This window comes from Dethiothermospora halolimnae (assembly GCF_037577855.1).
Lineage (GTDB): Bacteria > Bacillota > Clostridia > Tissierellales > VENL01 > Dethiothermospora > Dethiothermospora halolimnae.
Map to the genome: position 1 here is coordinate 1 of NZ_JBAKFX010000007.1, position 57671 is coordinate 57671.

Genomic DNA, 57671 nt, shown 5'->3' on the forward strand with positions numbered 1-57671 from the left:
CGTTATATTTTAAATATCATTTGATTACTGTTTGTCAAGGGCGGCTACGGTGGACTTAGTATAATTCCACTGGTTTATCCCAGTATTATCCATAACATTAGTTTTTCATAGAACTTTTTACATTACCAGTTATTTTTTCCTTAACTACTAAATTTATAACATATTTATATTATAACATATTCCATTTTTAGCAAAGACTAATCTTTAGCTGTTTTCTTAAATATTTCCTTTGAAATTTTCCTTTAGATATCTTTGACTATAGAAGAAAACCCTCTATGTTATCTTTTTAGTATTGACATATTTAATGCTATACTTACCCCATTATTCATTAAAAAAATAGAGACCCAATAAACTGAGTCTCTACACATAATATTTTTACCGAATACCTGTACTTTGCACGCTGCTCTCTGAACCAACAAAGAAGTGCCAAAGGCACCTTTGTTATGCCTATCCTAACATTTTAGGTAAGTCAGATTTAGCATCTCCACTAATAAATTGAAGGTTAAATGTATCTTGTAGAACTTTAAGCACTCCTGGAGTAACAAATTTTGGTGCACTTGGACCAATATATATATTATTAACTCCAAGACTAAATAGCCCCAGTAGTATAGCTACAGCTTTTTGTTCAAACCATGATAATACAATAGTAAGTGGAAGTTCATTGATATCACATTCAAAAGCATCGGCTAAAGCTATGGCGATTTTAGCAGCAGAACCGGAATTATTACATTGACCTAAATCAATATATCTTGGAATATCTGTTCCAGGAACTGTACCGAAATCAATATCATTAAATCTAAATTTACCACATGAAGTTGTGAGGATGACACATTCTTTAGGTAAAGTATTAGCTAGTTCTCTATAATAATCTCTTCCCTTTGTTGGGGCATCACAACCTGCTATAACAAAGAATCTTTTTATCTTTCCTGCCTTAATAGCATCTATAATTTCCGGTGCTATATCTAAAACTGTATTATGATGGAATCCAGTAGTAAGGGTTTTTTCAGATTTAATATTTGCTTTTGGTAGAGATAAAGCTTTTTTAATTAATGGACTAAAGTCGTTATTTTTAATTTTACCTACACCCTCAAGTCCTGCTGTTCCATAGCTCCAGAAGCGGTCTGAATAGCTCCCTTTAATGGGCATTAAACAGTTTGTTGTACCTAATATGGCACCTGGGAAATCTTCAAATAACTTTCTTTGGTCATACCAAGCCTTTCCCACATTACCCTTTAGGTGCTTATATTTTTTCAGTTCAGGATAACCATGGGCAGGTAGCATTTCTGAATGGGTATATATATTTATACCCTTACCCTTTGTCTGCTTAAGTAATTCCTCCAATGCATATAAATTATGACCTGTAACTAATATACTATGACCCTCTACCTTGTCTTGAGATATGGTTACTGGAGTTGGTACTCCTAGATGTTGGGTATGGGCTTTATCAAGTAGGTCCATAACTTTAACTGTGGCTTGACCAACTTTCATAGCCATGTTTACATGCTCTTCTAAATTAAAATTAGAATTAGTCAGTGTAGTATATAGAGCTTCTTGGGTAATAGCATCCACTTCAGGGTCTGTTAAACCTAATTCTTTAGCATGGGTTGAATATGCAGCAACTCCCTTTAATCCAAATATTATAATATCTTGTAAGCTGGCGATATCAGGGTTTTTACCACAAACACCAAACTTTGTACATCCTGTTACAGGGGTTTGCTCACATTGATAACAAAACATTGGATTTGGCTCTACTACTTTCTTTTCACTAGTTATATTTGATGATGTATTTTTGCTTTTATTTTTGAATAATCCGAACATAATAACTGTTCCCCTTTCTTTACTTTAAATTTTCTATATTAAGTATACAATTTAAAAAATAAAATACATGTGATGCTATACACATAAAAGTTTGATTTTTGTCACACTTTAGAAATAGATGATGAATGGAGCATATGTTTAGTACCTGTTATGTAGGGTAAAGAAATAATATAAGGAGTTAACAATATTTTTCGGAGGTGGTTTTACTTATGAAAAGATTAGCTCCTAGAAAAGAATATCAATTAGACAGTGTATTTAATGACTTTGTTAATCACACTTTCCATTCTGTTTTAAATAATAAACAGATGATGGTGGATATTAAAGACGAGGGTGATAAATACCTATTAGAGGCAGAGCTTCCAGGAGTTAAGAAAGATGATGTGGAAGTTGAGTTATATGATGATAGGCTTACAATATCTGCTGAAAATAGTAAGTCTATTGAGGAAAAAGATGATAATTATATAAGAAGAGAGAGAGGATTTAGCTCAATGACAAGGTCCTTTCATATCCCGGATATAAGAGAGGAAGAAGTAACAGCAGAGTTTAAAGATGGAGTTCTTTCTATAGACTTACCTAAAAAAGATACAACCTCTAAAAGCATAAATAAAATAGATGTTAAATAACGAAGTGAAAAGAGGAATCTCATAGAGAGGTTCCTCTTTTTATGGACTCACCATTTCTCTGCTCTGAACAAAGAAGCGCCAAAGGGGCCTTTGTTCTTGACAGTCATTATATGCTCTAGTATACTATCTTTAGACACTTTATTTAGTAACTAAACAAAGTATCTCTTACCATAAAAATTAATTAGAAAAAGCCAAAAATACAAACCTAATCAAAAACACTAAAAACCCATAGACTATTAACTATTAACTGTTAACTATTAACTAAAAAAAGGGGTGATTTAATCGTGAACTTAATAGAAACCTTAAGAAAGGATTTTGAAGTTATATTTAGTAAATGTGATACTAGAATTTTCTTTGCACCGGGACGGGTAAATCTAATAGGGGAACATACTGATTATAATGGAGGACATGTATTTCCTGCAGCTTTAGACTTTGGGACATATGGAGTATTTAAAGAGAGGGAAGATAATAAGGTAAGACTATATTCTAAAAATTTTAGTAACTTAGGAATAATGGAATTTACATTAGAAGACTTAACATATAATAAGCATCATGATTGGGGGAACTATCCAAAGGGAGTTATTAAGATTTTTAAAGACAAAGGATATAATATAAATAAAGGGATGGACATATTATTTTATGGAAATATCCCCAATGGGGCAGGGCTATCATCTTCGGCATCAATAGAGCTTGTTGCAGCAGTTGCTTTAAATAAATTATTTAATCTAAATATAGATATGATTTCAATGGTAAAGATGTGTCAGATGGCTGAGAATGATTTTATAGGGGTTAAATGCGGTATAATGGATCAATTTGCAATAGGAATGGGTAAAAAGAATAGGGCAATATTATTAGACTGTAATAGCTTAAAATATAAGTATTGTAATTTAGATTTAAAAGATATATCAATAATAATATCTAATACAAATAAAAGAAGGGGACTTAATGAGTCCAAATACAATAATAGAAGAGATGAATGTGAAAGGGCATTATTAGAACTTAAAAATAACTTAAATATAAACTCTTTAGGGGAATTAACAGAAGAAGAATTTGAAGAAAATAAACACTTAATAACTAATAGTATTGATAGAAAAAGGGCGAAGCATGCGGTATATGAAAATAGAAGAACTTTAAAGGCATCTAAAGTTCTTGAAGAGGGGAATATAAAAGAATTTGGAAAGCTTATGAAGGAGTCCCATATATCCCTTAGAAATGATTATGAAGTTACAGGAAAGGAACTAGATACATTAGTTGAATTGGAATTAAACCAAGATGGAGTAATAGGCTCTAGAATGACGGGAGCAGGGTTTGGAGGATGTACTATCAGCTTAGTAAAAAATGATGGTATAGATAAATTCATAGAAAATGTAGGTATGAAATACTTTGAAAAAATAGGCTATCATGCAAATTTTTACATAGGTAAAATAGGGGATGGAGCTAGAGAATTATAAAAGGGAGAGATTATATGATATTAGTATGTGGTGGAGCAGGATATATTGGCAGTCATACAGTTTTTGAACTTATAGAAGATGGTAAAGAGGTTATAGTTGTTGATAATTTGGAGACAGGGCATAAAAAAGCTATTAGTAACAAAGCTAAATTTTATAATGGTGATATTAGAGATAGGAAATTTCTTGAGAAGGTATTTAAAGAAAATAAAATAGATTCAGTTATACATTTTGCAGCCAACTCCTTAGTTGGAGAGAGTATGGAAAATCCTTTAAAATACTATGATAATAATGTATATGGTACTCAAATATTGCTTGAAACTATGAACAGACATAATGTAAAAAAAATAGTATTTTCGTCAACTGCTGCAGTGTATGGGGAGCCAAAGAGTATACCTATTATGGAGACTGATAAGACATTTCCAACAAACCCCTATGGAGAGACAAAGCTTACTATGGAGAAAATGTTTAAATGGGCTGATAGTGCCTATGGGATAAAATATATTTCTTTAAGGTATTTTAATGTAGCTGGAGCCCATATAACAGAAAAGATTGGGGAGGATCATAATCCAGAAACCCACTTAATACCTATTATACTTCAGGTTGCTTTAGATAAAAGGGAAAAGATATTTATATTTGGGGATGATTATAATACCTCTGATGGCACATGTATTAGGGATTATATCCATGTTACAGATTTAGCCCATGCCCATATGTTAGCATTAGAGTATCTTAATAAAGCAAATAAAAGCAATATATTCAATTTAGGAAATGGAGAAGGTTTTAGTGTTAAGGAAATCATAGAAGCAGCTAGAAAGGTTACAGGACATCCTATTAAATCTGAAATAGGTGAAAGGCGGGTTGGAGATCCAGAAAAGCTTGTGGCATCATCTGAGAAGGCTAAGAGGGAATTAAAGTGGAAACCTAAGTATATAGATATAGAGTCTATTATAGAAAGTGCATGGAATTGGCATAAAAATAGTCCAGATGGATTTAAAGGCTAGGAGGAGTAGAGTTGGATATTGATATTTATTATGAAATAGATAGTTTAATTAAATATAGTATTGATAAAGGACTAATAAAAGAAATGGATACTGTTTATTGTAGAAATAAAGTTTTAGAGATATTAAAATTAGATGATTATAAGTCAGTAGAGATAAAAGAAGATTTCAATAGATCTTTAAGTGATATATTAAATAGCATTTTAGATTGGACATACGAGAGGGGACTACTAAAAAATAATACACCTGTATATAGGGATCTTTTAGACACTAAGATAATGGATTGTTTTATATCTAAACCTTCGGAAATTATAAATGAATTTTATAATAAATACGAAAAAGCTCCAGAGGATGCAACAAAATATTTTTATGAACTTAGCAGAACATCTAATTATATTAGAACCAATCGTATCGAAAAAAATATTATATGGAAAACAAAGGCTGAGTATGGCGATTTAGATATAACTATAAACTTGTCCAAGCCAGAAAAGGATCCGAAAGCAATAGAAGAGGCAAGAAACATAAAGTCTTCATCATATCCTAAATGCCCATTATGTAAAGAAAATGAAGGGTATAGTGGAAGAATAGACCATCCAGCTAGACAAAATCATAGAATAATACCTATCACCCTAAATAATGAAAAGTGGTTCTTACAATACTCTCCATATACCTATTATAACGAACATAGTATAATTTTTAATAATGACCATAAACCCATGAAAATATGTAAAGGTACCGTTGATAGTCTATTGGAATTTGTAGAAAAGTTCCCCCATTATTTTATTGGGTCAAATGCAGATTTACCTATAGTAGGGGGGTCTATATTATCCCATAACCATTTCCAAGGAGGGAATTATGACTTTGCTATGGCTAAGGCCCCAATAGAAAGGGAAATCACCTTTAATAAATATCCCAATGTAAAAGGGGGGATAGTAAAATGGCCTATGTCTGTTATAAGGTTAACTGGGAAAAATAGAAAAGATTTATCTAAACTTGGGGAAATAATATTAAATAATTGGAAGAATTATAATGATAAAAACTTAGATATAATATCTCATACCGATGATATTTCCCACAATACTATAACTCCAATAGTTAGAAAAGTGGAAGGAAACTTTCAGTTGGATTTAGTTCTTAGAAATAATAGAACAGATGAAGAGTACCCAATGGGAATATTTCACCCCCATGAAGATGTTCACCATATAAAAAAAGAAAATATTGGACTCATAGAGGTGATGGGGTTAGCAGTACTTCCTCCAAGGTTAAAGGATGAATTAAAAGAAATAGCTAAGTATTTACTAGAAGATAAGGTAGAGCTGACAAATGAAATAAATAGACATTTAGATTGGGTTAATAAAATTAAGCTTAAATATAAAGAAATTAATAAAGATAATATAGAGAGTATATTGAAAAAAGAAATAGGGGCAAGATTTCTTACTATATTAAAGCATGCTGGAGTATTTAAAAGGGATGAAAAGGGGAAAAAAGGATTTGATAGGTTTATAAACAGTATAATAATTAAATAAGGGGTTTGGAGTTAGTCATGAACATATATGTAAAAGAGCTAGTTTCATTTGGACACGGGAAAGATATAAAAGAATATACATTAAAAAATGATAATGGTATGGAAGTAGGTATATTAAATTATGGAGGAATTATAACAAAAATACTAGTACCAGATAGAGAAGGAAAATTTGAAAATGTGGTCTTAAACTTTGACGACATAAAAGATTATAAAGAAAATAGACCCTATTTTGGAGCTATAATAGGACGGGTAGCAGGGCGAATATCAGATGCTAAGTTTAATATAGGCAATAAAGAATACAGTTTATATAAAAACGATGGAAACAATAATATACATGGTGGTAATAATGGTTTCAATAAAAAGATATGGAGTGTAAAAAAAACAATAGCTGATGAGTATATATCTTTAAATTTAAATTATTTAAGTTTAGATGGTGAAGAAGGTTTTCCAGGAAATCTAAATGTAAACGTAGATTATACTTTAAATAATAGTGACGAATTAGAGATAAAATACGGTGCCACTACAGATAAAAAAACAATAGTTAATTTAACCAATCATTCTTACTTTAATCTATCCGGGGACCTAAAGGAGGATATATTTGAACATAAATTAATGATAGCAGGAAATAAGATGGCAAATTTAAATGAAGAAACCATACCCACTGGAGACATTAAAGATGTGAAATGTACACCTTTTGATTTTACAAAAATTAGAGAAATAAAGGAGAATATTTATAAAGATAATAATCAATTATCAAATTGCGGTGGTTATGATCATCCCTTTATATTAAATGAGAACAAAAATATATCGGCTAAGTTGGAACATAAAAAAAGTGGTCGAGTTATGGAACTGATAACTAATCAACCGGTGCTAATATTTTATTCGGCTAATAAATTAGAAGAAGGGTTGATATTAAACCAAGGGATAAAGTCTAAAAAATATCTTGGAATGTGTTTTGAGGCTCAGGATTACCCCAATGGCATAAATGAAAATAATTTCCCTTTTAATACTTTAGAACCAGGGGAAGAATATTTAAACATAACTAAATACAGATTTAGAATTAATTAAGGTCACATAAAACTCCTTATATTAAAAAAACGTTATAAAAAAAAGAAGGAATATTAATGATGATGTAGAAATATTTATATTATGCAATAAAAATATTAATAAAAAATATTAAGGAGTGATGTTAGGTGTTTAAAAGGGGTAAGTTATTTAGCCGCTCATTATTAGCAGTGGTAATGGTAGTATTTTTATTAATTAGTCAAACTGCAGTTTTTGCAGCAGACGGAGAGGTTCCTACAAGGAACCAAGTGGATGATAAGTATAAGATTGATGTAACGGAAATTTATCCAACTAGGGAAGCTTTTGAGGCTGATATTAAGAAATTGAAAGAAGAATTAATTCCAAAGTTATTAGAGTATAAGGGGAAACTTAATAATGTAGATACTATATATGAATACTTTGAAATGGATTCTAAACTAGCAGAAAAGCTATTTCAAGCTTACCGATATGCAAAATTACAGCTTGATCTAAATCAAGCTGATACCAATGCACAGGAAATGATGTCAATTGCAGGTTCAGCTTATGGATTATATGCACAATTGATATCATTTGAAAGACCAGAATTACTTAGCATGCCAACTGAAAAATTAGAAGAGATAATTAATGATCCTAAGTTGGCGACATATAAGCATTATTTAGAGAGCATGTTAAAGGAGAAGGATCATATCTTATCAGATAAAGAGGAAAAAATATTATCCTTAGCATCGGATTTAACAGGTGCACCTAATAATATCTTTGAACAAGTAATGTATGCAGATTTTGAATATCCTACTATAAAGGATAAAGATGGAAAAGAAATACATTTAACAAATGCTAATTATTATAAAATATTAGAAGGAGACGATAGAGAGTTAAGAAAGAAAGCTTCTGAAGCCAGAGTTGAAGCTCTTAAGAAGAGGAATAATACATTATCAGCTACTTATATATCAGAAATAAAGAAAAATATATTCTTAGCAAAATCTAGGGGATATGATTCGGCACTAGAAGCATCCCTTTCAGGTAACCATATACCTGAATCTATATATGATAATTTAGTAAGTTCAGTTAACAATAATTTAGAGTATTTACACAAATATAATGAAGTGAAAAGAAAAGCCTTAGGGATAGAAGATTTAAAGTCGTATGATTGGTCATTACCTATAGTTGGTGATTACAAAATGGATATGACATATGAGGAAGCCGTGGAACTAGCAAACAAAGGACTTAAACCTTTAGGAGAAAAATATTTAAATGATTTTAATAATGCTATAGAGTCAAGATGGGTAGATGTATATCCAGGTAAAGGTAAATATACTGGAGCTTACTCTGCTAGTACCTATGGACTACACCCATATATACTAATGAATTTCACCAATGATCTAGATTCAGCTTTAACATTAGTTCATGAAATGGGTCATGCTTTAAATGGAAAATATTCTATGGAACAACAGGCAATGTATAACTCTAATAATCCAATATTTACAGCGGAAGTTGCATCAACAGCTAACGAACTATTGGTTATGGACTATCTAATTAAAAATGCTAAAAGTGATGAGGAAAAATTATTCTTATTAAATCAGCAAATTAATAATATAAAGGGAACCATATATACTCAAGTTATGTTTGCAGAATTTGAGCAAAGAGCCCATGAAATGGTGGAGCAAGGACAACCTTTATCAGCTGATGTTCTTAATAAGTTATGGTTAGAAATAATTAAAAAGTATAATGGAGAGGCATATCCTCTAACTGAAAATGCCCAGTATGGTTGGTCTAGAATACCACATTTCTATATGAATTTCTATGTATATAACTATGCCACTTCAATGTCAGCATCATATCAAGTGGTTAATAATATAACAGAGGGTGAAGAAGGCGCTGTTGAGAATTATCTTAAGTTCTTAGGAGCAGGAGGTTCTGATTATCCAGTAGAAATGCTTAAAATAGCAGGAGTAGATATGAATTCATCAGAACCTGTGGATAATATCCTTGAGTATTTTGGTGGGTTAGTAGATGAAATGGAAAAATTAATAGATAAAAGAGCGCAAGAAACAGAAACTAAAGAGGCAGCATAGAAAATATAAAAGAAAATATTCAATAAAAATACTCCCCTTTTAAGTGGATAGATTTTAAAATCTTCTACTATTATAAAGGGGAGTATTTTTATTGATAGTAATCAAAAGTTATATAGATTATTATAACATAACTGAAAAAATATTTTGAAAAAAAGGAATATTAATAAGGATATAGAAATATTTATATTATGCAACGAAAATATTAAGTTTTCGTAAAAAACAAAGGAGTGATGTGAAGTGTTTAAAAGAGGTAAACTGTTTAGTCCTTCCATATTAGCTGTGGTAATGGTGGTGTTTTTGTTAATTAGTCAAACGGCAGTTTTTGCCACAGATGGAGAGGTTCCCACTAGGGATCAAGTTGATGATAAGTATAAGATGGATTTGACAAAGATGTATCCCAATAGAGGGGCATTTGAGCAAGATATTAAAAAAGTAAAAGAAGAATTAATACCAAAGATTAAAGAATACAAAGGAAAACTTAATAATGTAGATAGTATATATGAATATTTTGAATTGGAATCCCAAATATCTCAAATTTTAAACAAAGCCTATTGGTATGGGAACTTACAACTTGATTTAAACCAGAATGATACCGATGCTCAAGAAATGGTTTCTATAGCAGGAGGGGTATGGGGCATATATGGAGAAGCCATATCATTTGAAAGACCAGAATTACTCAGTATGCCAACTGAAAAGTTTCAACAAATAATGAATGATCCTAAATTATCAACATACAAGCACTACTTGGAAAAAATGTTAAAGGAAAAGGATCATGTTTTATCAAATAAAGAAGAAAGAATATTGTCTTTATCATCAGACTTAACCGGTTCCCCGGAAGATATATTTAATAAAGTAATGTATGCTGATTTTGAATACCCTACTATTAAGGATAAAGAAGGCAATGAAATAACGTTAATAAATTCTGTATACTACAAGATATTAGAAGGTGATGACAGAGAACTAAGAAAAAAAGCTTCTAAAGCTAGAATAGAAGCGCTTAAAAAAAGAAATAATACATTAGCGGCCACTTATATATCAGAAATAAAGAAAAATATATTCTTAGCAAAGGCTAGGGGTTATAATTCTTCTTTGGAAGCTTCACTGGCAGCTAAACATATCCCTAAATCTATCTATGATAATTTAGTAAAATCAGTTAACAATAATCTAGAATATCTACATAAATATAATGAAGTAAAAAGTAAAGCTTTAGGTATAAAAGATGTGAAACCCTATGACTGGTCATTACCTATAGTTGGAGATTATAAAATGGAGTTAACTTATGAGGAAGCAGTGGAACTGGCAAATAAAGGCTTGGAGCCTTTAGGAGAGAAGTACTTAAAGGATTTCAATACAATCATAGATTCAAGATTAATAGATGTATATTCTGGAAAGGGTAAACAAACAGGGGCATATTCATTATCCTTATATGGTTGCGATCCATATATATCAATGAATTATACAAATGATTTAGACTCTGCTTTAACCTTATCCCATGAAATGGGACATTCCTTAAATGGAAAATATTCAATGGAACAACAGGAACTATATAATTCAAACACGTCAACATTTACAGCGGAAGTTGCATCAACAGCAAATGAACTACTAGTTATGGATTACTTAATTAAAAATGCTAAAAGTGATGAAGAGAAGTTATTTTTATTAAATCAACAGATTAATAATATAAGGGGTACTATTTATACTCAAGTTATGTTCGCAGAATTTGAGCAAAGGGCCCATGAAATGGTGGAACAAGGTCAACCTTTATCAGCTGAAGTTATTAATAATTTATGGTTAGAAATTAGAAGAAAATATAATGGGGAAGCCTATCCTATGACTGAAGACGGAAAATATAGCTGGTCTAGAATTCCACATTTCTATATGAACTTCTATGTATATAACTATGCAACTTCAATGTCGGCATCTTATCAATTGGTTAATAATATAACTGAAGGTAAAGAAGGTGCTGTTCAAAAATATATTGAATTTTTAGGAGCAGGGGGCTCTGACTATCCAGTAGAAATTCTTAAAAAAGCAGGGGTAGATATGAATTCATCTGAACCTGTGGATAATATTCTTAAGTACTTTGGTGAATTAGTTGATGAAATGGAAAAGTTACTAGAAAAGAGAGCTCAAGAAACTGAAAATACAGATACAGCAGCTTAAATTAAAAAAGAAAGTGTAAAGAATAAAGAAGAAATATAAAAATAAAGAATAGATTATGTGGGGACAGGGCATGCCCTGTCCAAGGAGCAATCATAAAGCATAGCATTGAAACCTATATAAGAATTTATTCTCTAAAATCTCAACAATATCTGAAAAGTAGGACCCTTAATTAAGGGTTCTATTTTTTTTATATTTTAAAATATATTGGCATCTAAATAAAGAAGTGGTAAAGTCAAATTTGTTTTTATTAAAAAAACTACATAGAAAGTCGATATAATTAGTGATGACAATTTTAAGGAGTGTAGTTTAGTGAAAATATATAACGATTCACCTAATAAATTATCAACAGATAACATAAATAGGGATAAAAAGGTAGGAGTTAAAAGTAATAGTGTAAACAATATAAGTAGTGACTCTTCTAAACTAGGTTCATCACAAATAATAAAGGATTTAGGATTTAAAGAAACTAGTGAACTTAAGAAGGCTACTGACATACTTCTTGATAATGATATAAAAATAAATAAAAATGTTTTAAAAGATATAAATAAATTTATAAGTAAATCACCGGGAGATATAGAGGATAAACTAGATACAATAAAAAATCTAATTAAAAAAGATGTTAATATAAATTTTAATAATTTAAAGTCTACCCACCAAACTTTACACGGGGACGATTTAAATAAGCTGATAGAAAAAGTGGATAAAAATTCAAAAGATGATCTAACAGAACAGAAGAGTAACTATATTGCTGGTGGCAAGATTTTAGATAAAGTACCAAAGGAAGTTCAAAACGAAATAAAAGAATTATTAAAAAGCAATGAAGATACCCATGTTATAATAAAAAAAATCATAAACAAGTTAAAAAAATTAAAGTTAGATAATAAAACTATAAAGGATATAATGAAGAATATATTATCTAACTATGTATTAAATACTGATTTGGACTACAGTTTAGAAGAAAATATAATTGAAAACACTATTGATAAAGGTGGACAATTAGATTCTATTCAAATTTTAGATAGTTTATTTGCCAATAAGAAAAAGAATCAATTAAATGGAAAAGAGAGTAACTATAAAGAAATAGAGAATAAAAAAATAGTAGATAGAGAAAAAGTCAATGAATCTAGAAATATTGAAGAACTATTAGATTTAGATAAAAATAATGAACTTAGAAACGCATTAAATAATATGGAGCCAGATACGAAAGCATATGTAATGAATAAAGTAACGGAAAGAATGATAAGTGCAAAAAATGACTTTAAAGAGCTGAAAAGGGAAGTATTAAAAAATTTAGATAATATATTAAATAAACCAAAGGAAGTTAAACAGACACCACAACATGTTAAAAGCATACTAGAGGATACTATTAATATAATAGATAAAAAAATACTAAAAAGTGACATATCCCTTTTTACAGACATGAAAACAGAAAAGAAATTACTTATATTAAGCAACAAATTGTCGGAGGCAAGGAAGCATTTATCCAAGGGAGAAAGTAATAAAACTGTAAAAATATTAAACAATATAAAAGATGAAATAGGAAAAATGGACTTTAAACCTAAAAACTCCAAAATCATACATGCCGCAACTAAAGAAAGTTTATTTGCACCTAAAAGATCATTACAAAGTCAAATTAAGTCTAATATTGACAATATCATAAATACCTATAAAATAGAAGACCCAACGGCAAAAACAGCTTATAATCTATTAAGAGCCATGGGGATTAGCCATGAAAGTGAAATCGCACAGAAGTTTTTAGAGAATCCCCAGGGGATAGAAGAGAATAAATTAGAAAAGAATTTAAAGTCTTTGATGATGAAACTAGTTAATGATAGCAGTGGCTCAAAGGATAAGAATATAATACAACAAGTAGGTAATATATTAGATGATGTAACGGGGCAACAATTACTAAGTAAACAGGAGGAGAACATACATAAACAAAGTATGTTTTTTAATATACCAATACAAATAGGAGAGAAATTAACTCATGTTAAGCTATATATTAATGGAAAGAAAAAGAACGAAAAAATTGATTGGGAAAACACCAACTTGTACTTTTTATTAGAGACAGATAAAATGGGGGAAACTGGGATTAAAATATCTGCTTCTAATAAAAACTTAAATCTAACCATAAAAAATGACAAGTCCCATCTAAAGGATAAAGTTGGTAGTTTGTCAGAAGAGCTTAAAGAAAACCTAGAAGAAATAGGATATAATACGGTGGGAGTTAATTTTTCAAGATTAAATGAAAATGAAGTTAAAGAGAAAAGAGAACAAGGACAGATAATAGAAAAAAATGAATCTAAAGAAGGGTTTGATTTTAGAATATGATATATAAAAATGTAAACCTTAAAAAGAAAAAAGAGATAAATGGCCCATCGGTTGTAGCTATAAAATATGATGAAAACCTATCTAAAGATAAGAAAGTACTATATCAGGGTAGAGGTGAAATGGCCGAAAAAATTATTGATATGGCTAAGAAAAATAATATCGATATAGAGCAGGATAAAAGTCTTTTAGCTAATTTAATAGATATGGATTTAGGAAATAATATACCACCTCAACTGTATGCTGTTATATCAGAGGTGTTGTTACTTTTAGAAAAGATGGAAAAGGAACTATAAAACCTTACTTTTAAGAATGGGGGGGAATTATGAAAATAAATAAAGTTAACAGATTAAATGTAAATAAAGTTAATAATAGAACTGCAGAAAAGCCCAGTATCTCTTTTGATGCATTAATGTCTCAAAAAAAGGATGATAAAACCCTAGAGAAACTAAACAACCTTCTAAAGGATGTAAGAAAGGAAGGGAAGTTACTTGCAGATAAAAGAACTATAGATAATTTACTGAGATATAAAAAGAAAGTAAAGGAATTTATGAATGAAGCTGTTGATTATGGTTTAAAACTTGATAGGAGAGGTGGATTTAGACCTGGACGAAGATCTAGAGTTTTAAGCATCGTATCGAAAGTGGATGAAAAGTTATTGGAAGTTACAGATGCTATTGTTGATGAAGAAAAGAAGGGGCTTAATATATTAAAGTTAGTAGGCGAGATAGAGGGATTGATGGTTAATATTTACGCTTAAATTAAAGAAGAATGGGTAAAGAAGAAAGAAGAAATATAAAAATAAAGAATAGATGGGGAGATTTTACTCCCGATGGTCGTAAAATTTTAATTTATGTTGTTGGGGGATTCGTAATCCCCCAACCAATAACGTAGGGACTGAATATATTCAGTCCCCCGCCGTATGAAGAGGCGGGAAATTAATTGATAGTGAACAATTATGTAGGGACAAGGCATGCCTTGTCCCTTGGATTCAGTATAAACTTTGCTATGAAAAGTAAAGGCGGGTCACCAACTCCACAGTATTTGAATTAAGTAATAAAAAAGAATTTGGTATAAAAAATTAAATAAAAAACAGAATTAACACTATAATTGTCGTATATTATGGGGTATAATAGTACTATAAGTTGACAAGTAGGTTTAGGACATCAGGAGGATATATAAAATGCAAGGGAAAACCCATATGATAATAGGTGCGGCAGCATCAGTTACAACTGCATTAAAATACCCCATAGAAAGTGGAATAATACTTATTACAGCTTCTGTTATAGGAGCTTTGTTGCCGGATTTAGACCACCCTAATAGTAAGATAAATCAAAGCATATTATTTTTTAATAATAAAAAATTTATGATGTATTTGTTTTTTACAGTGGGGCTAGGATTAATAGTATATGATTTAAGAGTAGATAATAATATTTATAGTCTTTTAGGAGTGTCCCTTATTATAACCTCTTTATCTGGGCATAGAAGTTTTACCCATAGTATTGTGGGTATAGGATTATTTTCCACAGTAGCATATTTGTTTTCTGAAAAATACGGTATACCAGAAATTTGGATCGGTTTTACATTAGGTTATATAAGTCATTTGGTTGCAGATTTTTTTACTGTAGCAGGAATACAGTTGTTTTTTCCCGTAGAAAAAAGAGTTAAATTCCCAATAAACATAAAAACCGGTAGTATGGCGGAAAATGTTTTATTATTAATGTTAACAGTTTATATAGGATATGTTATGTTTAAATTTCCCATTATATAGGTATGTCCATATCCCCTTTAGTTTTTGATAAATTTGTAGTTGTTTAATAGGCGAAATATTATCGTCTATATAATTGTAAAGTAAACATATTTTACCTAAATAAAATATTTGACATATTAAGAAAATGGTTATATAATATATCTTGTCGTTAGATAAACTTCATAAATGAATATGTGCAGGTGTGGCGGAATTGGCAGACGCGCTAGACTTAGGATCTAGTATCTTATGATGTGGGGGTTCGACTCCCTTCACCTGTACCAATTCAAAAACCAATGGTAAAACCATTGGTTTTTTTCCTATGTCTCTATAAATATGTATATATAATTTAATATAGGAAAAAATTAGGTAATACCACCTATCAATATTACATATTATTGATATATTGGATATCGAAAATATTTATGATATAATTAATTGACTAGTTAATGTGTAATACTGATTATTATGACAAAAATGGACGAGATTGCGGTTTAATCTATTAAAAAAGTGACTTGTATCGAGTCCATACATAAATTAATAAAGTAATAAGGAGGAACGTTATAATGAATTCAACAATTACAAAAAAAGAAGGAAATACAGTTACATTAAAACTTGAAGTAGACACTAAGAAATTTGAAAAAGCAGTTCAAAAATCATACATTAAAAACAGAGGCAGATTTAACATTCCAGGTTTTAGAAAGGGAAAAGTACCTAGAAAGATTATTGAGTTAAATTATGGTGAAGGAGTATTTTATGAAGATGCAATAAACATGGTATTCCCAGAGGCCTATGAGGCGGCAATAGAAGAGCATAATTTAGAGCCTGTTGATAGACCAGAAATAGATATAGAAGAATTAGAAAAGGGAAAACCAGTAGTATTTATAGCCGAAGTAACAGTAAAGCCTGAGGTGGAACTTGGAGAATACAAAGGTATAGAAGTAGAAAAAGTAGAGTATAATGTAACAGAGGAAGATATTGAAAAAGAAATTAAAAATATTCAAGAAAGAAATGCCAGAATAATAGAGGTAGAAGATAGAGCAGCAAAAGAAGGAGACATTTTAACAATAGACTATAAGGGATCTATAGATGGTGAGCAGTTTGAAGGTGGAACTGCGGAAAATCAAAATCTTGAGATAGGTTCAGGTAGATTTATTCCAGGATTTGAAGACCAATTAATAGGCAAAAATAAAGATGAAGAAGTTGAAGTCAAAGTTACATTCCCAGAAGATTACCAAGCTGAAGATTTAGCTGGTAAAGAGGCCACTTTTGAAGTGAAAATTCATGAAATAAAAGAAAAAGAGCTTCCAGAATTAGATGATGAATTTGCTAAGGATGTAAGTGAATTTGATACATTAGATGAATTAAAAAATGATACAAAGCAAAAACTAGAAGAGCAGTCTGAGAATAAAGAAAAGGCTGAAAATGAAAATAATGTTGTAGAAAAAGTAGTAGAAAATGCAGAAATAGATGTTCCAGAGGCAATGGTAGAAAGACAAATAGATAATGAAGTAAACGACTTTAGCTATAGACTTCAATTCCAAGGTCTAAATATAGATAAGTACTTTGAATTAACAAATACTACTATGGAAGATTTAAGGGAACAAATGAAGGAAAATGCAGAGAAAGTTGTTAAAACAGATTTAGTACTAGAAACAATAGGGAAAAAAGAAGGAATAGAAGCTACAGATGAAGAAGTAGAAGAAGAGCTGGAAAAAATGGCTAAACAATATAATCAAGAAGTGGAAAAAATTAAAAAGAATATCAAAGATGGGGATTTAGATTATATCAAGATGGGTATAATTAAGAGAAAGACGGCTGAGTTTTTGGTAGAAAATGCTAAAATGTCTTAATATTATTTAGGGAGGCGCGTAATATGGCTTTAGTACCAATGGTTGTTGAACAAACCAATAGAGGAGAAAGATCATATGATATTTATTCTAGACTTTTAAAGGAAAGAATTATATTTTTAGGAGATCAAGTTAATGATGCTACTGCAAGTTTAGTAGTTGCGCAACTTTTATTTTTAGAAGCTGAGGATCCAGATAAAGATATACAACTTTATATAAATAGTCCAGGGGGATCTATAACTGCAGGAATGGCAATATATGATACAATGCAATATATAAAGCCAGATGTATCTACTATATGCATAGGTATGGCTGCAAGTATGGGAGCATTTTTACTTACTGCAGGAGCAAAGGGTAAAAGATATGCATTACCAAATGCTGAAGTTATGATACATCAGCCTTTAGGTGGAACCCAAGGGCAAGCAGAAGATATAAGGATACATGCTGAACGTATTGTGAAAATGAGAAAGAAAATGAATGAAATTTTAAGTGACAAAACTGGTCAACCATATGAAAAAGTAGAGAAAGATACCGATAGAGATAACTTCATGTCAGCTGAGGAAGCTAAAGAATATGGTATAATAGATGAAGTTATAACTTCTAGGAAATAATCTTTAAGAGAGGTGTCATAATGTCAAGATTTGATGAGAAGCAGCTAAAATGCTCTTTTTGTGGGAAGTCTCAAGAACAAGTCAAAAGATTGATAGCTGGCCCAAATGTATATATATGTGATGAATGTATAGAGCTGTGTCAAGAAATAATCGAAGAAGAGTTTGAAGATAATGAAGAATTAGAGGTTAAAAAATTATTAAAGCCAGCTGAGATTAAGGCGATATTAGATGATTATGTGATAAAACAACAAGGGGCTAAAAGATCATTAGCTGTTGCTGTATATAATCACTATAAGAGAATAAATAAAAAGCCCTCTAGTAGTGATATTGAACTTCAAAAGAGTAATATAGCGCTATTAGGGCCTACAGGGTCTGGTAAGACTTTACTTGCTCAAACCTTAGCAAGGATTTTAAATGTGCCCTTTGCTATAGCTGATGCCACTTCTTTAACAGAAGCCGGATATGTTGGTGAAGATGTTGAAAATATCCTATTAAAATTAATCCAAGCTGCAGACTATGATATTGAAAAAGCTGAAAAGGGGATTATATATATAGATGAAATAGATAAGATAGCTAGAAAATCTGAAAATCCATCTATAACAAGGGATGTTAGTGGAGAAGGTGTACAACAGGCCCTTTTAAAGATATTAGAAGGAACTGTAGCTAGTGTACCACCTCAAGGAGGAAGAAAACATCCTCATCAAGAGTTTATACAAATAGATACAACAAATATTTTATTTATAGTAGGCGGAGCATTTGACGGCATAGATAAGGTTATACAAAAAAGGATAGGTAAAAAATCCATTGGATTTGGAGCAGAGATTCAAAGTAAAGAAGTTAAGGATATAGGTACTATACTTAGACACATACAACCAGAAGATCTTCTGAAATTTGGTTTAATACCTGAATTTGTTGGAAGAATCCCTGTAATAGTAACCCTAGACCAATTAGATGAAGAAGCTTTAGTTGAGATTCTAACTAAGCCTAAGAATGCCCTTGTAAAGCAATATAAAGAGTTATTCTTGATGGATGAAGTGGAACTAGACATAGACGATGAAGCATTAAAGATAATAGCTAAAAAAGCTATGGAAAGAAAAACTGGGGCTAGAGGCTTGAGGGGTATATTAGAAGAAGTTATGCTTGATATAATGTATGATATACCATCAAGGGAAGATATTGAAAAATGTATTATAACTAAAGATACGGTGGAGAATAAAAAAGAGCCAACTTTAGTATTATCGGAAAAAAGAAAAAATAATAGAAAAGATAAAGAAGAGGAAGAAACGGCTTCATAAAAGACTGGCATTGCCAGTCTTTTATTTATCCTAATCCTTTCTACTTTTAATCAATAAAAAGTTATAGATAGATTCCCAATAAAAGGTTATAGATAGATTCTCAATAAAAAGTTATAGATAGATTCTCAATAAAAAGTTATAGATAGATTCTCAATAAAAAGTTGTTGGGAGATGTACAATAAAAAGTTGTTGGGGGATTCGTAATCCCCCAACTTATTCTTGGATAAAAAAACTCCCTTAGACGAAAGATAATAGTATAACTATTACTAAGGGAGTGAATATTTTGGGAAGCATATTTTTTATTGTTCAATTTTTCTTTGCTATAGTGATAGGTTTATATTTTTTAAACTTACTTAGAAAGCAAAAAGAAGAAAAGAATGCAACGACTAAGGAGTCAAAAAAAGAGATGGAAAGGTTACGGGAACTTAGGAATATAAGCTTGACAGTGCCTTTGTCTGAAAAAACTAGACCATCAAGTTTTAAAGATATAATAGGACAACAAGAGGGAATAAGAGCCCTTAGGGCTGCCCTATGTAGTCCAAATCCCCAACATGTTTTGATATATGGTCCTCCTGGGGTAGGAAAAACTGCCGCAGCAAGACTTGTATTAGAAGAAGCAAAGAAAAATAAATTTTCTTCATTCTCTAAAAGTGCAAAGTTTGTTGAAATGGATGCTACAACCTTAAGATTTGATGAGAGGTCTATTGCAGATCCCCTAATAGGGTCAGTACATGATCCTATATATCAAGGAGCAGGACCTCTAGGCCAATCGGGGGTACCACAACCGAAACCTGGTGCTGTTACAAAGGCCCATGGTGGAATATTATTTTTAGATGAAATTGGAGAGTTACATCCCATACAATTGAATAAACTTTTAAAGGTTTTAGAGGATAGAAAAGTATTTTTAGAAAGTGCTTACTATAACTCAGAGGATAAGAAAGTTCCATCCCATATCCATGATATATTTAAAAGTGGACTTCCTGCGGACTTTAGACTTGTAGGTGCTACAACAAGATTGTCATCTGAATTGCCCCCAGCACTTAGATCTAGATGTGTAGAAATATATTTTAGAAGTCTAGAACCTGAAGAAATAGGGACTATTGCAAAAAATGCAGCAGATAAAGGATGTTTTAAGATTGAAGATAAGGCCATTGAAAAAATAAAACAGTATGCAAAAAACGGAAGAGAAGCAGTGAATATAGTACAAAATGCAGGAGGATTATGCTTATTAGATGGTAAACATAATATTAAATTAGAAGATATAGAATGGGTAATACACAGTGGAAGGTATACACCTAGAATGGATAGAAAAATATATGACAAACCAGAAATAGGATTAGTAAATGGTTTAGCAGTTACTGGAGCTAATACCGGTTCATTAATAGAAATAGAGGCACTATCAACTTTAGTATTAAAGAAGGGGACAGGTAAAACATCTGTTACAGGAATAGTAGATGAAGAGGAGATGTCATCTTCAAATAAAAAGCTAAAGAGAAAGAGTACAGCTAAAAGTTCCGTTGATAATGTTATGACTGTCCTTAGAAATCACTTTAATATAGAACCATCTAATTATAATATACATCTTAACTTTCCTGGGGGAATTCCAATAGATGGACCATCGGCGGGTATAGCCATAACCTGTGCTCTGTACTCTAGTATTAAAGGAATACCAGTAGATAATAAGATTGCTATGACTGGGGAAATATCTATTAGAGGAAAGGTAAAACCTATAGGGGGAGTAGTGGAAAAAATTGAAGCTGCAAAAAAAGCAGGCTGTACAAGGGTTATAATTCCTAGGGATAATTATCAAAAAAGATTTGATAATGAAAAAGACATTGAGATTATCCCTATAGAAAATATAGATGAGATAATAACATATGCAATGTTAGAAAAGAATAATGCCGATGTTATAAAGGGAGATAATAATTTAAATGAAGAAGTATTGGTGGCTAAAGGAGTAGAATTAGAGTAGGCTGTTATATACCATCCTTAAGGGCTAGAGAAAATAATAAAAAATGTCCGCCAGTCCTCGGATTTGGAAAATATAAAGAAACAGTCAAAAATAGAATTCCAAACTCACTACGTTCAGACAGTGGAATTCTAAACGATTTTCTCCTTTATTCTATATTTTCACAAATCCTGGGGGATGGCTCCCATTTTTTATTATTTTCTCTAAACGGATTTATGTAGAATTAGAGTAGGCTGTTATATAGCAGCCTGTTTTTGTTGAAAAAGGATGGAATATGGAATAAAATATAATATGTAATGGTTTTAAATTACAGTAAACACTATATTAAACTTTGGGGGAAATTATATGCTAGCTAGCATTGTAAGGGGGATGTTGTTTTTATTACTAATAGCCATAATATTGAAACAATATATATTATTTTGGGTCTTATTAGGACAAACTAAATTGAAGGCTTTCAAATATATTTTACCGATAATGGAGATATTATTATTATTGTTCATGGATGAATTATTTCTATTACCTACAATAACTATTTTTTTAATATTAGTATATAAAGATAGGGGAAATGGTGATGAGATATTAAATTATTATAGATTAAATAATGATAGGTTTAAACCAGATTTAAATAATTTAGTTAAAGTTATAGTTTTATCTCCAATAATAATTCTTATTACATACACTATAAGTTCCATATTTTTTTCCCATATGGAATTAGAATTATCAGATACCACTAAAGTAGTACAATATAACAAACAATATATTGACTATATCATATGGTTTGGGTTAATATGTATAATAGCACCTGTAATAGAGGAATTTACTTTTAGAGTATTAATATATGACAGTTGGTTATCAAAAAAATTCCATAAAAGAATTTCAGCTGTTATTATATCTTCACTAATATTTTCACTTACCCATTTTGATATTGGGTTGTCTTTCTATACCTTCATTAGTGGCATTGTGTTATGCTTTATATATGATTACTTTGGGTATATTAGCACTGTAGTTTTACATGTTCTTATTAATATATATGCCTTTTTAGGATTAATGGGTATAATAGTAAAAGGAAAAACAAAATTAATATTCTTGGTTATAGATTTAATAATACTAGTAATAATAACATTGAATAGTAGAAAAATAGATTTTAAAACTTAATTTGTGTAGAAATACATATAGATAAGGTTATAAAAGGAGTTGATACTATGGATAATATAGAAAATAAAAACGAAAAGAGAACTATGCCTTTAATACCACTTAGGGGAATATCGATATTTCCTTATATGGTAATACATTTTGATGTAGGTAGAGACAAATCGGTTAATGCCCTTGAAGAGGCAATGGTAAATGATTCCCTTATATTTTTGACATCACAAAAAGAGGCGAAGGTTGATATGCCAACCCCGGATGACTTTTATCATGTTGGTACGGTTTGTAAGATTAAGCAAATGCTAAAACTACCTGGAGATACAGTAAGGGTATTAGTAGAAGGTGTTAATAGAGGTAGGGTCCTAGATATTATAAAAGAAGAACCATACTTTGAAGTTCAATTAGAAGAACCTTTTTATGATGAAGAGGTGGAAAAGGATAAAGAACTTGATGCTATAATGAGAATGGTTGTAGATAGTTTTGAAGAATATATTGCTGCAGGAAATAAAGTATCTCCAGAGACTTTAATAACTGTAGAAGAAATAGAAGAACCTGGTAGGCTGGCCGATGTAATAGCATCATATATACAACTTAAACCTGAAAATAGACAAAAAATATTAGAAGCTTTTGAGCCATACGAAAGGTTAGAAAAGTTACATGTGATATTAAAGGAAGAATTAGAAGTACTAAAAATAGAGAAAACAATAAGTCAAAGAGTAAAAAAGCAAATAAATAAGGTTCAGAAAGAGTATTACCTAAAGGAACAAATGAAGGCTATTCAAAAAGAATTGGGAGAAGAAGAAGGCATACTACAAGAGGTAGAAGAGTACAAAGAAAAAATTGGAGAAATAGATTTACCCGATGAAGTTAAAGAAAAGGCATTAAAAGAAGTGGATAGACTATTAAAAGTATCTCCATCATCGGCAGAAAGTGGAGTTATAAGAACCTACTTAGATTGGATAGTAGACTTACCTTGGGATAAGGAAACTAAGGATAGAGTGGATATTAAAAAGTCTAGGAAAATACTTGATGAAGATCACTATGGACTTAAGGATGTTAAGGAAAGAATACTGGAATATATAGCAATAAGGAAGTTAGCTAAAAGTATGAAGGGACCTATATTATGCTTAGTGGGACCTCCTGGAGTTGGTAAAACCTCAATAGCTAAGTCGATAGCTAGGTCTCTAAAAAGAGAATTTGTTAGAATGTCCCTTGGTGGAGTGAGGGATGAAGCTGAAATAAGGGGACATAGAAGAACCTACGTTGGAGCCATACCGGGAAGAATAATATCTTCTATAAAAAAGGCGAACTCTAAAAATCCAGTATTTCTATTTGATGAAATAGATAAAATAAGTAGTAACTTTAGAGGAGATCCTGCTTCAGCATTACTAGAAGTTTTAGATCCTGAACAAAATAGTACCTTTACAGATCATTTCTTAGAGGTTCCCTTTGATCTTTCTAAAGTAATGTTTATAACTACGGCTAATAGTTTAACACCTATACCAAGGCCCCTTTTAGATAGAATGGAAGTTATAAGAATATCAGGATATACTGAAGAAGAAAAATTAAATATATCTAAGAAATATTTAATACCTAAACAATTGAAGGAACATGGATTAAAGGAAAAGAACTTAAAAATATCAGATAATACTATTGCAAATATTATAAATAACTATACTAGAGAATCAGGAGTTAGAAACTTAGAAAGAAATATAGCTAAAGTATGTAGAAGGTCAGCTAAGCGAATAGTCGAAGAGAATAAAAAGACAATTAGGGTTAATAGTTCCAATCTTAAAAAATATTTAGGAGTATCGAGATATAGACATGAAAAGGCTGGAGAGAAACATCAGATTGGTATAGCTACAGGCCTTGCATGGACAGCTGTAGGTGGAGAAACATTATCTATAGAGGTTACACCTATGAAGGGGACAGGTAAACTTCAGCTTACAGGACAACTTGGGGATGTTATGAAGGAATCTGCTAGGGCTGGAGTAAGTTATATAAGGTCAAAGGTAGAGGAATTAGAAATTAGTGAAGATTTCCATAAAGAACAAGATATACACATTCATGTCCCAGAAGGGGCTATACCTAAAGATGGTCCATCGGCCGGTATAACAATGGCCACAGCCGTAATATCAGCACTATCTAAAAGGCCAATAAATAGGAAAGTAGCCATGACAGGGGAAATAACCCTTAGGGGTAGAGTCTTACCAGTTGGAGGAATAAAAGAAAAGGTATTAGCAGCAAACAGAGCAGGGATAGAAAAGATATTATTACCTTGGGATAATCAAAAAGATATGGAAGAAGTATCCGATAAGGTGAAAAAGAAGGTAGAATTTGTGTTTGTAAAAACAATGGATGAAGTACTTAAACATGCCCTAGTAAATGAGGATGATAATAATGAAAATAAATAAGGCAGAAATGCTAGCTACTATAGTAAATCCCAGCCAGTATCCAGATGAGTCCCTGCCGGAAATAGCATTTGCAGGGAGGTCAAATGTGGGCAAGTCCTCCCTTATAAATGCATTGACAAATAGGAAGAAGATGGCTAGAACTAGTGGTCAACCAGGTAAGACCCAGACCTTAAACTTTTATGATATCAATGATAGTTTTAGATTTGTGGATTTGCCTGGATATGGATATGCTAGAGTTTCTCAAAAAGAAAGGGAAAAATGGGGTAAGATGATAGAAACATTTTTAACCATGAGAAAAAATCTTATAGAGGTGGTACTACTTTTAGATATAAGACATACTCCAGGGGAGCATGATAAATTAATGTATGACTGGATAAAATCCTTTGGTTATAATGGAATTATAATAGCAACCAAGGCAGATAAGATATCTAGGGGAAAAAGGGATAAGCATATATCAGCGATACAAAAGAAGTTGGGAGTTGAGAATAGGGATTTTATAGTTCCTTTTTCCGCCACTAAAAAGACTAATAAGGATAAGGTCTGGGATGTTATTGAACAGATACTTATTGTAAATGATAAATTATAGAACAACCTTTGGATGAGTTGGAAGTTACTTATACAGCTAATAATTGACAATTGACAATGGACAGTTGACAGTTTAAGGGACAAATCGGCTTCAGCCAATTTGAGATATAATATTTTACGAACAGAGTGAGTAAAATTACTTTAAATTGTCAATTGTCAACTATCCATTGTCAATTATATTGATTAGAGGAGAATTCATAATATCTAAATCCAAGTTCCCTTAAAACAATTCAATATCATCAAAAAGATACTCAAGATACCCATCTCCACAATGGGATACCAGCAACTCTAAGTTTAAAATACCATCATAATTATTATTTTTTAAGAACTCTACTTCTCTATTAAAATCAATATCACTATTTTTAATAGAGAAATGGGATTTATTATTATTTAGATCTATACCATGGATATGGGTATAGATTATTTTATTTAAGAAGTCATCATTTAATGGTGGTTCATGGGGATAATAGTTCATAGTATCATGGGTTATATCCCAACATACTCCCAATCTATTACTATTAAAATCATTAACAATCTTAAATATATCTTCTCTAGTATCTCCTATTACTCTAGATTGTTCCTTTCTTAAAGTTTCTAGAGCTAAAGATATGTTAATATTTTTTCTAGATAAAAAGTTTAATATCCAGTCTATAAAAGAAAGCATATTATAAATACCTTTATTAAAACTCTCAATGTTATTGTAGTTTGCTCCATGAACTACAATTATTGATTTTTTAGATATTAATTGTTCTATTTCCTCTATTATACTTAATAATGAAACATACTTTTCCTTGACCTTAGTTTCGTGCTCTTTAAAATTCATTATTTCATATAAATTATTATCTGCAAAATAGGGTATATGGTAGTTTATATCGACACTATAATCATTAGCAACCTTTGCGATATCTAAGTATTTTTTAACATCAATTATATTTTTATCAGGACTTAACTCTATACTAGATACACCTATTTCACTAGCTTTAGATAGTAATTTGTTTATCTCAATTTTATTTAATATTTTTTCATCAAATGTAAAACCTAATTTCATAGGAAATCTCCTTTCTCCACTAAATTCCTATACGTATGTCCTGGGTATATTCAAGACAATTTTAAATATAGTATAGTGCAATAGTAAAATTTAGTTGCTGGGGGATTCGTAATCCCACAGCTTATTTTGTCATAATAGGTCTTCTAGAAGAAGACCTAAGGGATTCAATGTATTGAATCCCTACATAAATTTATGGATTTACCAATTCCTTGCTCTCTGCACATTGCACCCTGCACTGAATAAAGAAGCACCAAAGGTACCTTTGTTCCATAATATGTTTGACTATAAATGCACACTAAGATATAATCAGATTGTCGAAATATAACTATAGATTCCTATTTTACATACTAAAGATAAGGGCTGATAATATATGAATATATTAAAAATATACAAAGACAAAATAGAAGAGATAAAAAGTAATACCTCTGCTTTAAGTATAATATTAGTAGGGTCAGCTGTAAATACTAGAGATGAAGATTTTGATAAATTAAAAGATATAGACATGTTTATTATTACTAATGATAATAGCTTCCAAAGGGAAGTTGTTAATATCGATAATATTGAATTTGATATATCCTATATGCCAAAGAATTTATTAAAAATAGGTATAGAGGAAAAATGGCCTTTTTTAATAAATGCATTAAGTAAATATAAAATTATATATAATAAGATTGATGATATGGAATTATTATTGGAAAAAATAAGCTATATTTATAAGAAAGGTCCCGATTCAATGGACAGACAAGAGGTAGACTATATCAGATTTAATTTGTTTCAAAAATTTGAAGATATGATGGTTAGACGAGAAGATGAGGTTAACTTTCAGTTTCTTGTTCACAGTCTATTAAATGATATTCTTATTGCATATTTAAAAATAAATAATATTTGGATACCCAAGGATAAAAAGATATTAGCTGTAATTAAGAAAAATGATAATGATCTATATAATATGTGTAAGAACTTTATATTAGAGTATAAACAGGATAGAAAGATAATATTATTAGATAAAATATTAAGCTATGTACTAATGCCTGTTGGAGGTAGATTAAAATATTGGGAAAAGGGTAACTTTCCATTAAAATAAATAATTGGAGGGATATTATGAGAAATATAAACTATAGATTCCATAGAAAAATAGAAGTAGATTGTGGTAAATATAAATTTAACTTTGGAAAAAGGACTTACATAATGGGAATATTGAATGTGACTCCCGACTCTTTTTCCGATGGTGGGGATTTTTATGATGTGGACAAGGCAATAGAACATGCAAAGTTAATGGTAGAAGAGGGTGCCGATATAATAGATATAGGTGCAGAGTCTACTAGACCTGGTTCTGATGAAGTATCGGCAGAAGAGGAAATGAAAAGACTAAGACCAGTACTAGAAAGACTTGTGGCTGAAATTGGTGTACCTATATCTGTTGATACATATAAAGCATCGGTTGCAGAGGAAGCATTAAAAATAGGAGTCCATATGATAAATGATGTATGGGGTATGCAAAGAGATAAAAATATGGCAAAGGTTATAGCTAAATATAATGTACCAATAGTTGCTATGCATAACCAAAATGGAACAGAATATAGAAAAGACATAATGGATGAAATATGTGACTTCTTTAGAAAAACAGAAAAGCTAGCTATGGAGGCTGGAGTAGATAGGGATAAGATAATATTAGACCCAGGAATAGGCTTTGGAAAAACTCCTGAACAGAATATGATTGTAATGTCTAGGTTAGGGGAGTTAAATGACCTAGGATATCCTATACTATTAGGAACATCGAGAAAATCAATGATAGGGAAAATACTAGATTTACCTCCTAAAGAAAGGGTTGAAGGAACCCTTGCCACTACAGTTATGGGAATAACCCAAGGGGTAGATATAGTAAGGATACATGATGTTAAAGAAAATGTTAGAACAGCTAAAGTAACAGATGCTATAGTTAGGAGTGAAAATTGTTGGATAAAATAATAATGAAAAACTTAAGTTTTTATGGATATCATGGGGCATTAAAAGAAGAAAATGTATTGGGACAGAAATTTTTTATAGATATTGACATGTATGTTGATTTAAAAAATGCTGGAAAGTCTGATGATGTTAATGATACGGTTCATTATGGTATAGCCTATGATATAGTAAAGGACGTAGTAGAAAATAAAAGATTTAACTTAATAGAAGCCCTAGGAGAAAATATAGCCCAGGAATTACTTAATAAATTCAATACTATATCCGAAGTTAATGTATTAATAAGAAAACCAGAGGCCCCAGTAAATGGCATATATGACTACTTTGGAGTAGAAATAAGGAGAGGGAGAAATGACTAGGGCATATTTAGGTATAGGAAGTAATATTGGTGATACAAAAAAGCATATAGAAGATTCAATAGAGATGTTACGGAATAATAAAAAAATAGAGGTTATTAAAATATCATCTAAATATGAAACAGAACCCATTGGGTATACTGATCAAGATTGGTTTTTAAATGTTGTTGTTGAAATAAAAACTGAATTAGAGCCCTATGAATTGCTCAAGTATTGTAATTATATTGAAGATGAATTAAAAAGAAAAAGAATAATAAGATGGGGCCCGAGAACAATAGATGTGGATGTATTACTTTATGGTGATTATACATCAGACGACGAAAAGCTAACAATTCCCCATCCAAGGATGACCGAAAGGGCCTTTGTAATGATACCTCTATATGAAATAGCAAAGGATATAAAGGTAAATGGGGAAGATATAAAAACTATAGTGGATAGATTGGAAGACCAAGAAATAAAGAAATTATAAAACACGACCCCAAAGGGGTCGTGTTTTTCTCTGCACCCTGTACTATGTACTCTGCACTTTTTTTAGTCTTGTTTTTCAAACATATCTTTTCCAACACCACATATTGGGCATACCCAATCATCAGGTATATCTTCAAAGGCTGTACCTGGTTCTATACCTCCATCTGGATCTCCTACCTCTGGGTCATAAACATATCCACAAGGAATGCATACATATTTATCCATAACAAAAACTCCTTTCATTTTATAATTATCATATATAACTAGATAATACCCAAGAAATTGCAATTTTAAACTTAAAAAAATAATATTTTGAAATATTATTTCAGTTAAATTACCAGATGGCTAGTCTATATTTCAGTTGTTATAAAACTCTATTTCAGTTGTTATAAAACTCTATTTCAGTTGTTATGAAACCTTATTTTACTTGTTATGAAACCCTATTTTAGCTGTTATAAAACTCTACTTTAGTTGTTGGGGGATTCTACTCTGGTTGTTGGGGGATTCGTAATCCCCCAACTAATTTTAAACAAAAACCATTATTTATAAGATTATACACATAAATTATGGGTAAAATACTATATAGAAAGGGAAATGTGAAATTTTCAAGAAAATATGCTATACTGAAAAATATGGATGTTTTCATATTATTATATACTATAACAATTTAGGTGGGTGTGATTCTAGTGAGTATTATTATTAATAAATCAATATGTAGTGATTTATCTCAGATTAAATCATTTTTAGAAAATATATTAAAACAAATAAATGAAGATATTAATGATGACACACTATTATTTGACATAAAGTTGATATTACATGAATTAGTTGCCAATGGTGCAATACATGGGAATAGAAATGATGTAAATAAAAATATAGATTTATATTTAGAACTTGATAATGATCATATAAAGATAGAAGTTACCGATGAAGGACTAGGATTTTATTATGATAAGAATAAATATAATCCAATGGAGTTAAAGTGTAATGGAAGGGGTTTAGTTATTGTAGATGGATTAAGTGATGAGTTTTATGTAAATAAAAATAAAGCAGTTTGTATAAAATATTTATAACTCTCAAAAAAAGAGAGTTTATCTTTTGTATATTTAAGTTATTTAGAAAAGACCTTATGGGCAATTAATATAGTCTGATAGCAGGTTATAACTATATTATCTATGATATCTTTTCTCTTTTCTTCATCTGACTTATTAGAAAAACAAATCTTTTCAACTCTACTTAGCCATTTGCTTACTAAAGGCTCATATTTATTGTGGAATGTATTAATATACTCTTTTGGTATACTTTTCTTTTTAAGGTCAACTTCCATTTCTTTGGCTTCTGTTTTGATGATAGACATTATTTTATAGTATAAATGTTCATTGCCAGAAGTTCCATTATATTTGAAGACTTTGTTAATTTGTAGCGCAATATCCTTCCAAAGATTAAATCGAATTTTTAATAAATCTTTAACATCCTTATCATCAAATAGAGGGAGTTGATATTTTATAATATCACTTATTTCTGATATATCCTTTTCATTTTTTCTTCCAACCTTTATAACTTTACTTAATCCTGGAATTTTTAAATTATTAATTAAAAAAGTTATAAAGTTTGAAGGCAGTGGTACCCCTAACATTGTTAAATTTTCTAATATACTAACTGTTTCAGTAACTTCTAAAAAAGCTACTATAAGTCTAGAAAAAAGAGTTGTTTGAACTATTGTTATTACCCCGATTTCCAAAAGTTTAACAGTAAAAATAGCTGTTGAATAGGTTATTATCTTTTTTAGTAATTTACATAAGCCTTTACTACTAAATCTACCATATCTTAAAGCAACAGCTAATCCAGTTAGAGTATCAACTATGATCAAAGTCAAAAGTACTATATAGGATATATCAATATGGTTATAAAAACTTTCTAAAAAGGCAACTATTCCTGAAATGAAAGATAATTCTAATAAATAACTAAGTCTGTTCATAATTCTATCCCCAATACATAATTAATATACTGTCCTAATACATAGTATGTATTAAATTTTATTTTGATAAAAATTTCTGTTAAATGGAACTTTTAAGTTTTCAAACCGTCTATATTTATATATAAGATATTTATCATTGAATGTCTATTAAATTTTTAATTATCTATTGGGGGAATTACCAGTTTTTTATCAGTTGTTAGAAGGACTTGTGAGCCCTAAACTTAGAACTCAAATATAAGGAGGAGTATTATGAAACGTGTAATATCTTTATTACTTATCACTATGATGACGATAACTATATTATTGCCATCACAAATCATAGCCAATGATGGTTATGATAAAGAACTTAAGGAAGCTATACTAAAGGCAAAGAAACTATTTAATATTACAGCTGACTATGATGAGTTTGATTATAATATTAATAGCAACAATGGAGATACTGAATATTATTTAAGGTGGAGCGATACTAAAAGTCAGTTGGGAGAAATAAGTGTAAGGATTAACAATAATGGAAAAGTAACAAGTTATAACAGTTATAAACCTGACTCTTCACAAGAAACTCCTAAGTTAGCAGAGATCAGTAAAAGTGATGCCCTTAAAAAGGCAAAGGAATTTGTAAAAAAAGTAAGACCAGATTTAGTAGATAAAATTAAATATGAGGAGAATAATAGACCATTAAATATTAACAGCAAATACTATAACTTAAAGTTCCATAGGGTAGAAAATGAAGTGCCTTATTATGAAAACAATTTACAAATATCTGTTAATAACTATACAGGAGAAGTGCAGAGATTCAGTAGCAATTGGAATGAAAATATAAGTTTTGATAGCAAAGCAAATATTATATCAATTGATAAGGTAAAGGAGATCTATAAAGAAAAATTAGGATTAGACCTAGTATATAAATTTAAATATGACAATGACCAGTATATACCCTATATTGTATATACTACATTAGAAAAGGGAATTATAGATGCTAAAACAGGAGATATAATTGATGATTATGGTTATTTATATAGAAATATAACTGAAGAGGATAAGGCTAATATGGCTTCTAAATATGGCCTTGATCCTAAGGAAAAGGAAGCTATTGAAAATGTTAAGGGACTTATATCTAAAGAAAAGGCGGAAAAAATAGCTAGGGACTTCTTTAAACTAGATGATAAAACAAAACTTTCATATAGTAGGCTATATACTAATTGGAGAAATAATGATGACTATATATGGAGACTATCTTTTGAGAAAAAAGATAATGGAAAACACACTAGCTTAAATGTTACTCTAGATGCAAAGTCAAAAGACATATTATCATTTAATAAATATTATCCAAAGGATGATAATAAAAAAGTTAAATACAATAAAGAAGAGTCTCTAAAAATAGCTAAAGAATTTATAAAAGAAATGGAGCCAGATAAGTTTGATAGAGTAGAATATGTTAAAAGAGAAGTACCGGAAATCAGACCTCTAGAAGAGAAAGAAAAGCCATTGGCATATAGATTTAACTTCATAAGAAAAGAAAATGGAGTATATGTATCGGAAGACGGATTTAATATAACTATAGATACAACTTCAGGGGAAATTGGATCCTACAGTCATAAATGGTATAAAGATAAACTGCCAATTGAATCTGATTTAGAAAAGGTTATTAAACTAGACAAAGCCTATGATATATTATTTGATGAGATAGGATTAGAATTGGTTTATAAATCTAAAGATAATGACTATATTTATCGTAGTGAAGTGACATCTAAAGGAAAGATGGCAAAATTAGTATACTCAGTGAAAAAAGATAAACCCCTTAATATAGATGGAATTACAGGAGATATATTGTATAGTGATGGAGAATCATATAAAGAAAATAAAATAATAAGTTATACTGATATAGATGATAGTAAAGCTAAATCTAAGATAGAAGTATTGGCACAATATGGAATAGCACTTCCTGGAGATGAATTTAAGCCCAACCAAGAAATAAAACAGAGAGAATTATTGTATTTATTGGCTAAAGCTAAAGGATACTACATTCCAGAGTTTCAGGATGATGACAAATTTGATGAAGTTTTATATGACAGGCTGATAAGTACAAATATTATAACAGCAAAAGAAAAGAATCCAGAGAAAAGTGTAACAAAAGAGGATACTATAAAATATATTATAAGATTTTTAGGCTATGATAAAGTTGCATCATTACAGGGAATATACAAATTGGAATTCCATGATGTAAAGGAAATAGACCCTAATCTTATAGGTCATATAGCTTTAGCTAAAGGGTTGGATATAATAAATTTAGAGGATGGAAATTTAAACCCTAAAGCTCAAATAACTAGGGAAGGGGCTTGTATATTAATATATAATTATTTAAATATAAGCTCTTAAATCATATCGACATTATTCAATATAAAAAGACAAAAAATGTAAGGGTGTTGCCAAATATGCTAAAAAAACGACCAGTTTTCAAATATATGTTGAATATAATTTTCTAAAGTGTACAATATAGTTACAGGGACTTTATATCCCCCTAGATTAGATAAATTTAGAAGAAATATTGGAATCAGTCCCTTAAAAAAATTATTATGATTTAAACCCCATTTTTCGTAATAAACCAAAGGGCTCCCTTATATAAGGGAGCCCTTTGGTTTATATAAATTCTGCTACCTTACACCGAACAAATGGACATCAAAAGTGCCGTTGTTCTAAGTTGACAAAAAAACTTATATTAACTATAATGAAGGTAACTTTAAAAACTGAATATCTTTGTGGTACTTTTCTTAGAAAAGTTTAAAAGGGAAAGAGGTCAAAATCCTCTACAGCCCCCGCTACTGTGATCAGGGATGAAATCTTCTATTACCACTGGTGATACTGGGAAGGAGAAGAGAGTAAAGTGAACTGTAAGTCAGGAGACCTGCCATAAAGAACAGGGATACAATTACTTCGGAGGGAAGTATGTAGTATATTCATTTGATGAATAACACATAGAAACCTTCCTATGTGTTTTTTTGTTTTTTGAAATTGAGGGTCAAATATATGGGGGTAAAGAGTTGGCGAATAGACTTAACTGTTTTTATTTTCAATAAATACAAAGAAATACAACTATTACAACTATTACAACAAGAATGGGGATGATCTTTTGGCTAAAAATATTATGTTTCAAGGAACAGCTTCTTCAGTAGGGAAGAGCTTATTATCTGCGGGCTTATGTAGAATATTAAATAACCATGGATATAATGTGGCACCCTTTAAGTCTCAAAATATGGCCCTTAATTCCTTTGTTACTAAGGAGGGAAAGGAAATGGGTAGAGCCCAGGCAGTTCAAGCGGAATCTGCAAGGGTAGAGCCTAGAGTTGATATGAATCCAATACTTTTAAAACCAACCAGTAATGTGGGGAGCCAAGTCATATTAAATGGTGTAGTTTATAAGAATATGAAGGCTATGGATTATTATAAAAAAAAGCCGGAGTTTAAAAAATATATTATTGATGCGTACCAAAATCTAGACAATAACTTCGACTGTGTAGTTATTGAAGGGGCTGGAAGTCCTGCAGAAATAAACTTAAGGAAAAATGACATAGTAAATATGGGTTTAGCTGAGATGATTGATTCCCCAGTTATACTTGTGGGGGACATAGATAGAGGTGGAGTTTTTGCATCTATATATGGAACTATAATGCTTATGGCTGAAGAGGAAAGAGCAAGAATAAAAGGTTTTATTATCAACAAATTTAGAGGAGATGTTAAAATCTTAGAGCCTGGTATAAAAATGATAGAAGAGAAGATAAATATACCATGTCTGGGTGTAGTTCCATATATGGATGTAAATATTGATGATGAGGATAGTGTAACAACTAGATTTGATAATAAAAACAGTGGAGAGATTAATGTAGGAATCATAAGGCTTCCATATATATCGAATTTTACAGATTTTTCTCCCTTAGAAATAGAAAAGGATTTAAATGTTAAGTATATAAAAAATACAGAAGAGCTAAAGGATATGGATATGATAATAATCCCAGGGAGTAAAAACACAATAAAAGATGCAGAATACTTATTTAACAATGGGTTTGATAGAGAAATATATAGAAAAAGACGTAAGGGAGTACCTATTATAGGGATATGTGGTGGTTATCAAATACTAGGTAGGGAAATAGTAGATCCATATTTAGTGGAATCTGATTTAAATAGAATAAATGGACTATCAATATTAGATATAAAAACAACAATGTTAAAAAATAAGACCACAACTCAAACTAAAGGGGAATTTATTGTAGATTCACCAGTATTTGATGATAAAGGAGATATAGTTACCGGTTATGAAATACATATGGGAGAAACGGAAATGTTAGGGGAAAGCTCCCATATATTAAGGCTTGAAGATGGTAGATTAGATGGTGCAATTAGTGAAGATGGAACTGTTATTGGAACATACCTACATGGAATATTCGATAATGACAATTTTAGAAAAAATATAATTAAATTTTTAAAGAAACAAAAGGGAATAGAATGCAGTGATGAGTCTTTAAGCTATTATGAATTAAAGGAAAAAGAATATGATAAACTGGCTGATAATATGGAGAAAAATATTAATATAAATAAAATAAAAGAAATAATGGGGTTATAAAATGAAGGAAGTATATATAATAGTTATTGCAATAATTTTAGACTTTGTTTTAGGGGATCCCCCAAATTGGCCCCATCCAATAAGGTATATAGGATGGATTATAAAAAGGTATGAAAATTTAATAAGAAAACAAAAACTAATCAATTTAAAAATAGGTGGATTTTTTCTAACGGGATTAAGTATTATCACAGTTACATTTATAGTGGGAGGGATATTATACTTATCTAAACTGATTCACCCAGTAGTCTACTATATAGTAGGAACTTATTTAGCATATACTTCCCTTGCCACTAAGTGTTTAGATATTGAAACTAAAAAGGTATATTATGCAATAAAAAATAATGATATTAAAAAGGGGAGAAAGATGCTTTCCTATTTAGTTGGAAGGGATACAGAAACCCTTACAGAGAAACAGGTGATAAGGGGAGCCATTGAAACCGTAGCAGAAAATACTATAGATGGGGTTCTAGCTCCAACATTTTATTTAATCCTTGGTTTATACTTGGGAGTACCTATAGAAATGGTATTTATGTATAAGACAATAAACACCCTAGATTCAATGGTGGGGTATATACAAAAACCCTATAGAGATATAGGATATGCATCGGCTAAACTTGATGATATGGCAAATTTTATTCCTGCTAGACTGGGGAGTTTAATTATGCTAATAGCTGGAATAATCCTTAGATATGATTTCAACAATGGATCTAAAATGCTGTTAAGGGATAGGAAAAATCACAAAAGCCCCAACTGTGCTTATCCAGAAAGTGCAGTGGCAGGATTACTTAACATACAACTGGGGGGGACAAACACATATTTTGGAGAAACCCTTTATAAACCTACAATAGGAGACGATAACGTTACTTTACAAAACGACCATATTTTAAAAACTATTAGGATAATGTATGTTTCCCAGATATTATTGGGACTATTAGTTCTGATAGTAAGATAGGAGAGGTTAAATGAATAAGCATGGTGGATATTTTGGAGAAAATAGGAAGGATATATTAGATTTTAGTGTAAATGTAAATCCACTAGGAGCATCTGATAAACTATATGACCATATTAAAAAGAATTTAAAAAGTATAATAACATATCCAGAGATTGATGGTGAAAGCCATAAAAAGATGCTGTCAAATCACCTTAATATAAAGGACAATAATATAATATTAGGAAACGGAGCAACAGAGCTTATATATTTATTTGCAAGGGCTACTAAACCCCAAAGAGTCCTTATAATAGAGCCGACATTTACTGAATATAAAAGGGGATTTAGACTAGCAGGAAGTGATATATTTAGTTATATTTCCGAGGAAATAAATGATTTTAAGATAAATAAAGACACACTATTGAATAAAATAAATAAATTAAAACCGGATGTTGTAGTATTATGTAATCCTAATAACCCAACAGGGATTTTTACCAATAAAAATGATATAAAGCCAATACTTAATAAAATAAATGATATAAACTCCTATTTATTTGTTGATGAATCCTTTATAGATTTTGTAGATAAGGAATCCTATATAGAGTTAATAGATAAAAATAATCTTTTTATCCTTAGATCTATGACTAAATTTTATGCAATACCAGGTCTTAGGTTAGGGTATGGTCTAGGAGGTAGTAAACTAATAAATAAATTAAATGAAAATAAGGAACCTTGGACTTTAAACAGTTTAGCATTAAACAGTTTAGAAATTATATTAAAGGATAATGAATATATGGATAAAACATTAGATTGGTATAATAGAGAAAAAAAGTTTTTATGGAAAGAACTTAATAATATAAAAAATATAAAAGTCTTTTATGGTGAGGCAAATTTCTTTTTAATTAAATTAAAGGAATTGGAAGGACAGGAGCTAAAAAAATTATTAATAGAAGAAGATATATATATAAGGACATGTGAAGACTTTGATGGATTAGATAAAAGCTATATAAGAACCACAATAAGAAGTCATAATGAAAATGTAAAGCTTATAGAGACTTTAAAAAAAATCCTAGGGGAGTAATATAATGAAAAATATAATAAATATCGAAAATTTAAGTTTTAAATATACCACTGAAGATATACTTAAGAGTTTAAATTTGAATGTATCAAAGGGAAGTTTTATAAGTATATTAGGACCAAATGGATCTGGAAAAACAACCCTTCTTAAAAATATATGTAATATATTAAAACCCTATAAAGGGAAAATATTCATAGATAATAAAGAAATAAATAGCATAAAGGAAAAGGACTTAGCTAAAAAGCTTGCAGTTGTACACCAAGGAACAGATTTAGAGTTTGATTTTACTGTGTATGATGTTGCCATGATGGGCAGATATCCCTACCTTAATAGATTTCAATCTGAAGGAGAAAGAGATAAGGCTATAGTAAAAGAAGCTTTGATAAATACATCTACTTGGCATTTAAGGGATAAAGGAATAAATGAAATAAGTGGTGGAGAAAGACAGAGGGTAATGATAGCGAGGGCGCTTGCCCAAAATCCCCATATACTGTTATTAGATGAACCAATATCCCATTTAGATATAAAACATCAGATAGATATATTAAAGCTATGTAAAAAACTAAATAATGAAAAACAACTTACTATTATAACAACTCTACATGATATAAATATGGCAAGCAGATATAGTGATCATATACTTCTTTTAAAGGACGGAAAAATAAAGGAAATGGATACTCCAGATAAGGTCATAACCGAAAAAAATATAGAAGATGTTTATGGCATAAAGGTTGATTTAATAAAGCGGGTGGAAGATAGAAATCCTATTATTGTACCGAAAGCGATTTAACTTTAGAGGAGAATTGAGAATGGAGAGAGGACAATTTAAGGTGATTTTACTCTCTTTGTTCGTAAAATATTATATTCAAATCGGCTTTACCGATTTGCACATTGTCAACTAAAAAAGTGGGGTGATAAAATGTTAAACTTAACGCTAGTAACCGGTGGGGCTAGGAGTGGTAAGAGTAGGTTGGCGGAGAAAATAACTAAGGAGATTGGAGAAAATATAGTTTATATAGCCACTGCCATAGCCTTTGATGATGGTATGAAGGACAGAATAAAAAAACATAGAAACTCAAGACCAAAGGAATGGACAACCATAGAAAAATACAGAGGTTTTAATACTTTAAAAAACAACCAAGATTTTTTAGATGCAGATACTATTATTTTAGATTGTATGACCATTATGATTTCAAATTTAATACTCGAAAGTGGATATGACTTTTACAAGATTACCATGGAAGAAGTGGATAAATTAGAGGAAGAAATATTTAATGAAATAGATTCATTACTCAAGATAATGGAGGACTATAATAAAAATTTTGTAGTTGTAACAAATGAAGTTGGTATGGGATTAGTACCATCATATAAATTAGGAAGTATTTTTAGAGATATAGCAGGTCGTGGAAATCAGTACTTAGCGAAGAAGGCCACCGAAGTACATTTAACTGTATCGGGAATACCACTTAAAATAAAATGATTGGTGGGATTATATGCGAAGTTTATTACTTATGATAGTGTTTTTTACTAGAATACCTATCAAATATAAATACGAATATAGAGAAGAAGACTTAAAAAGAGGAATTAAGTTATTTCCCCTTATAGGGACACTAATAGGTGCTTTTATTTTTTTACCATCCCTTTTGGATAAATATCTAGATAAACCGATAATTATAGTTTTTAGCTGGATGATGTATATATGGATAACAGGGGGACTCCATATAGATGGTCTTGCAGATACCTTTGATGGGGTATTTAGTAATAGGGACAAAAAAAGGGTTTTGGAGATAATGAAGGATAGCAGGATAGGGACTTTCGGTGTTATTGGGATTATATTTATACTTATATCTAATATAGCATTAAGTAACTACATAGATTATAAAATTTTATTTTTACTTCCCATATTAGGTAGAACAAGCTCTATAATATCGGCATCAGTAAGTAATTATGCCCGGAAAGAATTGGGGATGGGAACTACATTTATAAATAATAGTGGTATAAAAGAAGTGCTAATATCTTTATTATACACAATGATTATATCTTACATATTATTGGGATATAGAATATTGATTGGAGAAATAATAACATTTGTTACTGTTTTAGCTATAACTAAATATATAAAAGATAAGATAGACGGAATGACAGGAGATACCATAGGATTTGTTATAGAAATATCCCAGACGGTATTTTTATTTGTAAGTTATTTAACTTTTAAATTGTTGTAAGGATGATTTTATGAAACTTATACTACTTCGCCATGGTGAAACTATGGCCAACAAAAATAAAAGATATAGCGGATGGACCGACTATGATCTTACAGAAAAAGGAAAGAAGCAAGTGGATGCAGGGATAGAAAAAATAATTGGAGAAGATATAGATTATATTTATTCAAGTCCATTAAAAAGGACCCTATATACAGCCAATATTATAGGAAGTAAATTTAATAAAGAAGTAAAGGTTGATAATAGATTAAAGGAACTTAATTTTGGAATATTTGAGGGTAAAACCTATAAAGAAATACGTAATGAATATAAAGAAGAATCTAAAAGATGGATAGATGACTATGTAAATTATAGGATACCAGAAGGGGAAAGTCTAATGGATGTACATAGCCGGATAGCTAATTTTTTAGGTGAAATAAAAAATACAGATAAGACTTATGTTGTAGTAACCCATAGCGGTGTAATAGGGGTTATATTAACCACATTATTGGATTTAAAATTAGAAAAAATGTGGAATTTTAAGATAGACCCTGGGTGTGTTGTGAAGATGGAATATAATGATGGGTTTGGAGTACTTTTGATTTAAAGAATAAATAATAGAGAATAAATAATAGATAAGGAGATTTTACTCCTAGGGGAGTAAAGTTAAATGACGTAGGGGCCGGGCATGCCCGGTCCAGGGCCTCCTAAAACTTTAATATTTGTTGTTGGGGGATTCGCAATCCTCCAACCCATAAAGCAAGATGAAAGTGATAATATAGAGTTTTGGTAGAGACTATGAAATTGAAACGTAGGGGGGAATTCATTCCCCGGAACTTAAATTAATAAAAGACAGATTTCAGAGGTGAAAAAATGACTAAAAAAACTAAAGCCTTAATCATAGCTGGGGAATCCAGTGGAGTTGGGAAGACCACAATAAGCCTTGGTATAATGGGGGCTTTAACTAAAAGAGATAAAAAGGTGGCACCCTTTAAAGTTGGACCTGATTATATAGATCCGGGATTTCATAAATTTGTAACGGGAAATCCATCCTATAACCTAGATAGCTGGCTATTAAAAGAAAAAACTCTAAAATATCTATTTAATAAAAATATAAAAAATAAAGATATGGCAATTATAGAAGGGGTTATGGGGCTTTATGATGGTTTTGGTATAGAAAAGGATGAAGGAAGTACTGCCCATATGTCTAAAATATTAGATGCACCTGTAATACTTATTATAGACGGTAAAGGTATGTCTTCAAGTGCAGCGGCTAAAGTATTAGGTTACAAAATGTATGATGAAGATGTAAATATAGCGGGGGTAATAATAAATAGGGTTTCTGGAGAAAAACACTATAATATATTAAAGGAAGTAATTGAACGGGATGTGAAAATACCCTGTATTGGTTATCTACCGTCAAACCTAGATATATCATTAAATAGTAGACATTTAGGTCTTATACCTGCTGAAGAGATAGATGATTTAAGAAATAGAATTGATAAGATATCAGAACTAGTAGAAGCTTATATAGATTTAGATACTATGGAAAATTTGGCATACAATAAGACTGTTGAAAATATGGAATATCCATTATATAGGGAGTTAAAAGATAGTAAAAAAGGTCTTAAAATAGGTATAGCTAAAGATAAAGCATTCAGCTTTTATTATCAAGATAATATAGATTTATTAAAGGAAATGGGAATAGAACTGGTTCCCTTTAGTCCATTAAAGGATAAAGACATACCCAAAGGGGTTGATGGACTATACATAGGTGGAGGATTTCCCGAGGTATTTACTAAAGGCTTAGAAAAAAATGAAGAGTTTAGAAAAAATCTTAAAAACCATTTAGAAAATGGACTACCCGCATATGGTGAATGTGGTGGTCTTATGTATTTAACAGAAGGAATAGAAGATTTAGATGGCAATTATCATAATATGGTAGGATTTTTGCCAACAAAGGGAATAATGACTAAAAGACTTCAGCGATTTGGATATGTAAATATAAATATAAATGATGACACGGATATAAAAGCCCATGAATTTCATAGGTCGAAAATAATAGATAATGATAAATTGGATTATATATATGATGTTAAAAAAGTAAGGAATGGACAAGTTAAAAATCAGTGGAAATGTGGAGTGATAAAAAAGAATGTTTTAGCTGGATATGGACATATTCATTTTTATAGTAATATAGAATTTCTGAAATGGAAACTTAATTTAAAGAAAAAAGAATAGAGAATAAAGAATAGATAAGGAAACCTTCGACTGAAGTCGAAGCTACAATTTTGTTGTTGGGGGATTCATTCTTTGAAATTTTTTTAAAAGGGGATTGAAAAAATGACTAATAAATTAACCCAAAATATAACCTATTGTGGATTATTTATAGCTATCTCAATTGTAGGGGCTATGTTTCCTGTTTATGGTTCTATTGCTTTTGACTCATTGGCGGGATTTTTTGCAGCATTATTTTTAGGTCCCTCTGCAGGGGCTATTGTATGTGGTTTAGGTCATATAGGAACTGCTGCAATAAACGGCTTTCCCTATTCATTACCATTACATATCTTAGTTATGATAGGTATGGCAATAGCAGGGTATAGCTTTGGGTTTATCTATAGAAAAATAAATTGGTTAGTGGCTATAATAATTGCCATATTAATAAATGGACCTATTTTGACATTAATGACTGTACCGGTTACTACTTTTCTAGGAATAGAACCGGGAGGATGGATGTTATTTAAAATACTCTTACCGACATTAACTTTGGTTTCAGCGATAAATATAGTATTTGCTTATATTATATTTAAAGTAATAGGCAAAAGAAACTTTAAATAAAGAAGAATGGGTAAATAAGAAAGAAGAATTTTAAAAGTAAAGAATAAAGAACTTAAAATAAAGAATAAAGAATAGAGAATAAAGAATAAATAAGGAGATTTTACTCCCGATGGTCGTAAAATTTCATTCTGTTGTTTGGGGTTAGGGGATTCACAATCCCCTAACTGATAATGTAGGGACGAGGCATACCCTGTCCGGTGGATGGTCATAAGTATTCTTCTAAAAGGTAGAGGAGAATTCATTCTCCGGAACTTTTTTAGAGAATAAAGAAGAAATAAAGAAACCTTCAACTGAAGTCTAAGTTACAATGTCGTTTATGTTGTTGGGGGATTCGTAATCCCCCAACCAATAAAACTAGAGAAGATAAAATTGGAGGAATTTATGAAAATAACACGATACAGAGACTTGAGCCTAATAAATATAAATAAAAATCAAACCATGGTTATAGCCTGTGACTCAGCTGGAGGGATAGGAAGTAAAGAAAATGATATAGTTAAGGTTCCCCCACATATTGTGGGATACTTCACATGTCAAGTTCCATTAAAGGAAATATTATCTGTGGGGGGAGAGGTTATAACTATTGTTGATACATTATCGGTGGAAATGGATGATACCGGTATGGAGATAATAAAGGGAATAAAAAGGGCCATAGAGCCTTTGGATATAGACGAAGATGTAATATTAACAGGTAGTACAGAGGAAAACTTTCCAGTTTGTCAAACGGGAGTTGGAATAACAGCCATAGGTATCATAAATGATGAAAATTGGGAAATACCTAAAAGTCACAGGGGAGACTTAATAATTTCAATAGGGTTACCAAAGGTGGGAGAAGAAGTTATAAAGGATAATGGAGAAATAATAACATTACCTATTATAAAGGAACTTTATAGTAAGTCCTATGTGAAGGAAATAATACCAGTGGGTTCTAAAGGAATTATACATGAAATAAATGAGATATGTAAAAATAATAAACTTAAATACGAATTATATGAGAATATAAAGGTTAATATAAATAAATCAGCAGGTCCAGCAACTTGTGGAATAGTAACCATTGATAAAGATTTTTATAATGAATTAATAGAAAATTTTTCGGTACCAATAAATATATTAGGTAAAATCTTATAAAACTAAAAGAGGTGGCTAAATATGAGCTATGTAAAAAATCCTATGGAAATAGAAAGAACAAGTTTTGAAATAATAACAGAAGAATTAGGAGAAAAAAATAATAGATTTGATGAAAAGACTGGAAAAGTAGTAAAAAGGGTAATCCATACAACTGCTGATTTTGAATATGGAGATATAATTAAAATACATAAAGATGCAATAGATAATGGTATTAAAGCACTGAAAAATGGATCAAATATATATACAGATACTAGTATGATACGTTCAGGAATAAATAAGAGAAGATTATCTAAGTTAGGTGGAGACATAGTAAATTTTGTACATGATGATGATGTGAGAGAAGAGGCTAAAAAAAGGGGTATAACAAGGTCAATGGTGTCAATGGAAAAGGCATGCAAAGATGATAATATAAAAATATTTGCCATAGGGAATGCCCCAACGGCATTATACACCCTCATAAGACTTATAAAAGAAGGGATGGAAAAACCAGATTTAATAATAGGGGTTCCAGTGGGATTTGTAGGAGCAGAGGAGTCCAAAGAAGAACTTATGAAACTAGATATACCATATATAGCAACAAAGGGAAGAAAAGGAGGCAGCACAGTGGCTGCAGCCATTATTAATGCAATGATTTACTTAATTTAAAGAATAAAGAATAGAGAATAAAGAATAGATAATGAGATTTTACTCCCTGTGGTCGTAAAATTTCATTATATAGAGGCAAGGCAAAATCTATGATATGTAGGGGCTGAATATATTCAGCCTCCCGCCCTGAAAGCGGCGGGAATGGACCGAAAATAAAATAGATTTAAAGAACAAAAACGACTAACAACCACAAACCACGAAACACCACAATTTATAATTTAAAATTTACAATTTAAAATTCCGAAGCCGGTCCAAGGCAAAAACTTAGGACCCACCGAAACTAACAATTAACAATTAAAAATTAACAATTCCGAAGCCCCGCTTCGGCCAAGGGGTGATAAAAATTTTAAACCGCTATGTAACTAAAGGAAATAAAAAACTAAGATACGGATATACCACAGGTTCCTGTGCAACAGGGGCTGCTAAGGCTGCCACCTATATGCTCTTTAACAATAGGAAAATTAATTCAATAGAAATAGACACACCTAAAGGATGGGTACTAAATTTAGATATTTTAGATATTAACATAGGTAATGATAAAACATCCTGTGGGATAGAAAAGGATAGTGGAGACGACCCTGATGTTACAAATAAATTAAAAATATATGCTAAAGCGGAAAAGATAACTAAGGGAATTATTATAACGGGAGGCATAGGTATTGGAAAGGTAACTAAAAAAGGCTTATCGGTTCCAGTGGGTAGATATGCAATAAATCCTGTTCCGATGAAAATGATAGAAGAGGAAGTAAAAAAGGTACTTCCTGAAAATAGTGGTGTAAAAATAACCATATATGCCCCTGAAGGTGTTAATATAGCTAGAAAAACCTTTAATCCAAAACTAGGGATAGAAGGTGGAATATCTATTATAGGAACAACGGGAATAGTGGAACCTATGTCTGAGGATGCCCTAAAGGAATCATTAGCACTGGAGCTATCTATATTAAGAGAAAAGAATATAGACAAAATAATATTTTCACCGGGAAACTATGGTAGAGATTTTGCTTTAGAGATGGGATTAGATAGAGACTTAGTAGTTAAAACTAGCAATTATATAGGATATATGATAGATAAAGCAGTTGAATATAATATGAAAAAGATATTATTTATAGGTCATATAGGAAAAATGGCGAAAGTAGCAGGGGGGATATTTAACACCCATAGTAAAATGGCCGATGGGAGAATGGAAATATTAACAGCCAATTGTGGAATCCTAGGGAGTAGTAAAGAATTAAATAAAAAAATAATGAACTCAATAACCACCGATGAGGCTATAGGATATATAAAAGAACAAGGGTTAGAAGAGGTTTTTAATATATTGGCAAATAAAATAACAAAAAAATGTGAAGAGAGATCCTATGAGGAAATAGATTTTGGAACTATTATATTTTCTAAAGAGTATGGAACCCTTGGAAAAAGCCATAATTTTGATGGGCTAATGGAGGAATTTAAAAATGAATAAAATAAAAGTCATTGGCCTAGGGCCAGGACATGGGGATTATGTATTACCTATAGCAAAAGAAAAAATAGAAGAAGCGGAAATAATAATAGGTGCTAAAAGAAATCTAGAAAGTGTAAAGATAGAAGGTAAAGATACTTTTGAGATAACGGGAAGGATAAATGAAATAGTACCATTTATTAAAAATAATATAAATAAAAATATAGCCATAATTGTTTCTGGAGATACTGGCTTTTACAGCTTACTGTCCTTTTTAAAGAGAAACTTTAGTAGTGAAGATTTAGAAGTAGTACCGGGAATAAGTTCCATTCAATATATGTTTTCAAAACTAGGACAAACATGGCAGGATGCATATATAGGTAGTTTACATGGTAGAGAGATTGATTTTATAGCTAAGGTTAGAGAATATAAAAAGGTAGGACTTTTAACCGATAGAAAATGGACACCAACAAAAATTGCCGAAGAGTTAATAAATAAAAATATAAATAATAGACTTATATGCATAGGAGAGAATCTATCCTATGATAATGAAAATGTAACTATAGCTAAGCCTAATGAAGTTATAAAAAGAAAAGATTATGATATATCAGTGGTGGTGATAATAGATGAAATGGAAATATGATACCTATGGTATCCCCGATGATATGTTTATTAGGGGAAAGGTACCAATGACAAAAGAAGAAGTCAGAAGTATAACTATGAGTAAGTTAAGGCTAAATAAAGATAGTACAATAGTAGATATAGGTGCAGGAACTGGGTCTGTATCCATAGAATGTGGTCTGTTTGCTAAAAAAGGAATGGTTTATGCAATTGAAAGAAAAGATGATGGGGTAAATATTATTAATGAAAACATAAATAAGTTTAAGTTATCCAATGTGAAGGTGATAAAGGGGCTAGCTCCTGGAATTTTAGATAACGTACCTAAGATTGATAGGGCCATTATAGGAGGCAGTGGAGGAAAGTTAGTAGAGATATTTGATTGGCTTGATAAAAACTTAAAAAAAGAAGGAAGACTGGTTATAAATCTTATAACCATAGAAAACATATATAAGGCATTGGATTTAATAAAAAGCAGGGGATATACAGATATAGATGTAGCCCAGATAAATGTTTCAAAGGGGAGATTTATAAAGGAATATACCCTTATGGAGGGGAATAATCCAGTGTATGTTATATCAGCAGAAAAGAAATAATCTATTAGTCTAAGGAGGACTATTATGAAAGGAAAATTTTATGGAATAGGGGTAGGTCCCGGGGATCCTGAACTAATCACTATAAAGGCAGTTAACACGTTAAAAAAAGTAGATATGGTTATATGTCCAGAGGCAAAAAAAGAAAAGGGAAGTATAGCCTTTAATATAGGAAAAAATTATCTTAAAGAGGATATGGAGATATTATATCTAACATTTCCCATGACTCATGATGATAAAGTTTTAGAAAAAAAGTGGAAAGAAAACTCTAAAATTATACTAAAACATTTAAATAAAGGAAAACATATAGCCTTTTTAACAATAGGTGATCCAATGGTATATAGTACATATATGTATTTATTACCATATCTAAAGGAGGAAAATGTAGATATAGAAACTATACCGGGAATCACGTCTTTTTGTGCAGTGGCCAGTAGAACAAATACTCCACTGGCTTCTAAAGGGGAAACCCTTTGTATACTTCCCCTTATGAAGGATAGTAAAAAGTTAGATACTGTACTTGATGAGTGTGACAATATAGTGGTAATGAAGCCATCCCATGATAGTAAATTACTTGCTAAAAAGTTAGTAGAAAAGGGATATCAAGATAACTTTATCTTGGTATCAAAATGTGGAACAGAAGAAGAGGAGATTATTACAGATATAGAAAGGCTCAAGAATGATAAAATACACTATTTGTCAACAAGCATTATTAAAAATAAATAATAAAGAATAGAGAATAAAGAATAGATAAGGTGATTTTACTCCCGATGGTCGTAAAATAAAAAACGTAGGGACAGGGCGTGCCCTGTCCGATTCGTTGTTGGGGGATTCGTAATCCCCCAACTCTTAAAATGGTGTAAGAACTATTTAATTATATATATGTAGGGTCTGAATATATTCAGACCCCTGCCGTATGAAGAGGCGGGGTGAATTAATTAACAATTGACAGTGGATAATTTAATGTACAAATCGGCTGAAGCCGATTTTAAATATAATATTTTAGGAACAAAGTGACTAAAATCACCTTCAATTGTCAATTTGCAACTGTCAATTGTCCATTATCAAAGGTACAGGGAAATTAATTCCCTAAAAGATAAATGAAAACAAGAAAGGAGGCATAATATATGAAAAAAATATATATAATCGGTGCAGGACCTGGGGATCCGGAGCTTATAACTGTAAAGGGAAGAAAAAAAGTGGAAGAGGCGGATATAATTATATATGCCGGTTCCCTTGTAAATAAGGGAATAATAGGTTGTAGAAAAAAAGATAGTGAAGTATATAATAGTGCCAGTATGACTCTAGATGAGGTTATTGATGTTATAGAAAAAGGTGTAGAAGAGGGTAAAAAAGTAGTAAGGGTTCATACGGGAGATCCAAGTATATATGGAGCAATAAGGGAGCAGATGGATAGATTAGATAAATTAAATATAGAATATGAAGTTATCCCGGGGGTCAGCTCTTTTGTTGCATCGGCTGCAGCAATAAAGAAGGAGTTTACCCTTCCTGATGTTTCCCAAACTGTTATATGTACAAGACTAGAGGGAAGAACTAAGGTTCCAGAGAGTGAGAATCTAGAGTCTTTAGCATCCCATAAAGCGTCTATGGCAATATTTCTATCTGTTCATATGATAGATGATGTGGTTAAAAAACTAATACCCCATTATGGAGAAGACTGTCCAGTGGCTGTTGTTCAACGGGCAACATGGGAAGATGAAAAAATAGTTATTGGCACTTTAAAAAATATATCTAAAAAGGTTAAGGAAGAAAACATAACAAAAACTGCCCAAATACTAGTAGGAAATTTCTTGGGAAATAAATATAGTTTATCAAAATTATACGATAAAAACTTTAGTCACGAATATAGGAGTGGAAAAAAGTGAAAATTGGAGTCTTAACTGTTACTAAAGGTGGACTTAAGAAGGGAAAAGAGATAAAGAAAAAGCTTCCCCATATAGATTTGTATGCATTACCAAAATGGAATGATAATATGGCATTACCCATAAAGGGAAAACTATCTGACTTTGTAGGTGAACTATTTAAAAAATATGATATGCTTTTATTCATTATGGCGACGGGAATAGTTGTTAGGGTGATATCAAAATATATAGAAAAAAAGGATAAAGACCCTGCAATATTGGTTATGGATGAGAAGGGACAATTTATAATAAGCCTTCTTTCTGGTCATCTAGGAAAGGCCAATCAATATACTGAGGAATTATCGAAACAACTAAAGGCCACACCAGTTATAACCACAGCTTCAGATGTAAATAACAAGATAGCAGTGGATACCCTTGCCATGAGATTAGGCTTAGAAATAGACAATTTAGAAAATGCTAAGCCTATAACATCATTAATAGTGAATGATGGTTTAGTAGGAATAAAATCAGATATAAAAGTAGATATACCATTACCAAATAATGTAATAATGGATAAGGAAAAAGGGGTGAATGGGGTTATATATATAACAAATAAAAAGAATTTAAATATAAAACATACCTTACCATATGTGAAGTTAATAAATAAAAATATTGTACTAGGTATTGGTTGTAGAAGGGGAATAAAAACCGAAAAGGTAAAGAAATCTATAGAAATAGCCCTTGACCAATTAAACTTAGATTTAAAAAGTGTGAAAAAGCTGGCCACAATTGATTTGAAAAAGGATGAAAAAGGGATTATTGAGGTTTCTAAAGATTATGATATCCCTATAGACATAATAGATAAGGCCAGTATACTGAAAATTGAAAAACAATTTGATACATCGGAGTTCGTTAAGAAGTCCATAGGGGTAGGGGCAGTTTGTGAACCCTGTGGATACTTAGCAAGTAATGAAGGGAAATGTCTTATGAAAAAGGAACCCTTTGATGGTATAACATTATCAGTTTGGGAGGAACAACAATGAAAAAAATATTTGTTATAGGTCTAGGTCCCGGTAAACATGAATATATGTCCATGGCTTCAATGGAAGCTATAAAGGCTTCTGATGTTGTGGTTGGATATAAAACGTATATAGACTTAGTTGAAGACTTAATTAAAGATAAAAAGGTAATATCATCGGGGATGAAAAAGGAAATAGACCGGTGTGAAATAGTTTTAAATGAAGCTAAAGAAGATAAAATAGTATCTCTAATAAGTAGTGGAGATGCGGGAGTATACGGTATGGCTGGAATAATGCTTGAAGTTTTAAATAAAGATGGAAGTGATATAGAAATAGAGATAGTGCCCGGTATTACCGCTTCCAATGGAGCAGCATCTTCTCTAGGGGCTCCTATTATGCATGACTATGCAACCATAAGTTTAAGTGACTTACTAACAGATTGGGAGCTTATTAAAAAAAGAATCCATTGTGCAGGGGAAGGGGATTTTGTTGTAGCTTTATATAATCCTAAGAGTAAAGGAAGACAGAAGCATATAGAAATAGCAAGGGATATATTACTTAAATATAAAGATGGAAATACTCCAGTTGGTATAGTAAGAAATGCAAAAAGGGATGGTGAGACAGTAAGGATAACTACCCTTAATGACATGTTAAATGAAAAAATAGATATGCTCACAACGGTTATAATAGGTAACTCTAAAACCTATGTAAAGAACAATAAAATGATAACCCCTAGAGGATATAATCTATGATATTAGTATTATCTGGTACCAAAGATGGAAGAATAATAATAAATAAGTTACTAGAAAAAGGTTTTAAAGTATTGGCAACAACAACCACAGAGTATGGTAAAAAGCTTATTGGTAATAATAAAAATTTAAAAGTAATATCTAAAAGTCTTAATAAAAGTGAAATGAAAGACTTATTAATAAGTTATGACATAGATTTAATAATAGATTGTACCCACCCCTATGCAGAAGAGGCTTCAAAAAATATAATATTTGCCTCTAAGGATACTAGTATAAAGTATATTAGGTATGAAAGGGAAAGGGGAAAATACAACGACATATTGTCATTTGATACCTTTAAAGAATGTACAAAATATTTAAAGTCGACAGAAGGAAATATATTATTAACAACGGGAAGCAATAATCTTAAGGTATTTGTGGAAAACATAAATATAAATAGATTATACATAAGGGTTCTTCCCACATCAAAGGTTATAAAAAAATGTGAAAATTTAGGCTTTATTCCTAAACAAATTTTAGCACTACAAGGCCCATTTAATAAGGGCTTAAATAGGGAAATATATAAACAATACAATATAAAACATATGATAACAAAGGATAGTGGAGATATAGGAGGAACAAAGGAAAAAATAGAGTCAGCAAAGGAAATAGGGATAGAGCCCATAGTTATCAACAGGCCAGTTATTGATTATGGGGAGAAGTTTTTTGATGTTGATGAAATAGTTAGAAAGATAGAGAATAAAGAATAAAGAATAAAGAATAGATAATGAGATTTTACTCCTTACAGTCGTAGAATTAAATTATATAGGGACAAGGCAAAATCTATGAAATGTAGGGGCTGGGCATGCCCAGTCCACCCGCCCTGTTAAGTGGTGGGAAGGGGTGAAAACAAACCTGATTAAAAGAATAAAAATAACTAATAACCAAGAACCATGAAACACCACAATTTATAATTTAAAATTTACAATTTAAAATTCCGAAGCTTCGGTCCAAGGCAGAAACTTTGAATCCACCAAACCTAACAATTAACAATTAAAAATTAACAATTCCGAAGCACCGCTTCGGCAGAAAGGGTGATAATAATATGAAAGAGGCATTATTAATAGTAGGACACGGGAGTAGATCAGATAAGGCACAGGAAACATTTGATAAAATGGTAGAGTTAGTAAGGGATAAATCAGAATATGACATAGTAGAAGGAGCCCATATGGAAATATGCGGACCATCTATAGAAACAGTAGTAGGGAAATTAGCCGGTGAAAATGTGGAAAAGATAGTAATGGTCCCATACTTTTTATATGAAGGAATCCATATAAAAAGGGATATTCCTAATCTAATAGAAAAGTTAAAAGAGAAGCACAATATAGATATTGTATTTGGAAAGCCAATAGGTGTAGAACCACTGCTGGCAGATATACTTATAGATAGGGCAAAGGCCATAAACTAGCCTTAAATAATTTGGAGGTTTTTTCATGAATATTGCAGTAATAGGACTTAATCATAATAATGCCCCCATAGAAATAAGGGAAAAGGTATCCTTTACAGATACTAAAAAGATTGAGGGAACAAATATTTTACTAGATAAGGGAATAAAAGAAGTAGTAATTATATCCACGTGTAACAGAAGTGAAATTTATATAATAGATAAAGAAGATAAAATAGATGACAGTATAGACTTTATTAAAAATTTTTATAAAGACTTCTTTAAAATTAACAATATAAAAGAATATCTGTTTACTATAAAGGGAAGAGATGCTATATATCATTTATATGAGGTCTCCTCTGGATTAAAATCAATAGTTCTAGGAGAGGATCAAATTTTAGGACAGGTTAAAGAGGCCCATAACTTTGCAATGGATTTAGGTTCTAGTAAAAAAATCCTTAATAAAATATTTAGGGAAGCAGTAACCACTGCGAAGAATATAAAAAGTAAAATAAAGATATCAGAACATCCCTTATCTATAAGTTATATTGGGGTGAAATATTTAAAAGATAAATTAGGTTCACTAAAGGGAAAGAATGCATTGATAATAGGCCTTGGGAAAATGGGAAAATTGGCATTAAAACATCTTTTAGAAGAAGACTTAGACAATATATATATGTCTAACAGAAATCATGACAAAACAGTTAATCTAAAAAAAGATTATCCAGATATTATTCCCATAGACTACTATGATAGATACTCTATAATAGAAAAAGTAGATATATTAATAACAGCCACGGCATCTCCCCATAGAATTATTGAGAAAAATAAAATGTCCAATAGAGATAAGCCCTTATATATAATGGATATGGCACTACCTAGGGATGTAGATAAAGAAGTGGGGGAGCTTGATAATATATTTCTATATGATATAGATAACTTAAAGGATATATCAACGGAAAATGAAAAGAAAAGAGAACAATTATCTCTAAAAGCAAAAGGAATGATTAAAGATAATATAGATGACTTATTATTGTGGCTAAAAACAGTAAAGGCAGACCCAATAATAAAGGATTTAAATGAAAGATGTAAAGAAATAGAACAGGATACCTTAAATATAATATATAGAAAGTTAGATTTAGATTGTAGAGAGAAAAAAATAATATCAAAAATGCTAAACTCAGCCTTAAAGAGACTAATAAGGGAGCCTATAGTTAAACTGAAAGGAACCGCCGATGATGAGGAGAGGGAAAACTATATTGATGTCTTAGAGAAACTCTTTATTAAATAAGAATGGGTAAAGAAGAAAGAAGAAATATAAAAGCAGAGAACTTAAAGTAAAGAATAAAGAATAGAGAATAAAGAATAGATAAGGAAACCTTCGACTTGGTCGAAGCTATAGATTTTTATGTTGTTGGGGGATTCGTAATCCCTCAACCAATAAAACTAGAGAAGGTCAAAAACTGGAGGATTACGAATCCCCCAGTAACAAAATATGTAGGAACTAGGCATACCTAGTCCTCCGCCCTTTTATTAAATAAGAATGGGTAAAGAAGAAAGAAGAAATATAAAAGCAGAGAACTTAAAGTAAAGAATAAAGAATAGAGAATAAAGAATAGATAAGGAAACCTTCGACTGAAGTCGAAGCTATAGACTTTTATGTTGTTGGGGGATTCGTAATCCCTCAACCAATAAAACTAGAGAAGGTCAAAAACTGGGGGATTACGAATCCCCCAGTAACAAAATATGTAGGAACTAGGCATACCTAGTCCTCCCGCCCTTTTATTAAATAAGAATGGGTAAAGAAGAAAGAAGAAATATAAAAGCAGAGAACTTAAAGTAAAGAATAAAGAATAGAGAATAAAGAATAGATAAGGAAACCTTCGACTGAAGTCGAAGCTATAGACTTTTATGTTGTTGGGGGATTCGTAATCCCTCAACCAATAAAACTAGAGAAGGTCAAAAACTGGGGGATTACGAATTCCCCAGTAACAAAATATGTAGGGACTAGGCATGCCTAGTCCTCCGCCCTGTTAAGTGGAGGGAAAGGGCCAAAAATAAAGCTAATAAAAAGAACAAAACTAACTGTTTACCAAAAAAATACGAAACAACACAATTTATAATTTAAAATTTACAATTTAAAATTCCGAAGCACCGCTTCGGCCAACGGGGTGTTATGTAAAAATGTTTTACCCAATAATGTTAAATATAGAAAATAAAAAAATAACAATAATAGGTGGAGGAAAAGTTGCTTTAAGAAAGACTAAAAAACTTCTACAATTCAACAAAAATATAACTGTTATAAGCCCTTATTTCCACGAACAATTTAAAAATATAAAAAACATAAACTTAATAAAAAAAAAATATAAAGAAGAACATATTAAAGGTTCTTTTTTAGTATTTGGAGCAACATCTGACCATAGTATAAATAAAAAGATAGCAGAGGATTGTAAAAAAAATGATATCCTCTGCAATATAGTTGACAGTAAAGAACTATCAGAGTTTATAATACCATCTAGTATAAAAAGGGGAGACTTGACAATATCCGTATCAACAATGGGAAAAAGTCCTTCGTTATGTAAAAAAATAAGAAAAGATTTAGAAAAGAAATATACCGATGAATATGATGAATATATAAAATTATTAGGAGATATTAGGGAACTTGTTTTAAAGAAATGTGATGACAAAATTAAAAGAAGAGAAATATTAAATGAAATAATAAATCTTAATATAGAAGACCTTAAAAAAAGGAGAGAAATATATGAAAATAGTAGTAGGATCTAGGGGTAGTAAATTAGCCCTTATACAAAGTAATTGGGTTGTAGATAGTCTAAAGAAAGAATACCCTGATATGGAGTTTGAAATAAAGGTCATAAAAACGAAGGGGGATAGAATCAAAGATGTGGCCTTAGATAAGATAGGAGATAAGGGGTTATTTGTTAGGGAGATAGAAAAGGAACTGTTAGATGGAAGTATAGATATAGCTGTTCATAGTATGAAGGACATGCCATCGGAAACTCCAGAAAATCTTATGTTTGTAGATATACCAAAAAGGGAAGACCCAAGGGATGTACTTATATTAAAAGAAGGATATAACTCAATAGAGGATATACCTAAGGGAGGTAAAATAGGTACAGGAAGTAAAAGAAGGAAGTATCAGATACTAAAACATAGACCGGATTTAAATGTTTTACCCATTAGGGGAAATATAGGAACTAGAATAAATAAGATAGAGACAGAAAATCTAGACGGAGTAATACTAGCAGCGGCGGGGGTATTAAGACTAGGTTGGGAAGATAGAATATCAATGTATATACCACCAAATATTATATTACCGGCACCGGCTCAAGGAGCTTTAGCTATAGAGATTAGAGAGAATAGAGAAGATTTAAAAGAAATGTTAAATAGCATAAAAGATGAAAAATCAAATATACAAGTTAAAAGTGAGAGGGCATTTTTAAAAGGGGTAAATGGTAGTTGTCATATACCTATAGGTGCCTACTGTATAGTAGAGGGAGATAATATAACCTTAGAAGGTTTATTTGGAGATGAAGATGGAAAATGTATAGTAAGGGATACTATTAAGGGAAAAATTGGAGAGGAAAAGGAATTAGGTTATAAATTGGCTGATAAAATCCTTAAGGAGATTGATAAAGATGAAAGGTAAAGTTTATCTTATAGGGGCAGGACCAGGGGATTATAAGTTACTTACTTTAAAGGCTCTTGAAGTAATTAGACAATCGGATGTTATAGTTTATGATAGACTAGCAAATAAGAAAATATTAAAGGAAGCTAAAAAGAGTTGTGAATTCATATATGTAGGGAAAAAATCCAGTGACCATACAATGAAGCAGAAAGATATAAATCAGCTATTATGTAATAAAGCTAAGGAAGGAAAAATCGTAGCAAGGCTAAAGGGGGGAGACCCCTATGTATTTGGTAGGGGTGGAGAAGAAGGGGAAATTCTTTATGATAATAATGTGGATTTTGAAGTAATTCCGGGAATAACATCTGCCATAGGAGGTTTATGCTATGGCGGAATACCAATAACCCATAGGGATTTTGCATCATCATTTCATGTTATAACTGGACATTTAAAAGATGATAAAAAGGAGCTTAATTGGAAAGCTTTAGCTAGTTTAGATGGAACATTAGTATTTTTAATGGGGATGAAAAATCTAAAAAATATAACGGAAAATCTAATTAAAAATGGTAAAACCAAAGATACAGAAGTGGCAATAATAAACTGGGCAACAAGATATAATCAAAAAGTTTTAACGGGCAATTTAGAAAATATATATGATAAGGTACAAGAAGAGGGAATAAAACCACCATCCCTTATAGTGATCGGAGGTGTAGTATCTCTAAGGGATAAATTAAGCTTCTTTGATAAAAAGCCTTTACTGGGTAAAAATATAGTGGTAACTAGGGCTAGAGCCCAAAGTAGTAGCTTAGTAAAGAAAATAATGGACCTAGGGGGAAATCCAATAGAGTTTCCAACTATAAGAATTAAAGAAATAAATCCTAATAAAGATTTAGAAGACAAGATAAACAATATTGGGAATTATGATTATGTAATATTTACAAGCATAAATGGTGTTGATATATTTTTTAATAGGTTATTGAATATGGGATATGATAGTAGAAAATTAGGAAATATAAAAGTAGTTGCCATAGGGCCTAAAACATCAAAAGCCCTTAAGAAGTATGGAATAATACCGGATATCATACCTGAAAAGTATGTTGCAGAAAATATATATGAAAGTCTTAGTAAGAATTTAAATAGTAATAATAAAGTACTTATCCCAAGATCATCAAATGCCAGAAGTTATCTTGTGGATAAACTAAATGAGGTATGTTATGTAGATGAAGTAAAAACATATGATACAGTTTTAGGAGATGGAAACAAGGAAGAAATGTATAGTTTCCTTCAAAATAATGAAATAGACTACATAACATTCACAAGTTCATCCACAGTTAAAAACTTTATATCTATTATTGGAGAAGAAAATGTGGATAAACTTAAAAGTACAAAACTAATATCAATAGGCCCAATAACTTCAGAAACAATAGAAAACTTTGGACTAAAAG

The 57671-nt window shown here is 30.8% G+C and carries 53 protein-coding genes, 1 tRNA gene and 1 riboswitch (1 of these 55 running past the window's edge); of the genes, 50 read left to right on the forward strand and 4 right to left on the reverse strand.

Annotated elements, in window-relative coordinates; translation table 11 throughout:
• Positions 1 to 447 precede the first annotated feature (447 nt).
• Entirely contained in the window at positions 448 to 1818 is a 1371-nt protein-coding gene (gene hcp / locus V6137_RS04435; protein WP_425446678.1) for a hydroxylamine reductase, read from the reverse strand.
• 209 nt (positions 1819 to 2027) lie between these two features.
• Between hcp and V6137_RS04440 the strand changes: the two genes are divergently transcribed.
• The 20 genes from V6137_RS04440 to yihA all read left to right on the forward strand — a co-directional run bounded on the left by V6137_RS04440 (position 2028) and on the right by yihA (position 25640).
• Complete coding sequence (locus V6137_RS04440; protein ID WP_425446679.1) at positions 2028 to 2441, forward strand: Hsp20/alpha crystallin family protein; 414 nt, start codon at positions 2028 to 2030, stop codon at positions 2439 to 2441.
• A 284-nt stretch (positions 2442 to 2725) separates the two neighbouring features.
• Positions 2726 to 3892 carry a galactokinase gene (locus V6137_RS04445; RefSeq protein ID WP_425446680.1) on the forward strand — a complete coding sequence of 389 codons (1167 nt, stop codon included), beginning with the start codon at positions 2726 to 2728 and terminating at the stop codon, positions 3890 to 3892.
• 14 nt (positions 3893 to 3906) lie between these two features.
• Positions 3907 to 4893: a UDP-glucose 4-epimerase GalE gene (gene galE / locus V6137_RS04450; RefSeq protein ID WP_425446681.1), complete on the forward strand. Its 987-nt coding sequence runs from the start codon at positions 3907 to 3909 to the stop codon at positions 4891 to 4893.
• A gap of 11 nt (positions 4894 to 4904) precedes the next feature.
• Entirely contained in the window at positions 4905 to 6416 is a 1512-nt protein-coding gene (galT, locus tag V6137_RS04455; protein ID WP_425446682.1) for a UDP-glucose--hexose-1-phosphate uridylyltransferase, read from the forward strand.
• A gap of 17 nt (positions 6417 to 6433) precedes the next feature.
• Positions 6434 to 7483, forward strand: coding sequence for an aldose epimerase family protein (locus tag V6137_RS04460; RefSeq protein WP_425446683.1), 1050 nt, complete (start codon positions 6434 to 6436; stop codon positions 7481 to 7483).
• A gap of 125 nt (positions 7484 to 7608) precedes the next feature.
• Positions 7609 to 9531: an oligoendopeptidase F gene (gene pepF / locus V6137_RS04465; RefSeq protein WP_425446684.1), complete on the forward strand. Its 1923-nt coding sequence runs from the start codon at positions 7609 to 7611 to the stop codon at positions 9529 to 9531.
• A gap of 237 nt (positions 9532 to 9768) precedes the next feature.
• Positions 9769 to 11694 (forward strand): oligoendopeptidase F, encoded by a 1926-nt coding sequence (pepF, locus tag V6137_RS04470; protein WP_425446685.1) that lies wholly within the window; start codon positions 9769 to 9771, stop codon positions 11692 to 11694.
• Between the two features lie 309 nt (positions 11695 to 12003).
• Positions 12004 to 14025, forward strand: coding sequence for a hypothetical protein (locus tag V6137_RS04475; protein WP_425446686.1), 2022 nt, complete (start codon positions 12004 to 12006; stop codon positions 14023 to 14025).
• Positions 14022 to 14318 carry an EscU/YscU/HrcU family type III secretion system export apparatus switch protein gene (locus V6137_RS04480; protein WP_425446687.1) on the forward strand — a complete coding sequence of 99 codons (297 nt, stop codon included), beginning with the start codon at positions 14022 to 14024 and terminating at the stop codon, positions 14316 to 14318. The genes V6137_RS04475 and V6137_RS04480 overlap by 4 nt, the downstream gene beginning before the upstream one ends.
• Positions 14319 to 14347: 29 nt before the next feature.
• Positions 14348 to 14782, forward strand: coding sequence for a YaaR family protein (locus tag V6137_RS04485; protein ID WP_425446688.1), 435 nt, complete (start codon positions 14348 to 14350; stop codon positions 14780 to 14782).
• A gap of 11 nt (positions 14783 to 14793) precedes the next feature.
• Positions 14794 to 14916 (forward strand): hypothetical protein, encoded by a 123-nt coding sequence (locus tag V6137_RS04490; RefSeq protein WP_425446689.1) that lies wholly within the window; start codon positions 14794 to 14796, stop codon positions 14914 to 14916.
• A 289-nt stretch (positions 14917 to 15205) separates the two neighbouring features.
• Positions 15206 to 15793, forward strand: a complete 588-nt coding sequence (locus V6137_RS04495) for a metal-dependent hydrolase (protein WP_425446690.1) — start codon at positions 15206 to 15208, stop codon at positions 15791 to 15793.
• A 175-nt stretch (positions 15794 to 15968) separates the two neighbouring features.
• Positions 15969 to 16053 (forward strand) — tRNA-Leu (locus V6137_RS04500).
• A gap of 282 nt (positions 16054 to 16335) precedes the next feature.
• On the forward strand, positions 16336 to 17622 hold the full coding sequence (gene tig, locus V6137_RS04505; protein WP_425446691.1) for a trigger factor: 1287 nt from the start codon (positions 16336 to 16338) through the stop codon (positions 17620 to 17622).
• A gap of 23 nt (positions 17623 to 17645) precedes the next feature.
• Positions 17646 to 18230, forward strand: coding sequence for an ATP-dependent Clp endopeptidase proteolytic subunit ClpP (gene clpP / locus V6137_RS04510; RefSeq protein WP_425446692.1), 585 nt, complete (start codon positions 17646 to 17648; stop codon positions 18228 to 18230).
• Between the two features lie 20 nt (positions 18231 to 18250).
• Positions 18251 to 19525, forward strand: a complete 1275-nt coding sequence (gene clpX, locus V6137_RS04515) for an ATP-dependent Clp protease ATP-binding subunit ClpX (protein ID WP_425446693.1) — start codon at positions 18251 to 18253, stop codon at positions 19523 to 19525.
• 283 nt (positions 19526 to 19808) lie between these two features.
• Positions 19809 to 21497, forward strand: coding sequence for an ATP-dependent protease LonB (gene lonB, locus V6137_RS04520; protein ID WP_425446694.1), 1689 nt, complete (start codon positions 19809 to 19811; stop codon positions 21495 to 21497).
• 342 nt (positions 21498 to 21839) lie between these two features.
• A complete protein-coding gene (locus V6137_RS04525; RefSeq protein WP_425446695.1) occupies positions 21840 to 22649 on the forward strand; it encodes a CPBP family intramembrane glutamic endopeptidase in 810 nt (269 codons plus the stop codon).
• A 47-nt stretch (positions 22650 to 22696) separates the two neighbouring features.
• Positions 22697 to 25054, forward strand: a complete 2358-nt coding sequence (gene lon / locus V6137_RS04530; protein WP_425446696.1) for an endopeptidase La — start codon at positions 22697 to 22699, stop codon at positions 25052 to 25054.
• Positions 25041 to 25640: a ribosome biogenesis GTP-binding protein YihA/YsxC gene (gene yihA / locus V6137_RS04535; RefSeq protein WP_425446697.1), complete on the forward strand. Its 600-nt coding sequence runs from the start codon at positions 25041 to 25043 to the stop codon at positions 25638 to 25640. Before lon ends, yihA begins: the two co-directional genes overlap by 14 nt.
• A gap of 219 nt (positions 25641 to 25859) precedes the next feature.
• On the opposite strand, the gene V6137_RS04540 is transcribed toward yihA, so the two are convergent.
• Positions 25860 to 26687 carry a TIM barrel protein gene (locus V6137_RS04540; protein WP_425446698.1) on the reverse strand — a complete coding sequence of 276 codons (828 nt, stop codon included), beginning with the start codon at positions 26685 to 26687 and terminating at the stop codon, positions 25860 to 25862.
• A gap of 370 nt (positions 26688 to 27057) precedes the next feature.
• On the opposite strand from V6137_RS04540, the gene V6137_RS04545 reads away from it, so the two are divergent.
• Genes V6137_RS04545 through folK form a run of 4 tightly spaced genes read left to right on the forward strand, consistent with a single transcriptional unit; the run spans position 27058 to position 29474 of the window.
• Complete coding sequence (locus V6137_RS04545; RefSeq protein WP_425446699.1) at positions 27058 to 27771, forward strand: hypothetical protein; 714 nt, start codon at positions 27058 to 27060, stop codon at positions 27769 to 27771.
• Positions 27772 to 27788: 17 nt separating this feature from the next.
• Positions 27789 to 28655, forward strand: coding sequence for a dihydropteroate synthase (gene folP / locus V6137_RS04550; RefSeq protein WP_425446700.1), 867 nt, complete (start codon positions 27789 to 27791; stop codon positions 28653 to 28655).
• Entirely contained in the window at positions 28643 to 29008 is a 366-nt protein-coding gene (folB, locus tag V6137_RS04555) for a dihydroneopterin aldolase (protein WP_425446701.1), read from the forward strand. The genes folP and folB overlap by 13 nt, the downstream gene beginning before the upstream one ends.
• The gene (folK, locus tag V6137_RS04560) at positions 29001 to 29474 is read left to right on the forward strand and encodes a 2-amino-4-hydroxy-6-hydroxymethyldihydropteridine diphosphokinase (protein ID WP_425446702.1); all 474 of its coding nucleotides are present in this window, start codon (positions 29001 to 29003) and stop codon (positions 29472 to 29474) included. Before folB ends, folK begins: the two co-directional genes overlap by 8 nt.
• Before the next feature lie 62 nt (positions 29475 to 29536).
• Here folK and rd read toward each other — a convergent pair whose 3' ends face one another.
• Entirely contained in the window at positions 29537 to 29698 is a 162-nt protein-coding gene (gene rd, locus V6137_RS04565; RefSeq protein WP_425446703.1) for a rubredoxin, read from the reverse strand.
• A gap of 461 nt (positions 29699 to 30159) precedes the next feature.
• Here rd and V6137_RS04570 point away from each other — a divergent pair, with 461 nt between their 5' ends.
• Positions 30160 to 30546, forward strand: coding sequence for an ATP-binding protein (locus V6137_RS04570; RefSeq protein ID WP_425446704.1), 387 nt, complete (start codon positions 30160 to 30162; stop codon positions 30544 to 30546).
• A 38-nt stretch (positions 30547 to 30584) separates the two neighbouring features.
• On the opposite strand, the gene V6137_RS04575 is transcribed toward V6137_RS04570, so the two are convergent.
• On the reverse strand, positions 30585 to 31451 hold the full coding sequence (locus V6137_RS04575; RefSeq protein WP_425446705.1) for a phage holin family protein: 867 nt from the start codon (positions 31449 to 31451) through the stop codon (positions 30585 to 30587).
• 249 nt (positions 31452 to 31700) lie between these two features.
• Between V6137_RS04575 and V6137_RS04580 the strand changes: the two genes are divergently transcribed.
• From V6137_RS04580 to cobA, 25 genes are all read left to right on the forward strand, one after another.
• Positions 31701 to 33827, forward strand: a complete 2127-nt coding sequence (locus tag V6137_RS04580) for a YcdB/YcdC domain-containing protein (protein ID WP_425446706.1) — start codon at positions 31701 to 31703, stop codon at positions 33825 to 33827.
• Between the two features lie 364 nt (positions 33828 to 34191).
• Positions 34192 to 34375, forward strand: a riboswitch (cobalamin riboswitch).
• A gap of 203 nt (positions 34376 to 34578) precedes the next feature.
• Positions 34579 to 36066 carry a cobyric acid synthase gene (locus V6137_RS04585; RefSeq protein ID WP_425446707.1) on the forward strand — a complete coding sequence of 496 codons (1488 nt, stop codon included), beginning with the start codon at positions 34579 to 34581 and terminating at the stop codon, positions 36064 to 36066.
• A gap of 1 nt (position 36067) precedes the next feature.
• On the forward strand, positions 36068 to 37018 hold the full coding sequence (cbiB, locus tag V6137_RS04590) for an adenosylcobinamide-phosphate synthase CbiB (RefSeq protein ID WP_425446708.1): 951 nt from the start codon (positions 36068 to 36070) through the stop codon (positions 37016 to 37018).
• Between the two features lie 10 nt (positions 37019 to 37028).
• Complete coding sequence (gene cobD, locus V6137_RS04595; RefSeq protein WP_425446709.1) at positions 37029 to 38075, forward strand: threonine-phosphate decarboxylase CobD; 1047 nt, start codon at positions 37029 to 37031, stop codon at positions 38073 to 38075.
• A 4-nt stretch (positions 38076 to 38079) separates the two neighbouring features.
• Positions 38080 to 38862 carry an ABC transporter ATP-binding protein gene (locus tag V6137_RS04600; protein WP_425446710.1) on the forward strand — a complete coding sequence of 261 codons (783 nt, stop codon included), beginning with the start codon at positions 38080 to 38082 and terminating at the stop codon, positions 38860 to 38862.
• A gap of 129 nt (positions 38863 to 38991) precedes the next feature.
• Positions 38992 to 39552 (forward strand): bifunctional adenosylcobinamide kinase/adenosylcobinamide-phosphate guanylyltransferase, encoded by a 561-nt coding sequence (gene cobU / locus V6137_RS04605; protein ID WP_425446711.1) that lies wholly within the window; start codon positions 38992 to 38994, stop codon positions 39550 to 39552.
• Positions 39553 to 39565: 13 nt separating this feature from the next.
• Complete coding sequence (cobS, locus tag V6137_RS04610; protein ID WP_425446712.1) at positions 39566 to 40297, forward strand: adenosylcobinamide-GDP ribazoletransferase; 732 nt, start codon at positions 39566 to 39568, stop codon at positions 40295 to 40297.
• A gap of 10 nt (positions 40298 to 40307) precedes the next feature.
• Positions 40308 to 40880 carry an alpha-ribazole phosphatase gene (gene cobC / locus V6137_RS04615; RefSeq protein WP_425446713.1) on the forward strand — a complete coding sequence of 191 codons (573 nt, stop codon included), beginning with the start codon at positions 40308 to 40310 and terminating at the stop codon, positions 40878 to 40880.
• A gap of 266 nt (positions 40881 to 41146) precedes the next feature.
• On the forward strand, positions 41147 to 42514 hold the full coding sequence (locus V6137_RS04620) for a cobyrinic acid a,c-diamide synthase CobB (RefSeq protein ID WP_425446714.1): 1368 nt from the start codon (positions 41147 to 41149) through the stop codon (positions 42512 to 42514).
• 102 nt (positions 42515 to 42616) lie between these two features.
• On the forward strand, positions 42617 to 43111 hold the full coding sequence (locus V6137_RS04625; protein ID WP_425446715.1) for an ECF transporter S component: 495 nt from the start codon (positions 42617 to 42619) through the stop codon (positions 43109 to 43111).
• A gap of 381 nt (positions 43112 to 43492) precedes the next feature.
• Entirely contained in the window at positions 43493 to 44236 is a 744-nt protein-coding gene (locus tag V6137_RS04630; protein WP_425446716.1) for an AIR synthase related protein, read from the forward strand.
• 21 nt (positions 44237 to 44257) lie between these two features.
• Positions 44258 to 44881: a precorrin-8X methylmutase gene (locus V6137_RS04635; protein ID WP_425446717.1), complete on the forward strand. Its 624-nt coding sequence runs from the start codon at positions 44258 to 44260 to the stop codon at positions 44879 to 44881.
• Between the two features lie 334 nt (positions 44882 to 45215).
• A complete protein-coding gene (gene cbiD / locus V6137_RS04640; RefSeq protein WP_425446718.1) occupies positions 45216 to 46340 on the forward strand; it encodes a cobalt-precorrin-5B (C(1))-methyltransferase CbiD in 1125 nt (374 codons plus the stop codon).
• Positions 46333 to 46959 carry a precorrin-6y C5,15-methyltransferase (decarboxylating) subunit CbiE gene (gene cbiE, locus V6137_RS04645; RefSeq protein WP_425446719.1) on the forward strand — a complete coding sequence of 209 codons (627 nt, stop codon included), beginning with the start codon at positions 46333 to 46335 and terminating at the stop codon, positions 46957 to 46959. Before cbiD ends, cbiE begins: the two co-directional genes overlap by 8 nt.
• The gene (gene cbiT, locus V6137_RS04650) at positions 46943 to 47530 is read left to right on the forward strand and encodes a precorrin-6Y C5,15-methyltransferase (decarboxylating) subunit CbiT (RefSeq protein ID WP_425446720.1); all 588 of its coding nucleotides are present in this window, start codon (positions 46943 to 46945) and stop codon (positions 47528 to 47530) included. Before cbiE ends, cbiT begins: the two co-directional genes overlap by 17 nt.
• Positions 47531 to 47554: 24 nt before the next feature.
• On the forward strand, positions 47555 to 48253 hold the full coding sequence (cobI, locus tag V6137_RS04655) for a precorrin-2 C(20)-methyltransferase (protein ID WP_425446721.1): 699 nt from the start codon (positions 47555 to 47557) through the stop codon (positions 48251 to 48253).
• Between the two features lie 401 nt (positions 48254 to 48654).
• Positions 48655 to 49413 carry a precorrin-4 C(11)-methyltransferase gene (gene cobM, locus V6137_RS04660; protein ID WP_425446722.1) on the forward strand — a complete coding sequence of 253 codons (759 nt, stop codon included), beginning with the start codon at positions 48655 to 48657 and terminating at the stop codon, positions 49411 to 49413.
• Positions 49410 to 50432, forward strand: a complete 1023-nt coding sequence (cbiG, locus tag V6137_RS04665) for a cobalt-precorrin 5A hydrolase (RefSeq protein ID WP_425446723.1) — start codon at positions 49410 to 49412, stop codon at positions 50430 to 50432. Before cobM ends, cbiG begins: the two co-directional genes overlap by 4 nt.
• Positions 50429 to 51160 carry a precorrin-3B C(17)-methyltransferase gene (gene cobJ / locus V6137_RS04670; protein WP_425446724.1) on the forward strand — a complete coding sequence of 244 codons (732 nt, stop codon included), beginning with the start codon at positions 50429 to 50431 and terminating at the stop codon, positions 51158 to 51160. The genes cbiG and cobJ overlap by 4 nt, the downstream gene beginning before the upstream one ends.
• On the forward strand, positions 51157 to 51906 hold the full coding sequence (gene cobK, locus V6137_RS04675; RefSeq protein ID WP_425446725.1) for a precorrin-6A reductase: 750 nt from the start codon (positions 51157 to 51159) through the stop codon (positions 51904 to 51906). Before cobJ ends, cobK begins: the two co-directional genes overlap by 4 nt.
• 335 nt (positions 51907 to 52241) lie before the next feature.
• Complete coding sequence (locus V6137_RS04680; protein WP_425446726.1) at positions 52242 to 52604, forward strand: sirohydrochlorin chelatase; 363 nt, start codon at positions 52242 to 52244, stop codon at positions 52602 to 52604.
• 25 nt (positions 52605 to 52629) lie between these two features.
• Positions 52630 to 53871: a glutamyl-tRNA reductase gene (hemA, locus tag V6137_RS04685; RefSeq protein ID WP_425446727.1), complete on the forward strand. Its 1242-nt coding sequence runs from the start codon at positions 52630 to 52632 to the stop codon at positions 53869 to 53871.
• 893 nt (positions 53872 to 54764) lie between these two features.
• Positions 54765 to 55364 (forward strand): precorrin-2 dehydrogenase/sirohydrochlorin ferrochelatase family protein, encoded by a 600-nt coding sequence (locus tag V6137_RS04690; RefSeq protein ID WP_425446728.1) that lies wholly within the window; start codon positions 54765 to 54767, stop codon positions 55362 to 55364.
• Complete coding sequence (hemC, locus tag V6137_RS04695; RefSeq protein WP_425446729.1) at positions 55342 to 56247, forward strand: hydroxymethylbilane synthase; 906 nt, start codon at positions 55342 to 55344, stop codon at positions 56245 to 56247. Before V6137_RS04690 ends, hemC begins: the two co-directional genes overlap by 23 nt.
• Positions 56237 to 57671, forward strand: partial view of a uroporphyrinogen-III C-methyltransferase gene (cobA, locus tag V6137_RS04700; protein ID WP_425446730.1) — the 5' portion only. It continues 68 nt past the right edge of the window; 1435 of the gene's 1503 nt are visible here — the first part of the coding sequence; its start codon is at positions 56237 to 56239; its stop codon lies off the right edge, out of view. The genes hemC and cobA overlap by 11 nt, the downstream gene beginning before the upstream one ends.

Coding starts and splice junctions, on each gene's coding strand:
- hcp (WP_425446678.1), bottom strand. CDS start 1,818: ATGTTCGGATTATTCAAAAATAAAAGCAAAAATACATCATCAAATATA.
- V6137_RS04440 (WP_425446679.1), top strand. CDS start 2,028: ATGAAAAGATTAGCTCCTAGAAAAGAATATCAATTAGACAGTGTATTT.
- galE (WP_425446681.1), top strand. CDS start 3,907: ATGATATTAGTATGTGGTGGAGCAGGATATATTGGCAGTCATACAGTT.
- V6137_RS04460 (WP_425446683.1), top strand. CDS start 6,434: ATGAACATATATGTAAAAGAGCTAGTTTCATTTGGACACGGGAAAGAT.
- V6137_RS04480 (WP_425446687.1), top strand. CDS start 14,022: ATGATATATAAAAATGTAAACCTTAAAAAGAAAAAAGAGATAAATGGC.
- V6137_RS04485 (WP_425446688.1), top strand. CDS start 14,348: ATGAAAATAAATAAAGTTAACAGATTAAATGTAAATAAAGTTAATAAT.
- V6137_RS04490 (WP_425446689.1), top strand. CDS start 14,794: ATGGGTAAAGAAGAAAGAAGAAATATAAAAATAAAGAATAGATGGGGA.
- V6137_RS04495 (WP_425446690.1), top strand. CDS start 15,206: ATGCAAGGGAAAACCCATATGATAATAGGTGCGGCAGCATCAGTTACA.
- tig (WP_425446691.1), top strand. CDS start 16,336: ATGAATTCAACAATTACAAAAAAAGAAGGAAATACAGTTACATTAAAA.
- clpP (WP_425446692.1), top strand. CDS start 17,646: ATGGCTTTAGTACCAATGGTTGTTGAACAAACCAATAGAGGAGAAAGA.
- clpX (WP_425446693.1), top strand. CDS start 18,251: ATGTCAAGATTTGATGAGAAGCAGCTAAAATGCTCTTTTTGTGGGAAG.
- V6137_RS04525 (WP_425446695.1), top strand. CDS start 21,840: ATGCTAGCTAGCATTGTAAGGGGGATGTTGTTTTTATTACTAATAGCC.
- lon (WP_425446696.1), top strand. CDS start 22,697: ATGGATAATATAGAAAATAAAAACGAAAAGAGAACTATGCCTTTAATA.
- yihA (WP_425446697.1), top strand. CDS start 25,041: ATGAAAATAAATAAGGCAGAAATGCTAGCTACTATAGTAAATCCCAGC.
- V6137_RS04540 (WP_425446698.1), bottom strand. CDS start 26,687: ATGAAATTAGGTTTTACATTTGATGAAAAAATATTAAATAAAATTGAG.
- V6137_RS04545 (WP_425446699.1), top strand. CDS start 27,058: ATGAATATATTAAAAATATACAAAGACAAAATAGAAGAGATAAAAAGT.
- folP (WP_425446700.1), top strand. CDS start 27,789: ATGAGAAATATAAACTATAGATTCCATAGAAAAATAGAAGTAGATTGT.
- folK (WP_425446702.1), top strand. CDS start 29,001: ATGACTAGGGCATATTTAGGTATAGGAAGTAATATTGGTGATACAAAA.
- rd (WP_425446703.1), bottom strand. CDS start 29,698: ATGGATAAATATGTATGCATTCCTTGTGGATATGTTTATGACCCAGAG.
- V6137_RS04575 (WP_425446705.1), bottom strand. CDS start 31,451: ATGAACAGACTTAGTTATTTATTAGAATTATCTTTCATTTCAGGAATA.
- V6137_RS04580 (WP_425446706.1), top strand. CDS start 31,701: ATGAAACGTGTAATATCTTTATTACTTATCACTATGATGACGATAACT.
- cbiB (WP_425446708.1), top strand. CDS start 36,068: ATGAAGGAAGTATATATAATAGTTATTGCAATAATTTTAGACTTTGTT.
- cobD (WP_425446709.1), top strand. CDS start 37,029: ATGAATAAGCATGGTGGATATTTTGGAGAAAATAGGAAGGATATATTA.
- V6137_RS04600 (WP_425446710.1), top strand. CDS start 38,080: ATGAAAAATATAATAAATATCGAAAATTTAAGTTTTAAATATACCACT.
- cobU (WP_425446711.1), top strand. CDS start 38,992: ATGTTAAACTTAACGCTAGTAACCGGTGGGGCTAGGAGTGGTAAGAGT.
- cobS (WP_425446712.1), top strand. CDS start 39,566: ATGCGAAGTTTATTACTTATGATAGTGTTTTTTACTAGAATACCTATC.
- cobC (WP_425446713.1), top strand. CDS start 40,308: ATGAAACTTATACTACTTCGCCATGGTGAAACTATGGCCAACAAAAAT.
- V6137_RS04620 (WP_425446714.1), top strand. CDS start 41,147: ATGACTAAAAAAACTAAAGCCTTAATCATAGCTGGGGAATCCAGTGGA.
- V6137_RS04625 (WP_425446715.1), top strand. CDS start 42,617: ATGACTAATAAATTAACCCAAAATATAACCTATTGTGGATTATTTATA.
- V6137_RS04630 (WP_425446716.1), top strand. CDS start 43,493: ATGAAAATAACACGATACAGAGACTTGAGCCTAATAAATATAAATAAA.
- V6137_RS04635 (WP_425446717.1), top strand. CDS start 44,258: ATGAGCTATGTAAAAAATCCTATGGAAATAGAAAGAACAAGTTTTGAA.
- cbiE (WP_425446719.1), top strand. CDS start 46,333: ATGAATAAAATAAAAGTCATTGGCCTAGGGCCAGGACATGGGGATTAT.
- cbiT (WP_425446720.1), top strand. CDS start 46,943: ATGAAATGGAAATATGATACCTATGGTATCCCCGATGATATGTTTATT.
- cobI (WP_425446721.1), top strand. CDS start 47,555: ATGAAAGGAAAATTTTATGGAATAGGGGTAGGTCCCGGGGATCCTGAA.
- cobM (WP_425446722.1), top strand. CDS start 48,655: ATGAAAAAAATATATATAATCGGTGCAGGACCTGGGGATCCGGAGCTT.
- cobJ (WP_425446724.1), top strand. CDS start 50,429: ATGAAAAAAATATTTGTTATAGGTCTAGGTCCCGGTAAACATGAATAT.
- cobK (WP_425446725.1), top strand. CDS start 51,157: ATGATATTAGTATTATCTGGTACCAAAGATGGAAGAATAATAATAAAT.
- V6137_RS04680 (WP_425446726.1), top strand. CDS start 52,242: ATGAAAGAGGCATTATTAATAGTAGGACACGGGAGTAGATCAGATAAG.
- hemA (WP_425446727.1), top strand. CDS start 52,630: ATGAATATTGCAGTAATAGGACTTAATCATAATAATGCCCCCATAGAA.
- V6137_RS04690 (WP_425446728.1), top strand. CDS start 54,765: ATGTTTTACCCAATAATGTTAAATATAGAAAATAAAAAAATAACAATA.
- hemC (WP_425446729.1), top strand. CDS start 55,342: ATGAAAATAGTAGTAGGATCTAGGGGTAGTAAATTAGCCCTTATACAA.